Genomic DNA, 57242 nt, shown 5'->3' with positions numbered 1-57242 from the left:
GTCGATGCAATTCAAGCAAAATAAATTCGGATAATAACGCTTTAATGCCTTTATTTGTAACATAATTAATCAAATACCTCGTATGAAAAACATATCTAAACTAATTTTAACGTTTGTGTTCGGAACAATGGCTTTCGGTTTTCAAGCAAAAGCGGAAGATTTTCCAGCAGACATCAAACCATTAATGACAAAATATACTTGCTTCGCTTGCCACAAAGTGGACGCTCGTTTAGTAGGCCCGGCTTACAAAGATGTAGCTAAGAAGAAGTATTCAGTCGATAAAATTGTTGCTTTAATTGCGAAGCCTCAGCCATCTAACTGGCCTGGTTACCCTCCAATGGCTCCAATGAATGTACCTAAGGATGATGCCGTTAAATTAGCGAAGTACATTAACTCGTTGAAATAAGTTAGCTGATTGCATAAAAAAGCCTTCGAAGAAATTCGAAGGCTTTTTTGTTTTATAACTCTTTCAACATCCAAATATCGCAGCCACAATGACCGCTATTCCCTAAAGGTCCATCGAGCGATTTGAATCCAACTTTTTCGTAAATCGAAATAGCTTTTGTCAGTTCGGGCATCGATTCTAAATATACCTGGGTATACCCATGTGATTTTGCCCAGCTCATCGATTTTTCCATCAATTGCTTGCCTAGTCCTGTGCCTCTGGCTTCTTTGGCCACATACAATTTCACAAGCTCACAAGTTCCTTCCGGTAAATTATCGGTCGGGAATATGCCACAACCACCTACCACTTTATGGTCAATGGTGGCTACAAAATAATAGGATCCAGGAGTTCTGAAAAGCTCACACAAAGCATCCGTGGTCGGATCAAAATAGACCGTTCCCGGTTTGTTTGCCCCAAATTCCGTCAGTGCCGCCCGAATGACCTTCGCCAATTCTACGTTATCACCTGGTTCAATGGGCCGAATCTGCATGTGCTTATTTTGCTGCTTTTTTCGCAGCAGGCTTTTTTTCTGCTTTCTCCGCTGGAGCTTTCTCCGCTTTAGGAGCTTTTTCGGCTTTCTCTGCCTTCGCTGCAGCAGGGAATAATTCAGGCGTGTTTGCCACCAAAATTAAATACCAGCTTAAGATTTTTTTGATATCTGATGCAAATACGCGATCCGTATCGTAGTTAGGAACAACAGTTGCTAGGGTGCTAAATAACTCCGCATCACTTGCTTTCTTTGCCTCGATAGGTAAAACGCCATTGAATTTAGCGTGGATTTGTAAGAATAAGTCGGCTAACGGTAAAGTGCTGTCTTGGTGATCATCTAGGTACAAAGAGATGTCTTTTAATACCGAAATACGTGTTTGACCACCTACAACTGATTTTTGTTTTGCTGCGTCCAAAGTCTCCACAATCACTCCCGTGCGCGTAGGCTTTAACACTTTGTACAATCCACTTTTTCCCGAGATATGGGCAACTTCATTCAATAAATCCATGTTTTTTCGATTGTTATGGGGGCAAAATTAGTATTATTTCCCTATTCTGTAAGGGGATGTCTTAATTAATTCATCGATGGACTTTAAAATATCCTCGCGTCCAACGTGCTTCTCCGCCGACGTAATAAACAACGGAGGCAGTTCATCCCACATCTCTAACAAGAAATTCTTATAAAGCTCGACACTCTCATTCACTTGCTTTTGGGATAATTTATCCGACTTCGTAAAGACGATATAGAATGGAATTTCATCCTCTACCATTCGGCTCATAAACTCAATATCTACCGCTTGCGGCTTCAAACGAATATCCACTAGCACAAACAAACACGTTAGATTCTCCCGATGGATCAAATAATCGAAGATCATCTTCTCAAATTCCTTGCGCTTCTCCTTGCTGACTTTGGCAAAACCATAACCAGGTAAATCCACTAAATACCACTTCTCATCAATAATAAAGTGGTTAATCAATTGCGTCTTTCCCGGAGTCTGAGACGTTTTCGCCAAACCCTTATGAAAGGTCAACGAATTTATCAGCGACGATTTCCCCACATTCGATCGGCCAATAAAGGCAAATTCAGGGAATTTCGCCGGCGGGCAATTCTTAAAATCGGTGTTACTAGTAACAAATTTAGCGTTAATCTGAGCCATAGGGCGGGTGATGATGAGGGACAAAGGTAAGGAAAATAGTCGCTAGTCGCTAGTCGCTAGTCGCTAGTGACTAGCGACTAGTGACTTTTTTCCCTATCTTTGCAGCTCGAATTAGCATATGGAAAAAATACAAAACGATCTTCTTCTTCGTGCCGCGCAGGGTCTGCCTGTGGAGCGAATTCCCGTTTGGGTGATGCGTCAGGCAGGGAGAATTTTACCTGAATATAGAGAATTGAGAGCGAAGGCGGGGTCCTTTATTGGGCTGGCGACGCATCCAGAGATGGCGGCGGAGGTGACGATTCAGCCGGTAACGCGTTTTGGGGTGGATGCGGCGATTATCTTTTCAGATATTCTAGTGGTTCCGGAGGCGATGGGTTTGCCCTATGTGATGGAGGAGCAGAAGGGGCCAGTTTTTCCGGAGGTGATTCGGTCGAAAGCTGATTTAGCAAAAATTAGAGAGGCGAATCCGGAAGAGGATTTGAAATATGTATTAGATGCGATTAAGATCGTGAAGAAAGAGCTGGCTGGCAAGGTTCCGTTAATCGGATTTGCGGGTGCGCCGTTCACGATTTTCTGTTATATGGTCGAGGGCCGAGGGTCGAAGACTTTTTCGCAGGCCAAAAAGATGTTATATGCCGAGCCTGAGTTAGCGCATGCTTTATTACAAAAGATTACGGATTCGACGATTTCGTATTTGAAAGCACAGGTAGCGGCCGGAGCTAATTTAGTCCAAATCTTTGATTCCTGGGCTGGCATTCTATCGCCGGCGCAATATTCGGTGTTTTCGACGCCTTATTTGAAGCAGATTTGTGATTCCGTGACAGAAGTTCCGGTAACGCTTTTCGCGAAAGGGGCTTTCTTCGCTCGCGAAGAGATGGCTGCGCTAAATTGTGCGACAATCGGTTTGGACTGGAATATGGATATCGCGGAATCGAGAAAGCTGGTGGGTCCTAACAAGACTTTACAAGGTAATCTAGATCCTTGTGCGTTGTATGGCGACTTCAAGACGGTGGAAGCGGAGACGAAAAAGATGATCGATCAGTTTGGGACGCAGCGTTACATTGCAAACTTAGGACATGGGGTTTATCCCGATATTGATCCGGATAAGGTGCAGTGTTTCGTAGACACGGTTCAGAATTACAAATAAAAAAAGGCCTTGCGATTTGCGAGGCCTTTTTTACGAATAAACTAAAAACTTATTTTGCCGAATAGTTAGGCGCTTCTTTCGAGATGCTCACGTCGTGTGGGTGACTTTCTTTCACACCTGCTGAAGTGATTTTCACAAACTTCGCTTGTTGCATCGCTTCGATGGTTGAAGCTCCGCAGTAGCCCATGCCGGCTTTTAAGCCACCGACCATTTGGTATAAAATCTCAGTTACGGAACCTTTGAATGGTACGCGACCTACGATTCCCTCGGGTACTAATTTTTTGATATCGTCTTCTGCATCTTGGAAGTAGCGGTCTTTCGATCCATCTTCCATGGCCTCTAAGGAGCCCATTCCGCGGTATGATTTGAATTTACGTCCTTCTAAAATGATCATTTCACCTGGTGCTTCGTCGGTTCCAGCTAAAAGTGAACCCATCATCACGGTGCTTGCGCCGCCTGCGATGGCTTTTGCCACATCACCTGAATAACGAATACCGCCATCAGCGATGACAGGGACGTCGTATTTTTCCAAAGCTTTGGCCGCCTCATACACCGCCGTCAACTGTGGCATACCCACACCGGCAATAATACGCGTCGTACAAATACTTCCAGGACCTACACCCACTTTCACTGCATCCGCACCTGCTTCTGCTAGGGCAACCGCAGCTTCACCTGTGGCGATATTTCCTACGATAACATCTAAAGTAGGGAATGCTTTCTTCACCGATTTCAAGGCGTCGATTACTCCTTTCGAGTGACCGTGAGCCGTATCGATACTGATTACGTCAACGCCAACTTGCACTAAAGCCTGCACGCGGTCTAATAAATCAGGTGTTACACCTACCGCAGCACCTACGCGAAGACGTCCTAAGGAATCTTTCGATGCCAACGGGTGCGACTTACGCTTCAAAATATCTTTGTATGTAATCAAACCGATCAATTTCCCGTTCTTGTCGATGATGGGTAATTTTTCGATTTTAAATTCTTGTAAAATGCTTTCGGCCTCTTCCATGCTGATTCCTTCTTTGGCCGTAATCAAATTATCCTTCGTCATGATCTCCTTCACAGGACGAGCAGTTTGCTTTTGGAAACGTAAATCACGGTTCGTCAAAATCCCCACTAATTTCTCGTCATTGTCGATCACTGGAATGCCTCCGATCTTGAATTCCTTCATGATACGTTGTGCATCGCCTAAAGTGGAATTGTCTTTCAAGGTCACCGGGTCGATGATCATCCCTGATTCAGAACGCTTTACCTTGCGAACTTGAGCGGCTTGCTGGGCAATCGTCATGTTCTTGTGGATGATTCCTATGCCACCTTCTTGCGCTAAAGCAATGGCTAAATCAGCTTCCGTTACCGTGTCCATGGCTGCGGAAACGATCGGAATATTTAACGTAATGTTACGCGTAAGGCGGGATGAAGTACTTACTTCACGGGGTAAAACCTCGGAATAAGCGGGAAGCAAAAGCACGTCATCGTACGTTAAAGCTTCGAAAAGAAATTTGTTGGAATCAAGCATAGCAAATAATTTGAACCGGGTGTTGAATGAGTGCCCTTATTTGCAGGACAAAATTACACGAAATTTCTGAAATAATTAAATCCTTTTCTGAATTTTTCTCCCAGATTTGGATTTTTAGCTGTAAATTGCGGCTTGAATTTTAAGCCTTCGTAATGAACTATCAACCTCAGGATTTCCTTCCTATTTTTGTTCAGCTAGCAGCTGCTTTGGCATTTATCGTCGCTACTATGGTAGCTACTCACTCATTAGGCCCTAAAAGACATTCGAAAAAGAAAGACGATGCTTTTGAATGTGGTATCGAGTCGATCGGTGATGCGCGTACGCCTATTTCAGTTAAGTATTTTCTAGTAGCCATTCTTTTTGTGCTATTTGATATAGAAATCGTCTTCATGTATCCATGGGCAGTGAATTTCAAACAATTATCATGGACAGGTTTCTATGAAATGTTAGTCTTCATGGGCTTGCTTTTAGTGGGCTTTCTATACGTATTGAAAAAAGGAATTTTAAAGTGGGAGAAATAAACAATCAGGCTTTGCCTTTGTTTATCAATCATCAGATAAAAAGATATGAGTAATTCAACTATTAGTGTTGCTGAAGCACCTCCAGGAATCGAGGGAGCAGGTTTTTTTGCTACGTCATTAGATAATTTAGTGGGATTGGCGAGAGCTAACTCGCTATGGCCATTGCCTTTCGCTACTTCTTGCTGCGGTATCGAGTTTATGTCGACTATGGCATCTCATTATGATATTGGTCGTTTTGGAGCGGAACGTTTAAGTTTTTCAGCGCGTCAAGCGGACGTATTGATGGTAATGGGAACGATTTCCAAGAAGATGGCACCGGTAGTGAAGCAAGTGTATTTACAGATGGCTGAGCCTCGTTGGGTATTGTCAGTGGGTGCTTGTGCTTGTTCTGGGGGTATTTTTGATACCTATTCGGTACTTCAAGGTATTGACCGCATTATTCCAGTGGACGTATATGTGCCGGGTTGCCCGCCACGTCCGGAGCAAATTTTGGATGGCTTTATGCAGATCCAAGAATTAGCGAAGAAAGAGAGCACGCGTCGTAGAAATGAGCCGGAGTATAAGGCTCTATTAGCTTCATACGGAATCGAATAAGATATGAACGATCAAATAATCGAAGCGCTTCAAGCGCAGTTTGGTGAGGAGGGTGTATATGGTATAGGGGAGTCTCACGGCATTTTGCAGGTGACGACGGCGGTTGAGAATATCGTTCCTATGATCCACTTTTTATATGCACATCCCATTTTCAAGTTCCAGTTTTTGACTGATTTAGCCGGGATTCATTTTCCTGACGCAAAGGGTCAAGAGTTAGGAGTGATTTACCACTTGCACTCGTTGGAAAACAATGTGCGTCTTTGGATTAAGGCTTATGCGCCTATCGAAGCACCTAATTTCCCTACGATTACGGGCCTTTTTGCCACGGCAAACTGGATGGAGCGCGAGGCGTTTGATTTTTATGGTATCATCTTCGAAGGTCATCCTAATTTGACCCGTATCCTGAATATGGATGAGATGGATTACCACCCGATGCGTAAAGAATATCCGTTAGAGGATGCGACGCGTCACGATAAGATTGATGAATTGTTTGGACGATAATAAAAAGACATGTCTGAAATAGCTTTAGTAAATAATCCTAATGTAGGTCTAGATAAAACACAAAAAGGGGGACCTTATGTGAATGAATTGTCTACGTTAAACTTAGGTCCAACGCACCCGGCTACCCACGGTATTTTCCAAAACATCTTAACGATGGATGGCGAAACGATTGTGGATGCGGAGCAAACGGTAGGATATATTCACCGTGCTTTCGAAAAGATCGCAGAGCGTCGTCCTTTCTACCAAATCACGACTTTAACTGACCGTATGAACTACTGTTCAGCTCCTATTAATAATATGGGCTGGCACATGACGGTGGAGAAATTGTTAGGGATTGAGGTTCCAAAGCGTGCGCAATACATGCGTGTGATCATGATGGAGCTAGCGCGTTTAACGGACCATATCGTTTGTAACTCGATTCTAGCGGTAGATACCGGAGCCTTAACAGGTTTCTTGTATGTATACCAATGGAGAGAGTTCATTTATGAGATTTACGAGGAGATGTGCGGTGCACGTCTAACGACAAATATGGGTCGTTTCGGTGGTATGGAGCGTGATTTTACGCCTGTAGCGATCGAAAAAATCCAAAAATTATTAAAAGAACTTCCAGCGGCTTTGAAAGAATTTGAGGGCATGGTGATGCGTAACCGTATCTTCATGGATCGTACTCAAAACGTAGGAGGTATTTCAGCTGAGCGCGCATTAAACTACGGATTCACAGGTCCTAACTTACGTGCTGCCGGTGTAGATTACGATGTACGTGCCATGAACCCGTATTCTTCTTACGAAGATTTCGAATTCGACGTGCCGGTAGGAACGAAAGGTGATACCTACGATCGTTTCCTTGTGCGTGAAGAGGAGATGTGGCAAAGTTTACGCATCATCCAACAGGCGATGGATAACCTTCCAGAAGGATCTTACCACGCGGATGCACCACACTATTATTTACCGAAAAAACAAGACGTCTACCAGAACATGGAGGCCTTGATCTACCACTTCAAAATTGTGATGGGAGAGATCGATGCACCAGTAGGTGAGGTTTATCATTCAGTGGAAGGCGGAAACGGGGAATTAGGTTTCCACTTAATTTCAGATGGGGGTCGTACACCGTACCGTTTGAAATTCCGTCGTCCCGGATTTATATATTACCAGGCTTTCCCAGAGATGATCAAGGGAACCACCCTTTCGGATGCGATCGTAACGATGTCATCCATGAACGTAATTGCAGGAGAGTTAGATACTTAAGACATGAGCAAGATTGTTTTCCCAGCTGAAACGCTGGAATTAGTGAAAAAAATTATCGCCCGCTATCCGGAAGGAAAGCAGAAGTCGGCTTTGTTGCCTATTCTTCACTTAGCGCAAGCCGAGTGGAAATGGTGCTCGCCTGAGGTGATGGATTATGTAGCTTCTCTACTTTCCATTTCCCCTATCGAGGTATACGAGGTAGCTTCTTTCTACACAATGTTCCACTTGGAGCCGGTAGGAGAGCACGTGATTGAGTATTGTCGTACAGGTCCTTGTTGCTTAATGGGTGGCGTGGAAGTATACGATCACTTGAAGAAGCGTTTGAAAATTAACACCGGCGAAACGACGAAAGATGGCAAGTTTACCATTAAAGAAGTAGAATGTTTAGCTGCCTGCGGTTGGGGTCCTGTATTCCAAATCCGCGAGAAATATTATATGCACCTAACGAAAGAAAAGGTGGATGAAATCATTGATGAATTGAGCAAATAAGGCCTAGGATGAAGATATTAACGGAACATATAGACGTACCTAACATTGACTCGATTGACGTGTTCATGAAACATGGAGGGTATTCAGCGGTCACAAAAGCAATCAAAAAAATGACACCGGATGAAGTAACCGAAGAGGTGAAAAAATCAGGTCTTCGTGGTCGTGGAGGCGCAGGTTTCCCAGTGGGCATGAAGTGGTCTTTCTTAGCTAAACCAGAGGGTGTACCTCGTTATTTAGTGTGTAATGCGGACGAATCAGAGCCTGGTACGTTCAAAGACCACTATTTGATGTGGAAATCTCCACATACCTTAATCGAAGGAATGATTGTTTCTTCGTACGCCTTAGGCGCTAACACCTCGTACATTTACGTGCGTGGCGAGTTAATGTATGTGATCAACATCTTAGAAAAAGCGATTCAAGAAGCTTACGATAAAGGTTTATTAGGTAAGAATATTTTGGGTTCAGGTTACGATCTAGACCTATTTGTTCAACCTGGTGGTGGAGCGTATATCTGCGGTGAAGAAACGGCCTTGCTAGAGTCTTTGGAAGGTAAAAGAGGGAATCCTCGTAATAAACCCCCTTTCCCAGCGGTAAAAGGTTTATGGCAATGCCCTACGGTGGTAAACAACGTAGAGTCTATTGCAGCTACTTCTTGGATCGTGAATAACGGTGGTGATGCGTATGCAGCTATCGGCGTGGGACGTAGTACAGGAACGAAATTGATTTCGGCATCTGGTCACATCAAGAAACCAGGTGTTTACGAAATTCCATTAGGAATTACCGTAGAAGACTTCATCTATTCAGATGAGTGGTGCGGTGGTATTCGCGATGGACATAAATTAAAGGCGGTAGTAGCAGGTGGATCATCTGTGCCTATTTTGCCGGCAGAATTAATCTTAACGACAGCGGCAGGAGAAAAACGTTTAATGACGTATGAATCCTTGTCTGATGGTGGTTTTGTATCTGGAACGATGCTTGGCTCGGGAGGTTTTGTCGTGATGGATGAGACGGCTTGTATCGTACACAATACCTTGACTTTTGCGAAATTCTATCACCACGAGTCGTGTGGGCAATGTTCTCCATGCCGTGAAGGTACAGGTTGGATGGACAAAGTATTGCACCGCATCGAGCACGGTCAAGGCCGCAAAGAGGACATCGATTTATTAGTCGATGTGGCAAAGAAAATTGAAGGAAATACGATTTGTCCGTTAGGGGATGCGGCGTCTTGGCCAGTGGCTGCGGCAATCCGTCACTTCCGCGATGAGTTTGAATGGCATATTGAGCACCCAGAATTAGCGACAAAACCAGGCGCGGTATTTATGCGCAAGGGGGCTAGTTGGACTAAATAATTTGGCAGAAATTAACGAATATGAAAGTTACGATAGATAATATCACCCTTGAGGTAGAACCAGGAACCACCATCATGCAGGCAGCTCGCATGATCGGGCCTGAGGTTGCTCCGCCAGCTATGTGCTACTATGAGCCTTTGAAGGGTTCAGGTGGAAAATGCCGTGCTTGTTTAGTAAAGGTGACAGCGGGATCGGAGAAAGACCCTCGCCCCATGCCTAAATTAGTTCCAGCCTGCATTACAGCCGTTCAAGACGGGATGATCGTAGAAAATACGGTGAACGAAGACGTGTTAGAAACGCGCAAAGGCATCGTGGAATTCTTGTTATTAAACCACCCATTGGATTGCCCGGTGTGTGACCAAGCGGGTGAGTGTCACTTGCAAGACTTCTCGTTCGAGCACGGTGTTTCATCGACTCGTACCGTAGAGGAGCGCAACACGTTTGAACCGACAGATTTAGGTCCGAACATCCAGTTGAACATGAACCGTTGCATCTTGTGCTACCGTTGTGTGTACACAGCAGATCAAATCACAGATGGCCGTGTTCACGGGGTGATGCACCGCGGAGATCACGCGGAAATCAGCACCTATATTGAGAAAGCGATTGATAATGATTTCTCTGGTAACGTAATTGATGTGTGTCCAGTGGGCGCATTGACAGATAAAACGTATCGTTTCAAGAGCCGTGTTTGGTTCTCGAAGCCAGTAGATGCGCATTGTGAGTGTGAGAAATGTTCTGGAAAGGCAACGATCTGGTACAAAGGAGACGAAGTGATTCGCGTGACTGGTCGCAAGAATATGTGGGGAGAGGTGACGGATTTCATTTGCAACGGCTGTCGTTTTGATAAGAAAAAGACGTCTGATTGGGTGATTGAAGGACCGACGAATGTGTCTCGTCATTCGGTGATTTCAGCGAATAAATATGGTGCGAATTTGATTAAGCCTGCTTTCCCCGTGTTGCAAGCGGCACGCGATTACAAGCAAATCAATGACGATCGTGACCGTAGTTTTTTAGGCATTCAACCTGCTTTACCTAAATCTAAAAAGAAATAGATGAACTTACTTGATTCAGTTTTTATTGCCAAAGCGTCCTTCATCGGTGTCATCTTTTTGATCACCTTAGGGGTAGCGGCTTATTCCACGTATTTCGAGCGTAAGATCGCGGCCTTCATGCAAGACCGTATTGGTCCAGATCGCGCAGGTCCTTTTGGTATCTTGCAACCTTTAGCGGATGCGGTAAAGATGTTCATGAAGGAGGATTTCATTCCGGCTAACTCGAACAAATGGTTGTTCATCATGGGACCTTGTTTGTCCATGTTAACGGCTTTGATGACTTCGGCAGTGGTGCCTTTTGGTGATACCTTAACGCTAGGTGGAGTTACTTTTGACTTGCAAGGTATTGATGTGAACATCGGTATTTTATGGGTATTCGGTATCGTTTCTTTAGGCGTTTATGGCATCCTAATCGGTGGCTGGGCGTCGAATAACAAGTATTCTCTATTAGGTGCGATTCGTGCGGCTTCCCAAAACATCTCCTACGAGCTTGCCATGGGACTTTCTATCATCGCGATTTTGATGATGACGGGTTCTCTTTCTACAAAAGCAATTGTGGAGGCACAACAAAACGGTCACTGGAACATCTTGTACCAACCGATGGGCTTCATAATCTTCTTGATTTGTGCGTTTGCTGAGTGTAACCGTACGCCATTCGACTTACCTGAGTGTGAGACAGAATTAATCGGAGGATACCACACAGAGTACTCTTCTATGAAATTAGGCTTCTATTTGTTCGCGGAATACATCAATATGTTTATTTCGGGAGCGGTGATGGCGACGCTTTATTTTGGAGGTTATGATTATCCAGGTGTGGATTTTGTAACGGCTCAATTAGGTGCTACCGCTGCGACCTTAATCGGAATGGGGGCATTGATTGGTAAGGCTTTGGCCTTCGTATTCGTTTTCATGTGGGTACGCTGGACATTACCTCGTTTCCGTTACGATCAATTAATGGGCTTAGGCTGGTCAGGCTTAATTCCATTAGCGATGTTTAACGTAGTCGTGACTGGATTAGGGGTTTTATTAGACCAACAGATTCTGGTAGGAATAGGTGGAGTAGTCGTTTTCATCGCGGGAATCGTGGTGTACGATCAATTATTTGTGAAGAAAAAATTAGCATAGCGATATGAAATTAAGTAACAGAACGAAGGTAGTAGAGCAAGGCGAAATGACTTTAGCGGAGCGTATGTATCTTCCTGCAATTGTAGGGGGTATGGCGACGACGTTGAAACACTTTTTCTCCAAACCTGTTACCATCCGTTATCCTGAGCAACAACGTTATTTAGGTCCTATTTACCGCGGTCACCACATCTTGAAGAAAGATGAGCAAGGGGCTGAGCGTTGCACGGCTTGTGGTCTTTGTGCCGTAGCTTGTCCTGCGGAGGCTATTTCGATGGTCGCTGAAGAGCGCAAGAAGGGTGAAGAGAAATTGTACCGCGAGGAGAAGTATGCCAAAGTATACGAGATCAACATGTTACGTTGCATCTTCTGCGGTCTTTGCGAAGAGGCTTGCCCTAAAGAGGCGATCTTCTTACGCCACGATCAAATGGTTCCTGTATTCAATAGCCGCGATGAGGTGATTTACGGGAAAGATAAATTAGTTGAAAAAATGGACCAGCGCTACTTGCGTGAGGGCTGGAAATAAGATAATTATGGAAGTTTCTAATATTTGGTATTTTCTTTCAGGTTTAACCCTACTTAGCGCCCTCATGGTCGTTTTAGCGAAGAACCCTATCCACTCGGTTTTATACCTGGTGTTTACCTTTTTCTGCATCTCAGGACACTACGTTCTTTTGAATGCACAATTCTTGATGGCCGTAAACATCATCGTTTACGCCGGTGCCATCATGGTTCTATTTCTTTTCGTGATCATGATGTTCGATTTGCGTAAGAATCAACCTGAATCGAAATCAAATCTAACAAAGTTAGCTGGCTCAGTAGTCGCAGGTTCCCTTTTAGTGGTATTGATCGCTTTAGTTCGTCAAAACAACTTCCAAACCCCTCAGGTTGAAGGTTTTGTTTCCCAAACAGGTATGGTCGAAAACCTAGGAAAGGTCTTGTATTCAGAGTACTTATTGCCTTTCGAATTAGTTTCTATCTTGTTCTTCGTGGCGATGGTGGGAGCGGTGTTGTTAGGGAAGAGAGAGGCAGGGGAGCGTAATTTCTAGTTTAAAAGAATAAAGAATAAAGCACAAAGAATAAAGATTGTATCCGCTTCGCGGTAACGTATGAGAAATTTGTTTCATGAAATCATTAAAAAAGGGAACCCTAAAGGTTCCCTTTTTTAATACCAACTTTGTTCTTTTTGCTTTGTACTTTGTGCTTTGTTTTTGATTATCGCTTTTTGCGATAATCAAAAACCCCCACCTTCACCCCAATCGTTCCAGCAGCTCTCGACATTCCTGGAGTCTTCTCTTCTCCAAAAGCGAAACGGTAGTTAGCACCACCAAATACTTTAACGTATTTAAAAAGGTTTACTTCTAGGTTAATACCAGGTTGAACGCCGAGGGTATTTGGACCTCGTCTATCATGGCGATACCCTGGACCCGGTTGTGGCATGTAACTACTCGAATAGTTGATGATGGGAGATTCCTCTTGAATCCGACCTATCGCTAGCGGGAAACTTAAGTGGAATACCTTGTTTGCCATAGGAGTGGCTTCCATCGTGAAGGCTGTGAAGCGGCGGCGAGGTTCATCGCTATACCGATTTGGGTCATCGTTTCGCGGGTTAGAGTGGAAGGAGGCAATACCTAATGATAATTTATTGTTCAAATGCAGTTGAACTCCCATGCCACGTTCTGGGCCACCTTTACCGAAAAGAACTTGGGATTGAAAGGATAATCCGATTGACTGTAGTTTGGCAGGTTTGAAAAGTGTCTTCATCGAAGAAGAGGTGTCTTTCTTGATTTTGATAAGGGTTTCTTGGCCGAAGCTGGTGAATCCCACAAAAAGGAAGGCGATTAGGCGGATTGACATGTTCATATTTTGTGTTGTTTTTTTACGAAAGTACAATTTTATTCAATTGCTTAAATCTATTTAGATGCATGTCCTGATTTTGAAGATTAATGGTCGGATTCTATCGATGAAGGGCAGGTGTGGATTAGGTAGATTTAGCTAGATTTGTAAAAACATGGCAACTTATGTGGAGAGCGGAAAATTTTAGAAAAACGAAGCGCAGTTTTCAGGTATTGTTTAACCTACTCCTTTGGGGGATGTGGATGGGTCTTCCTTTATTAAGTCCAGTGCACCAAACCCATGAGAATTCGCATCCGCATCCACATCAGAATCCAGAGTTTTCGGAGCATATTTGGGTGGAGTTGATGACAGTGATGCCTCTTTTTTATGTCATCACGTTGGTTTTGATTCCGTATGTATTTAAGAAAAAGGGGGTTTGGTTGTTTTGTGCCTCGTTGATTATAACGAATGTGGGATTCTTTTTCCTACAATCACTTTACCATCATTTGTTTCTTGAATTTGAACACCAACATGGAAGAGGACCTGAAATGTTAGGTGTATTTCCCTTAATTATGGTCTCAGCGATTGCTTCAGCTTATGGTCTATTAGTGGAATATTCGGAGCAGGAGTCCCGAAAAGTAGAAAAGGCAAGAGAACAGATGAGTGCCGAATTAGCTTTTTTGCGCTCACAGATCAGTCCTCACTTTATTTTCAATATCCTGAATAGTATTGTGTATTTGATCAGAACGAAAGCTTCAGAGCAAGCTGAGGACGTGACGATGCGTTTATCTTCACTAATGCGGTACATGCTGTATGATTCTGACCAAACGATGGTCCCATTAACGAATGAAGTGGCCTATTTGGAAAATTATATAGACCTTCAAAAAATGCGCTTCGATGGAAATGTAGATTTCGTTTTTAACGTAAAAGGTGATGCTGCTGGTCAGTTAATAGAACCTATGTTATTGATTCCTTTTGTGGAGAACGCGGTGAAACATGGAGTAGGTTTAGTTAATAAGCCTTTCATTCACATTGATTTAGAATTTACAAATCAGGGTTTGCATTTTCAGGTAAAAAATAAAAAGGGAAAAGAGGAGCAAGTGTTTAAGGACCCAAGTTCTGGCATTGGATTGAAAAATGTGAAACGCCGTTTGGAATTATTGTACCCCGAAAAGCATCAGCTAACTATTAAAGAAGATGAACTAAATTTCTCCGTGGATCTAACCTTAACTTTGAAATAAGATGGTAAAAATGAATTGCATAGTCGTCGACGACGAAGTGATGGGTCGGAAATTGCTGGAAGATAATGTGAAGCAGATTCCATTTTTGAATTTAGTGGGTTCTTGTGGGAATGCGTTTGAGGCGATGGAAGTGCTACAAAAGGAAAAAGTAGACCTGCTCTTTCTCGATATTCAGATGCCGGGTTTGCTTGGGACATCGTTTATTTCTTCTTTGGCCGTAAAACCACTCGTAGTTTTCGTCACAGCCTATGCTAATTATGCGGTGGAAAGCTATAATCTCGATGCAGTGGATTATCTGATGAAACCTGTGAGTTTAGATCGTTTTGCATTAAGTGCGAATAAGGCTTACCATATTTTTATGGGTAAATCGGTGGTGGAAAATGAGCCTTTAGAAGATTTCTTCTTTGTGAATGTCGAGTATTCGCTTGTACGTATTTCGATCCCCTTGATTAGTCACATTGAAGGCTTGAAGGATTATGTGAAGATTTATGTGGAGGGGGAGCGGCATCCGATTTTGACGAAGCAGACGATGAAGAGTGTAGAGGCCAAAGTCATACCACACGGTTTCATGCGGGTTCACAAATCGTTCATTGTGAATTTAAAGAAGATTGAGTCGATTAAGCAGCAGCGTATAAAAATAGGAAACCATGAGATTGCCGTCAGCGATTCGCACATCGCCGAATTAATGGAGCGTCTGAATGCTAATAGGCTACATTAACTTGCAGTCCCACATGGAAATTTCTGCCAGGTGAAGGATTATAAAACCGGCCTCCCGTGGCATTTAAATCAGGTCCAGAGCTATAAAGTTCATTGCCTAGATTATCGATTGAGGCCCATAATGTCCATTTCTTGTGTGCATACGTCACCTTTGTATTCCAAAGTCGATACGATCCCATTTGCTCCGTATTCGCATCATTCAAGAATTGATAATCTACGAATTGAAAGTTTTGGATGAAGCTTAGGCCACAGGGATGCTTCCATAACACACTAGTTGATTGCAGAAAGGGACTAGTCCCCGTTAAGAAATTCCCATTTGCAAATCGAAAGTCCTGCCAAGTCGTAGCTTGCTCGAGTTGTAATTGCTTCGAAAGTAGCCAGGTTGTCGTCAGCTCAAGTCCCTGCTGAATCGTAGAACCTGCATTGACAAAGTAATCCGACCCATCCTCTCTACGTCTAACCACAATCGTTTCGTTTAGATTGAATTGATAAACACTCAGATCCCAGTTAAACTTGGCGTATTTCCCCCGGTAGGTAAGCTCCTGATTCCAGCCTTTCTCTGCCTTTAAACTTGTATTAATTTTATCATAAGCAGATGGTCGCACCTCTGCAATGCTGGGTGGGGAATAGCCATGTGCTACTTTAGCGACGATACTTTGGTGATTGCTTATTTTGCGTAGGATGGCAAGGCGAGGGGAGAAGATTGTTTCGTTGCCTACGTACTCTGTCCAGTAGCTTCCTAGACTTCCAGAAAAGGTAAAAATCCAGTTATTAAGACCTAAGTACTCATTTTGTAGAAAAAGACTCCCTTGTTGTACATGCATGTCTTGCCTATAATTTAATACCTCTTTTACCCCAAAGCGATTGCTGTGGGTAGAACTATTCATTTGGCCCGCCTGATATTCAAATCCAAAATCGGTATTTATTTGCCCTTTGTGGTGAAGAACTCCTCGAGTGGAATAAGTGGGCTCATGGCGAATTTCGTAATTTCGGATGGTTGGATTTTCGATGTCATTCACTTGAACCGATTGGCTTAGATCCCAGGCCCAAGCCGGTGAAATCACTCGGGAGGCTTTTGCACTCAGACCAAAACTTTTGATTTTAAAGGTTGCCCCTTGTTCTTGCGCACTTTTAAATAAACCAGAAGCAGGTCTGGCCTGTGTGGGATTCGCTACATATTGTGCTTTCGTGAGTCCTCCGGGAGTTTGATAGGCTAAATCCACATAATAGGTATTCAGATCTAGATTCAATTCGTTCGAAAACTGGTGATGGAATTCGTAGGAAAGCCATTGCTTCTTCATGGCAGAATGATCGCGATATCCCTCTTGCTGATTGAAAGAAGCATACAGTCGGTGATTATCGCTAGATAAGTCAATGCTCGTTTTTAAACCTCCAAGGGAATGGTAAACGGTCTCAGCGTTTAAATTATTACCTCGTGGCTTGCTTTCAAAAAGCAAGACACCACCCGTACCTACCCCATAAATTCCCGCTGAGGGACCTTTCGTGATGGTTAATCCAGAAAATAGTCCTGGCTCTAAAATAGAAATATAGGTATTGTTTCCGGCGTCTGTAAAGGGAATGGAATTCCAATAGACTTTGGTATTTCTAACGCCAAAAGGGGCCCTCAAAGAACTTCCTCGAATCGCAATTCGGTAACTCCCAGGTGATCGTTCTTCCATCCTGACACCTGCCATTGAATTAAGGGAAGCTACGAAAGAGGTGGAACTCAATCTTTGCAAATCAGTGGTTCTGACAAAGGCATCGGGGGTGCTTAGTGGACTACGCTTTTGTTCAAAAACATAGACTTTTACTTCGTCTAACACTTTTGTTGAATCAGTTTGTGCTAACGAGGGGAGCCAGAAGAGAAGTAATAGGAGTTTCTTCATTTTAGAAGAAATAGGTCAACAAGGTGGAGGGGATAATGGCTTGAGAAGCCTGTATCGACTTTGAATTTGGGTTTTCTGCTCCACCTAGATTTAATACCTCAACAATTAGTCTTAGTCCAAACTGACCATGATTCACATCTGCCCTCAGTTTGTAATTAGGTAGTTTATCTGATACCAGCGATTGGTAAGGTACTCCCACGTAGCGCCCGTATAAGGTAACCTCTTCGTACAAGGGTTCAAAAATTTTAGCTTGAAAGCTTAGACTTGTTTTGCCTGGGATAAAAATGCCAATACCAGCACTGATCCCATGAAGTGAATACTTTTCTTCCTCAATATATTCTGATCTGGCTGAACTGATCTTTCGTGCGATGGATTTGCTGTAGAAGCTTAAACTAGGGATAAGACTAATCTTGTTATGGCTAGACCAGCTGATGCCTGCCTCTGCCTGACCTCCTCGGTATTGCGCTACTAATTCCTCAGAAGGAGAAATAGGTTGATTTCTAGGATTTACTGGGGGTTCTATAAAGGTATATTGGCTTCGATTGATAGGGCTGCCGCTAACATTCCCCATCGTTTTTAATTCCACGAAAATTTTATGCTTTTTTCCTGGGTTTTGGAATGAAATTCCAGCTGCTAAATCTAAAGTGGCTTGACTTTCGTGCCAAGAGATAAGGGAGGAGCCGATGCTGGAATTAAATCGAATTTTTTGGCCAAAAACTCCGACAGAAATAAACAAGTAAAATAGTATACCTAAGAACCGCATAGGAACAAATATAGACTTTTTACCAATACTTCCCTTGTTTTTTCAGGGCAAAAATCAGGCCCCTTAGTACAATGATGAGGTGATTTACTATATTTGGGATGAGCCCAAAATGCGATTTCAGCACATCATATCGCTCGTTCCAAGACCTTTTCAAATTTTGGACAGAGGCCCCGCCCATCAAGTAGTTGCAAATAGGAGCCTTCGATTTCAGGATGGTCTGGCTTTTCTTCAGCACTTGAATCTCCCAGTCAATATCAGAACTGAGTTTATAACTCAAATTGAAGAGGGGAGAGATACTGCGTTTTGCGATAAAAGCCTGGTGACAAATTAACATTCCGAATCGGAAGTCCTTCCAAGTAATAGAGGCTGGCAATTTATGGGGTGTTGCTTCACTTCGCAAACCGATAGATTCACCGTCGTTATTGACAAAAACTGCCTCACCATAAAGTACATCCGGATTTTGATCTAGTTCTTGTAGGATATTTTTCAAGGTCGTAGACGATGCAAAAGTGTCGCCGGCGTTTAAGAAGAGCAAATAATCCCCTTTCGCTAATTGCATCCCCTTGTTCATCGCATCGTAGATGCCTTTGTCTTTTTCAGAGATGAATTGTTGGATGTGTTGTTTATTCGCCTCGATGATGTCCAAAGTTCCATCTTTCGAAGCCCCATCTATCACCACATAGTCGATTTCATCAGCACATCCCTGTTCGATAACGCTTTTCAGTGTTCGTTCTAGGTAGGCCTCTGCCAGGTAGGTGATGGTGATGATACTAAGCTTGGGCATAATAAGCGAGGTGTTGTTGTGCCACCGTTTTTTGGTCGTATAATTCTATGGCGCGTGTTCGGGCTTTCTCTCCTGCTTTTTCATTTTCTAAGCACCACAGAATGCCTTTCGCTAAATCTTCCGGATCAAAGGCCCTTGCCACATGGCCTGTTTGCTGATTCTCAATCATTTCGGGAATCCCGCCTACCTCGAAACCTACACAAGCAGTGCCACAAGCCATGGCTTCCATGATCGTATTCGGTAGATTTTCTTCCAAAGAAGGAGTCACAAACACGTCTGCCGCTGCATAGATGTCGCGCATTTTCGAAGGATCGGTCACCTGTCCAAAACTATGCGATTTCAATGGAAGCTCCTCCGTCATTTCTCCACCCACGATAAGTAATTCTGTCGTCTTAGGGTCTAAATAAGCTAAGGCCTCTTTCAATAAATGGAAACCTTTCGCCGGAGCATTTACGCGCATGGCGACGAATAAGATGTATTTTTTGTTCGGATCTAAGTTCAAATTGGTTGTACTTGGAGCGAAGAAATTCGTATCAATCGCATTAGGAATGGTCTTTATCTCGTGCTCTCCTAAGATGCTACTTTGTTTCGCTCGGTTACCTAACCAATTGCTACACGTGATGATATGAAGGTTTTTCTCGGCAAAGCCGTTTTTCTTCGCTTCCCACAGGCGATGTGAAAGGTCATTTGGATTCGGATTTTTCAAGAATTTGCAATCCCCACAACTCAGCTTGAAATTTTCGCAAGTCCCGCTGTGGTGGCATCCACCCGTAAAGGCCCACATATCGTGAAGTGTCCAAAAAACAGGTTTGTTCAATAGAGTCAAGGCCGCAATGTCTTTCACTGACAAAAAGCCAAAATTCACCCAATGCAAATGCACGATATCAGCCTGCTGTATCAGGGGATGATTCGAAATGTCACTCCCAAAAACACCCGGGTTGAATAGAAATCGGATCGATTTCTCTTTTTCAAATTGTAAGAAAAATAGGCGTTCCGCGATGAATTTTAACCAGGAAATAATACCATTTCCGGACTTAATTGAGTTAGAAGAACTCGCTTTTTCTCTCACCAAATAATCTACTCGATGTCCTTCGCTTTCTAAAGCTACTTTCAATCGGCCCGCAGCAATTCCCGCCCCGCCATTGCTGTCGTGGTAGGAGAGTAGGACGATATGTAGCTTTTTATTGGACATTAAGCGAAGATTTCAGCCAGTTTAGCCGCGATACGTTCCGCTGCTTTTCCATCCCAAAGCGGAGGAATACTCCCTTTCTTCACCTTGCCAGCCAAGATTTCTTTTAGCGCGGCATAGGTTTTCTTTGGGTCTAAATCGGAAAGTAATTGATTCGTTCCTAAAGTCACCGTGATCGGTCTTTCTGTCGAATCACGGAAGGTCAAGCACGGAATCCCTAAATAGGTGGTTTCCTCTTGAATACCGCCCGAATCTGTTAAAATCGCTGTGGCATTCGACATCAATTGAATGAATTCTAAATAGCCCAAAGGCTCGGTCATAATCAAGTTTTTGGCCTGATCAAGACAATCCGCCAGCCCAAATTTCTCCATATGGGCCCGTGTTCTCGGGTGAATAGGGAAGATAATCTTCGTGTCTTGACTACTCAATTCGATTAATTCCAGGATTGATTGCAATCCTTTTTCGGTGTCCACGTTCGCTGGGCGGTGCATGGTCATGACGATGTAGTCACTAGTCGCTAGTCGGGAGTCGTTAGTCGATAGTCCTGAGGCGGCAGTCGCTAGTCGGGAGTCACTAGTCGCTAGTCCGAGGTCGTCTAGTATGGTCGTGGTTTTTGCTTTCTCTTGGTAGCGAACTAAAGAGTCAATCATCACATTACCCGTAAAGAATACGCGTTCATCCGCCACACCCTCATTTTTCAAGTGTTGCATTCCGCTTTCCTCTGTCACAAATAGATAATCCGCCACGCTATCCGTCAAAAGACGGTTCAGTTCTTCTGGCATGGTACGGTCGAAGCTACGTAAGCCCGCCTCTACGTGAGCTACTTTGATACCCATTTTGATGGCGACTAAGGTACAGGCCAAAGTCGAAGTAACATCCCCCACCACAATAATCAAGTCCGGTTTCTCAGCCTCTACAATTTTCTCAAAAGCCACCATAATTTTTGCCGTCACTTCTGTATGGCTTCCGCCCCCAATCCCTAAAAAGAAATCCGGTTCAGGTAATTCCAATTGAGTGAAAAAGACATCGCTCATTTTCGCATCAAAATGCTGTCCCGTGTGAACAATCTTTGATGTCCAGCCAGTTAACTTTTGAATAGCACGATGTAGCGGTGCTACTTTCATGAAATTGGGACGCGCGCCCACGACTTGAATTACCTTCATTTTACTAATTTATGAGCCCTAATTTACGAAGAACAATGTTCAAAGTTCAATGAGCCAATTTCAATTTTAGTTTAGTTTTAATGGAGCTTTTCCTTCCTGAATGATCAGTCCATTCCCATTTCTTTTTCCGGAAGCATACTCTGTAGCTTGGATGAGAACATTTCCATTGCCGTAAGATTCGACCTGTACATTTTTTGCAACGAGTTTTCTGGCATCGGTTTTCCCGTTGCCCTCATTTTTTATTTTCAAGTCCTCTAATTTCCCTTTTAAAGTGGCGCTTCCGTTTCCTTCGTTAGATAAGAAAAAAGCACTTTGATTTTTTACATGTAGACGAACAGAGCTATTCCCTTGTTTGTAAACCTCCGTAAGTGAAGGGCAGGTTATTTTGATTCGAATTCGAGGGTCAAAGATGTATTTATTGTTTTCCCTCGTGTAATTGAACTTGATTTGAAGTTCATTATTATTTTCCGATACGAAGAGAATAGGCAGATACTTTTCTCTCATTTTAATTTCAATTTTGAATGAATCGCCCGTTGTTATTTCGGTTTCTCCATCAATATCTAGCAAAGAAATCTTCGTAAAATGAGTAAAGTCATACTGCTTTTTACTGATTTTTTCTGATCCCGTAAATGGATCCGCCTGTCCCAGGCTAACTGTCGTCATGCCTAGCAATAGGATAAGTAATAGTTGTATTTTATTCATGATTTCAGTTTATATTTTTGTGGCTTACCACTTGTACGCGCAATAATTTGTCTAGCTTCTAAATCCAGTTTTACCGTTTCCCCATACCATTGAACTCCGCCTGTGAATTTACCATTAACTCTAGAAAATAATTCCTCCATCAACTCCAAGTGCGATAATTCAGACTCAGTTAAAATGTCTAAAAGGTGACTTTTAATGAAAAGGTATTTGTCCAAAGCAATGTTTTTATTCACCTTTCCTTTTTGCGGATGTAATGTTTGAAAACGTTCTTCGCTCATATTAATCTATTATCTCTACTCTTTACTCTCCTCTCTCGACTAGCGACTAGCGACTAGCGACTAGCGACTGTCCACTGCCCACTTGAACGCTTCCATATAGTTAGATAGCACGGAATGAATATTAATCTCCTTCTCAATAATCTCCCTCGAACGCTGTCCCATTAAGGCAATGTTTTCAGGCTTTGTAAAAAGCTTCTCAATAACTGACTGTAAGCTAGATAAAGAGCCCGATTCGAAGTAATGTCCATTATATCCCTCGCGCACGAGGCGTTTTTCGGTTCCATCTGCCACAGAGCAAACGACTGGTTTCGAGAAACACATCGCCTCATTGATGGACAGTCCGCCCATGCCAGCTAAGACATAGATTCCTGATTCGCAGGTGATTTTGCCTAATTCTTTGGGGTCGTAAATACCTCCGTGAAACTGAATGAAATCGTGGCCCGCTGCCTGCGCCTTCAAAGCTTCCAGTTCTGGACCGTCGCCCACGATACTTAATTCCGTTTCTGGGAATTTCGTGCGCAAGGCAATGGCTGCCTCGATCAATAAATCCACCTGCTTCCATTTGACTAAACGCCCAATATGCAAAAGCCGGAAAGGGTTCGGTTGAGTATCTTTTAACTCGTTAGCTGTAGCTAATAAGGCATCCGTGTCAGGGGAGTTCGCTGTGATAAATACCTTTTCAGCGGGAACACCATAGCTTCCGTGTAGGGCTATTGCCTCGTCTAAATAATTGATGTGGGCATCCACCAAATTTGAGAATCGTTTTCTGGTTTCGCGAACAATCAAGAACTTCAAACGAGCCAGTAGAGATGGGTTCGATTGGTGGGCTTGGTTGTTTTCCGTCATACCGCCTCCCTGTAAATAATAGGAGATGGCATTTTCGTAATGGGGTACTTGAAAGGGAATTTCTTTGGAAATAAGCGCCACTTTATGTTGTCTCAAAAAGCGGTACCAGCCTGGATAGAAAACAAAAGAGGCTTGGTAGGGCCAGTTGACCATCAGGACGTCAGGTTTTTCTGCCAAAATCAATTCCTTCAACCCTCTGAAAAACTTCTTCCCGTAATAGGTCGTATACTCTTCTCTACGAAAAACCTTGAATTCAATGCCTTTGTCCGACGTATACACCCCAGCACCTAAGGTAGCCCCTTTTTCTGTGGGCACCACCACGCAAACCTCAACCCCATAATCGCATTGCAATTTGTTCAGGACTAGGTTATAATAGTGAGGCAGGCCACCGGCCAGGGACATTATTTTCATTTTTTAAACCAATTAATAACTAGCTCACTGATGTCAGGAGAAAGTTTGAATTTCGTGACCGCGAGGATAAATAATCCTCCGATGGCCGCAGTTCGAACACCCACATTTAAAAACCAGGCAACCAAAGGACTCCCTTCGATAACCGGGATTTGGGAAACTAAAATGTAAATGAACACACTGACTAGGAGGATGCCTAGTGATCGAAAATCGAAGGGTTGCAAGTCTAATTTCCACCAAATGAAACCGAATTTCAATACATTATATCCCGCTAAAGCGATTAAAGAGGCTAATGCCGCACCGTTATACGAATACATTGGAATGAGAATCAAATTTCCCACGACTAATCCGATGGCTAAAATAATGTAGAAAATGAGGTCGTAGCGGTAGTATTTCGAGTTGATTAATACTTCAGAATTTAAGCCCGTTCCCATGTCGATAATCTTGCTTAAACCGACCATAAAGACCACCCAGCGGCCTGCCTCGTAGATTTCGTGGCGCGGGATAATGGTATAGATGAAGTCCAAATTGCACCAGATCAACAGAAAAAGGACGCAACCGATGAGGAGGAGATTGAGGGAGGATTTTTGGTAAATATCCTGAATATTTTCGCGGTCATTTCGGTTCCAGGCCTGTGCTAAAATAGGTGCAGCAATCGCTGCAATCACGTTTCTAGGAATAGAAATCATAATAGCCATCCGTGAATTAATGTCAAAAATCGCCGTCGTTCCTAGGCCCCCCATATAGGCAGGTAACATCACCTTTTCGATGTGCTGAATCAAGGTAAAACTCGCCCCAGCTAAAATCACCCAACCCCCATATGACAGCATTTCCTTGAAAACCGGAGTGCGTAAAAACGAGAAATCTACTTTGGTATAAAAGCGCTTCAACTGTTTTATATAGGCTAATAAACCGGCCACTGCTACCACATAAGAAAGGGTAATAGCTAAAATGAGTTGATTGAAGGTCAAATAACCAAAGGCAAAAGCAATGACTAAAACCCCATTGGAAACCCGCAAATACAATTCTCGAATGATGGCAGGCACCACAATGCGCAAATGCACCCGGGCATAGGCCTCCAGCACGCTCATGTATAAATAACTAGCCGTCAACGGGATGATGTAGTAAAAATAGGCCGGTAATAAGGGGGAATTCGTGTTGTAAATCTCGAAAAAGACTGGTTTTAATGCGAGATAGCCTAGCACAAAAAGGCTCAATCCGAATAGCGGGGCTACTAATAAAAAGGTAAAAAAGCCCTTGTGGCCATTCGCTGGATCATCGAAATGAGGGAAAAATCGTACCGCAATGTGCGGGATTCCCAGCTGGGTAAACGAAGCGAAAATGAGCGGAATACTCACTAAGGCACCGGCAATTAATCCGACTTGCTCTTGTGAAAGAAACTTATTGTACAGGAAGATCACATTAAATGTCCCGATCGCTGTCCCTAAATAGGTAACGATAGAGCCCTTTAAACTTTGTCGGATGACGATCCCCATGCCTTGTTTTGAATGTAATTTACAAAAATACGATTTTGCGGGGCATTCTTTATACGAGGAGGCCTTTGATTTTAGCCGACAGCTTTACCACGTCATAATGCTCTTCCATGTGTTCTCTTGCGGCGGCACCCATCAGTCTCGTTTTTTCGAGATCATTCGCAAAGTCTTTGAGGGCAGAAGCCATTCCTTCTACATCATGTTCGTCCACTAAAAGTCCTGTTTTTCCTTCTACAACAGCGTCCGGAATGCCTGCATGTCTAGTAGAACAAATGGCCAAAGCACAAGCGGAGGCCTCTAGAATAGCTACCGGAGTTCCCTCTGAATCTCCACTCGGCGTTAAAACGGAATGCTGAATAAATACATTGGATTCCTGCAACAAAGGCAAATAATCAGACTGTCCCATGGCGCCTAAGAAATGGATGTTGCCGGAAAGTCCGTGAGCGGACACATATTCCTTTGCTTCTTCCCAAAGTGGTCCATCGCCCACCATCCGTAATTGTGCTTCTGGAAAATCCTGTAATAAAATCTCAAACGCTTGAATACTTTTTAAGGAACCTTTCTTTTCAGCAAAACGAGCCACCGAAATGACATTAAATCCTTCGCGTGGAGTTCCAGGCGTAAACCTGGACACATCCACCCCACACGGAATCACATGTAAATTAGGCAAAGGACCCGCAATGGCTTCCAAGTTTGCCCGCATGGATTCTGCCACACAGATGATGGCTTTTGCCCGCGGCAAATAGGTCGCGTAACGGGAACCATAGGTGTCGAGTGTTTTCTTTTCTGCCGCATCGAAGCCGAGAAAAACGACGGAATAGGGGATGCCCTCAGCCGCACATGCTTCATAGATATTGGCACCTAAAGGTCCATAATTCGCTAGGAAGGCGTCTATTTTCTGTTCGTGTAAAAAACGCTGGAGGTAATACGTGTAAATTTTCTGGTAAAGTCCCGGTAGCGCGCGTCGGAGAACGCCTCTCACTGTTAGTATCGAAAAAGGAATGGGGTAAATGTAACCACCTCCTTTTAGTCGGCTGGGTTGCCATCCTTCATATAAAACATCGACTGGTTCTAATTGGTTGATTTGCTCCTCGATGAAAGTCTCGGAATAAGAAAAGAAATTAGAGCGGGCAATGATTAAACGCATTCAGGGCTGATTTTTAATCTAAAACCGAAATTAGCTAAATTTTTCGGCTATTTTTACAGCAAATACGCGTCATGGAGAAAAATTTAGTCGTAGGTGGGAGTGGTTTTTTGGGGCTAAACTGGCTGGAATATTTGCAGCAGCAGGGCTCAGAAAACGAGGTCGTTGTTTTCGCGCACGAGAAGCCTGAGGGAATTGAGTTTCCCCCTTTTGTTACGTTTGTGGCGGGGGATTATGCGGATATGCAAGCTTTGGATGACTTATTCACAAAGCATTCCTTTGATCGCGTATTTCATTTCGCCTCCTCGATTATTCCCGCGATTTCTTCCGAAAATATCCGTCAGGATATCGAATCTAATTTATTGCCTACCATCGGTTTGATGGAGATGATGAAGAAGCACCAAGTTTCTAAATTGCTTTATTTGTCGACTGGAGGAGCGGTTTATGGAAACGTCAACCAGGAAAAAGTGACCGAAGACTATCCCTGCAAGCCTATTTCTTCCTACGGAATTATCAAGCTGGCCGTGGAGCATTACATCGAATTGTATGCGAAATTATACCAAATTGATTACTTGATTTTGCGCTTGTCGAATCCTTTTGGTTCGTTTCACCGCTCGCCTAAACAAGGGGTGATTAATATTGCGGTAAGAAAAGCCTTGAAAGGGGAGGTGATGACGGTTTGGGGAGATGGGTCGCAAGCGAAGGATTATATTTATGCCGGGGATATTGGCCATGCGATGGCAGGGTTGATCAAGGCCGGGGTGAAAAATGAGACCATCAATGTGGGCTCGGGTGAGTCACTGACCTTGCAAACGATTATCGAACGTATTCAAGCGAAACTACCCGCATTCCAAGTCGAGTACAAAGAGGCTAAGGTGACGGATGTGCAAAAGATCTGCTTAGATACCTCGAAATTAGCTTCCATAATGCCATGGCGGGTTACCTCCTTTGATGAAGCCCTAGAAGCTACCATCGCTTACGAAAAAGCTAGACTTTCTTAGCCACTAATACAAATGTGCAGGCATCTTCATTGCGGGATTTCGCCGTGATAATTTTATCGAAAAAGATAATCAAGGGTTGCAAGATCAAGGACAAGATAAAGCGCAAGGGCTTTGGCAGTTTAAATAATAAACCATCCTGAAATAATTGCAATCCCATCGCGGAACGGCCTAAAATCCCTTCGAAATACACCACCTCGAATCCGGCCTCAGTCACGATTTTTTTCAATCCCGTAGATGTCCAACGCCAAAAATCTGTCGGATCCGGATGGAACATCCAATAGCCGTGCGTAGATAAAATTAATTTGCCTTCTTTTTCTAAAATGCGGTGTGCCTCTTTTAGGTAGGCTTTGGGATCCTCCACATGTTCTAAAACCTGCGTCGAAAGCACGAAACCAACGCTTTCTTCTGGCATATCAATGATTCCGGCCGGATCGACTACCACGTCTGCTTTTATATTATAGGCTAAATCCAAACCGATGTATTGCTCCACAAAGGGCTTGAACAAAGGTTCGTAAGGCTTATTTCCACAACCGTAATCAGCCAATAATTGATGCGGGGAATTGCGCACATACAGGAAGATAACCCGTTCTAATTGCTTGCGTAGCTGGATTAAATAGTAGTAGCGCGCGGACATGCGGCCCGTGATTTTAGGGTATAGACGTTCGATTCCAGCTTCTCTACTTTCCATGATTCAGGCGTTTGTACTCGATTAACGAGTTTTTATACTCAATAAAATCCGCAGATTGTTTCAGGTATTTTTTAAATAAGTGATACTTTTTTTCTCGATAGGAAATACGTGCGAGTCCCAGATAGGCGAGTCCTCTGATGTCTTTCGTAAGGCGTTCTTCGAAGGGGAAATGGGTCGATTTTGTATACAAATACTCTGCTTTTCGTAAGTCTTTTCTTTCTACTTCCTCCCGCATACCGCGAAGGGTATAGGCCGCACCCGTATAATAGGGCGATTTTAAGGACTCCATTTTGTCGATAAAGGGTTCAGCCTCTTCAAATTTGCCAGCTAGGGTAAGTAATTCAGCCCGCTGGAGTAGATACCAGTGGTTGTTTGGGAAGTTTTCGCTGAGGATTTGGTTGTAGGCCAAAGCCCGCAAAGGGTTGCCTTCGTACTTGTTTTGAACATATCCCATGTAAAATAGGGATTCATTCTTTACGAAAGTGGTTTTACGCGTTCCTGCCTCTAATTGGTTCAATCCCAGGCGTTTATTGCCATCCTGAAATAGAAACATGAAGGGTTTTAATACCGGGTGCAGTTCGGGATAGGCAACGCTGTAATAGTTGTACATTCCTGTTGAATAAAGAAACTCTGGCTGTTTTTCGGTGTTTTGCAAACCGATTTTCAAGAAGCTATAAGCCTTCTTGGCATAGGAAACGACTTTCATGAAATTCTGTTCGTCCGCCTCATAAGCTGCTAAAAAACCGAGCGAAGCCGTGCAAAAGAAGGAGGCTTCTAGGTTAGTCTCATCTTCATCATATTGTTGTTGAGCTAACTCGTAGGCCTTTTCTAAGTGGGTTAAATAGAGGCGACTTTGGGCTGGATGATCTTTTAGCGGAAAATACTGTTGCTCCCATTGCATCGCTAATAACAAATAAGGAGCTGGGTGGCGTGGGTATTTCGCTTTCAAGGAATTGAAAATAGCCGTAGACTCTTTGAAATCGTATTGGTATAAATTCGTGAGGCCTTGGGTGATCTGTGCTTTGGACACCGGATCCTGCAAAAGCTGTGCTTTCAAAGTCGATGCAAAAAGGAGTAGGAGGAAAATGGCCCGAATCATGAGAAATGTTTACCGCGCAAATTTAGTTAAGCTATGTGGTTTTTGGGTCGATTTTTTTACTTTTGTTTATAATCCCTAAGACATGATTTCATTCGAACAATTTACCCTCGCAAACGGCCTTCAAGTAATCGTGCATGAAGATTCGGCAACGACGATGGCGGTGGTAGACGTGATCTACAATGTAGGCTCACGGGATGAGGACGAGAATCTGACGGGATTTGCGCATTTATTCGAGCACCTAATGTTCGGAGGCTCAGAAAATATTCCCTCGTTCGATACCCCTTTACAAAAGGTAGGTGGCGAAAATAATGCCTTTACGACCCCTGACTTAACGAATTACTATATTTCGGTTCCAGCTCAAAACATCGAAACCGCTTTTTGGCTTGAATCGGATCGCATGAAGCAATTAGCTTTTCATACGCAAAGTTTAGAGACGCAGCGCAAAGTGGTGATCGAGGAATTTAAACAACGCTATTTGAATCAACCCTATGGCGATGTTTGGTTGAAATTTAGACCTTTGATTTATACGAAACATCCCTACCGCTGGCCCACCATTGGAGCAGGAATTCAGCATATTGAGGAGGCCAAAATGGAAGATGTAAAAGCCTTCTTCCAGAAACATTACGTACCTAGCAATGCCGTATTGGTAGTGGCGGGTCGTGTAAAACTCGCAGAAGTAAAAGCGCTCGCTGAGAAATGGTTTGAACCTATCGCCTCAGGTGTTAAACCTGTTCGTCATTTACCGCAAGAGCCTGAGCAACAAGAGGACCGTACAATGGAAATCGTGGCAGATGTACCTGCGAATCGGATTTACAAGGCATATCGTGTTGTAGGGCGCTATGAACCAGGATATCATGCGATTGATTTAATGGCCGATTTACTCGGAAGAGGGGAATCCTCTTATCTCTATGAGCATTTAGTGCAAAAGCAACGTCTATTCGATACGATAGGTACTTACCAAACTAGTTCAATTGATCCGGGTCTCTTAATCGTCCAAGGGCAGGTAAGCGATGAGGTGGAAATTGAAAAAGCGGAGGCCGCTTTAGAGAAGGCCATCCACGATTTCGCCAAGTCGCAGATCTCTGAAAAGGATTTGCAGATGGTGAAAAATCAGTCGGAGGCGAGCTTGGTTTTTGGGGAGGTTGAGGTGTTAAATCGCGCGATGAATTTAGCCATGGCGGCGAACGCTGGTGATGCTAATTTAGTGAATACAGAAGCTGAGAAAATAGAAAAAGTTCAGCAAGAGGAAGTGGAAAAATGGGCTCAGCGCTTGTTTATCGAAGGGAAAACGAATACCTTATACTATAAAAAAATAGCCAAATGAAAATTCGTGTAGGACAAGGATATGATGTGCATCGCTGGGTAGAGGGTAGACCTTGTATCCTAGGTGGTGTGGAGATTCCGTCAGATAAAGGGCCTCTAGGTCATTCAGATGCGGATGTGGTGTGCCACGTTTTGTGCGATGCACTCTTAGGTGCCGCGAATATGCGCAATATCGGCTACCATTTTTCAGATAAGGATCCCATGTGGAAGGGCGTTGCCTCGACACTCTTATTGAAAAAAGTGATGGAAATGATTCGCGAAGCCGGTTGGGAATTAGCTAATGCGGATGTGACGGTGATTCTAGATCAACCGAAATTAAATCCGATCATTCCTGCCATTAAAGATAATTTAGCGCTCGTGATGGGCGTGGAGGTAGACCAAATTTCGGTCAAAGCCACCACTTCAGAAGGTTTAGGATTTGTAGGAAGAGCTGAAGGGATTTCTGCTATGGCAGTTGCCCTGATTCAAAAGGATTAAGATGCAGATAGATTTAGAAAAGGAACGTTTAGAGATTTTGAAACGCTACCGCAAATTACTGCGTACAGCGAAGCCTTTTTTAAAGGATGATGATGCGAAGCAAATCAAGAAGGCTTTCTTGATTTCTGCGGAGGCACATAAAGAGATGCGCCGTAAATCGGGCGAACCTTATATCTACCATCCACTAGCAGTAGCCCAAATTTGTGTAGAGGAAATCGGATTAGGCACCACTTCGATTATATCTGCTTTATTGCACGATGTGGTGGAAGATACGGATACGACTTTGGCTGAAATTGAAAAACAATTCAATCCTAAAATCGCCTCCATTATCGATGGCCTGACGAAGATCGCGGGAACATTCGAATACGGAACTTCGCAACAAGCGGAGAATTTCCGGAAGATGCTTTTGACGCTCTCTGATGACATTCGGGTAATCCTGATAAAACTCGCGGATCGCTTGCATAACATGCGTACGCTGACGAGTATGGCCAAAGAAAAGCAGTTGAAAATCGCCTCAGAAACGATCTATTTATATGCTCCTTTAGCCCATCGCCTCGGTTTGAATGCAATTAAGTCGGAATTAGAGGATTTAGGTCTAAAACACACAGAGCCAGAGGCTTACAAAGAGATTGCGGATAAATTAAGTGAAAACAAGCGTATTCGGGAAAGCTTTGTAGATAATTTTATCAAGCCGATTAAAAAGACTTTGGATGAGCGCGGTCTGAACTACAGCATTAAAGGCCGTCCCAAATCCATCTTTTCCATTTACAATAAAATTAAAAAAGGGAATACCCCTTTTGAGAAAATATACGATCTTTTTGCGGTCCGTGTCGTGTTAGATGTGCCGGTCGAAAGAGAGAAATCAGATTGCTGGGAGGTATATTCTGTTGTGACGGATCATTACCGCCCTAACCCGAGTCGTTTGAAAGACTGGGTATCTACCCCTAAATCAAACGGTTACGAATCCTTACACACCACGGTGATGAGCAAGCCTTTTGCGCACGACAAAGAAGGTCGTTGGGTGGAGGTGCAAATTCGTTCAAAACGCATGGACGAGATTGCGGAGAAAGGGGTGGCGGCACACTTTAAGTACAAAGGTACGGATACGCGGACGAGTGAGGCTTTCGAATCTTGGTTATCCCAGGTGCGCGAGGCGATCGAAGCGAATGATAAGAGTCAGTCTGCCGTGGAATTAGTGGAGGACATCAAGAACTCGCTATACCACGAAGAGGTTTTTGTGTTTAGTCCAAAAGGTAAGTTGATTGTCTTGCAATCTGGCGCTACGGCTTTGGACTTCGCATTCGAGATTCACTCGGAGGTAGGCGCCCGTTGTATTGGGGCGAAAGTAGGAGGGAAATTAGTTCCCCTTTCACACAAATTGCAGAATGGGGATCAGATCGAAATCCTAACTTCGTCGAAGCAAAAGCCATCAGAGGATTGGTTGCGTATCGTTTTTACCACGAAGGCGAAAGCCCAAATCAAGAATTACATCAAGGAGGAGAACAAGTCCCACTTGATAAAAGGCCGCGATTTGATCGAGCAAAGACTGAAGCATTTAGGCTATCCGATCTTGTCTTTAGAGATTACGAATCAACTACGCGCCTATTTTAATGCCAAAGACGCGAACGATTTATTCTACCGTTTTGGCAAGGCCTACATCAATATCGATCAACTGAAGCACTGGAAGTTAGATCGGGAATTGCACGAGCGAAAACAGGCAGAAAAAGCGATTCAAGCCCCAATTACGGATGGCAAATCCTTCAAAAAGGAAATGCAGCAATACCACAAGGAGCGTAAGGAATCGGATACGCTGTTGATCGGAGAGGATATGGATAAGGTGGATTATACGCTGGCGAAGTGTTGTAATCCGATTTCGGGAGATGAAGTGTTTGGATTTGTGACCATCAATGAGGGGATCAAAATTCACCGCGCCGCCTGCCCGAACTCGCCGGAATTACTTTCCCGTCACGGGGATCGCGTAATCAAAGCCCAGTGGACCTCCCAAATCGCCATGTCTTTCGTGGTGGATTTAATTATTCGAGGTATCGACCGCGTAGGTTTAGTCAATGACGTAACGCGCTTAATTTCAGAGAAGTTGCAAGTGAACATAACGGCCTTGACGATCGGGGTGAAAGATGGATTATTTGAAGGTCAAATTTCACTTATGGTACAAGACACAGCGCACCTAGATAACCTAAGTGCTGAAATGGAACAAGTTCCAGGTGTAATCGAAGTAGAGCGGAAAGTTTCTTAGTTTATGTCGGTTATTTTTGCTTATTTTACGTCGTTTTTTTTCCATAAATGTCCCAAGAATTAGATAAACTAGATTCAGTAAAAAAGATCTTCACTGCCTACCTGGAAAACAAGGGTTTGCGGAAGACTCCGGAGCGCTTTGCGATCCTGGAAGAGATCTATTTACGGGACGATCACTTCGATGTGGAGGAGTTGTATATCTCCATGAAAAACAAGAAATACCAAGTCTCTAGAGCTACGGTTTACAACACTCTCGATGTGTTAGTGGAATGCGATTTAGTGGTGAAACATCAGTTTGGGCGCAATCAAGCACAATTCGAGAAGTCCTATGGACGTAGGCAACACGATCATTTAATCTGTACCGATTGCCACAAAGTGACCGAATTTTGTGATCCTCGAGTGCAGACTATCCAAAGTTTAGTAGGTGAAATGTTGCAATTCAATGTGATGCACCATTCCCTTATTTTTTACGGCTCTTGCACGAATAAGAATTGTGAGCACAGAGCGAATTATCAAGCAAGAAATCAAGAATAAAACAATATTATGGCAGTTGATGTATTATTAGGCTTACAATGGGGTGATGAGGGGAAAGGAAAGATCGTAGACGTTCTAGCACCGAAGTATCAAGTAGTAGCTCGTTTTCAAGGAGGACCTAACGCTGGTCACACCTTAGAATTCGACGGTTTTAAGCACGTTTTGCATCAAATTCCATCCGGAATTTTCCGCCAAGAAGTTCAAAATATCATCGGTAACGGTGTCGTTTTAGACCCCATCATCTTCAAAAAAGAGATCGATGGCCTAGCGCACTTTAACCTAGATCTTCGCAAGAATTTAGAAATCTCTAAAAAGGCCTCTATCATCTTGCCTACGCACCGTCTATTGGACGCGGCGTATGAAAAAGCGAAAGGGGACGCGAAAATCGGTTCGACTTTAAAAGGAATCGGACCTACTTATACGGATAAAATCTCGCGTCAGGGATTACGTGTAGGGGATATGATTTCACCTGATTTTTCTGCCAAATACAAGGCATTAGTCGATCGCCATAAAGCGATTTTGGACGTATATAAATTCGAATATGATTTAGCGGCGGCTGAGAAGGAATTCTTCGAGGCGGTTGCTTTTATGAAAGAATTCCACTTAGTGGATTCAGAATACTCCGTGAACCACGCCATCAACGCGGGTAAAACTATTTTAGCGGAAGGAGCTCAAGGATCACTTCTTGATGTGGACTTTGGTTCTTATCCTTTCGTAACTTCTTCAAACACGATCACCGCAGGTGCTTGTACCGGTTTAGGTGTCGCACCTAAGAACATTGGTGAGGTTTTCGGAATCTTCAAAGCATACGCAACACGCGTAGGTTCTGGTCCATTCCCAACGGAATTAGAAGATGAAGTAGGTGAAAGAATGCGGGTGGAAGGCCGTGAGTTCGGTTCTACGACAGGTCGTCCGCGCCGTTGTGGTTGGATTGATTTACCAGCTTTGAAATATGCCATGATGATCAATGGGGTGACTCAGTTGATTATGATGAAGGCAGACGTTTTGAATATATTTGACGAGATTCAAGTATGTACCGCTTACGAAATGCCAGATGGTTCAATTACTGACCAAATTCCTTTCGAAATCACGGATATCAAAGTGAAGCCGGTATACGAAACCTTGAAAGGTTGGGCTTGCAGCCTTGAAGGCATGCGTGACTTTAACGAGTTGCCAGTAGAGCTTGCAGACTACATTAAATTCTTAGAAAAGCACTTGAACTTACCTATTAACTTCATCTCGACAGGTCCAGACCGCGAAGCATGTGTGTTAAGAGGTTCTCTAGCATAAACAAATGGAAGGGGTTTCTTTAGCTGATTTGTACAAGTTCGACGAGATCTATTGGGTCCCGCAGGATAAGACTGAATCGCAGCTAGCGGAAACCCCGGCCCTTGTTCAGGAAGAGGAATCGATCGCGGCGGTGAAGCCTAAGATTGCTACTCCTTGGGTCGTTGTAGGCCAAATCGCCGAAGCCGAACTCTCCCGCCTGAAACTCATTTTTTCTGCTCCTCCCTTAGTATTAGGACCCACCGAATGGTCCATTTACACCCCATCAGAGGAAGAATCAAGTCTTTCTGAATTCTTGAAAGAAACCAGCGCTCAGCGTTATATCTTCATTGGTCAACAACCTGCCACTTGGCAAGGTGAACTGCCTACGACTGAGATCGAAAAGATTGAATCTAAACTTGTCTATTTCTTCCCTCGCTATATTTCGTCTTTAACGGATGCGGAGAAGACGCTGAAGATGGCGTTTTGGAATGCTTTAAAAGAAATGAAAGCATAGAGCACAAAGTATAAAGCACAAAGTAGGAATCGCCGAAGGCGATGAAATTGTGAAATGTTTAAAGCACAAAGCATAAGGAATAAAGGTTGAATCAAAAAAGCGGCAATTGCCGCTTTTTTGATGATTATAGAAATATTTCTGAATGTATCCCCGATAGGGGATTCCAACTTTATTCTTTGTGCTTTATGCTTTGTAATCTAGACTCATCCTCGCTAGCGGACTCACATCCTGCCCACAAAATTCCCCCGCTTCTGCCTTAAAATGTCCAGCCATGGCGATCATGCCCGCGTTATCGGTGCAATAACTGAAGGCAGGAATAAATACTTCCCAACCCATTTCTGTGCCCATTTCTGTTAAGCGAGTGCGCAAGCCGGAGTTAGCGGAAACGCCACCGGCGATGGCGATTTGCGTACAATTCATCTCCTTCATAGCCTTCTTCGTTTTGCGAAGGAGCATGTCGATGAGAGATTTTTGAACGGAGGCGCAGATGTCTGCTTTGTTTTCTTCGATGAAGTTTGGGTTATTTTTGACTTCTTTTTGGAGGAAGTAGAGGATGGCGGTTTTGATGCCGGAAAAGCTGAAGTTTAGGCCGGGCATTTCACCTAATGAGAAGGGGAAGCGGTCGGGGTTCCCTTCTTTGGCCAACTTATCAATCAATGGGCCACCTGGGTAAGGAAGTCCGATCAGCTTCGCCGTCTTGTCGAAAGCCTCGCCTACCGCATCGTCCTGCGTTTCGCCGATGACCTCCATATCGAGGGCAGATTTCACCCAAACTAATTGGGTGTGACCACCACTAACGGTCAGGCAAAGGAAGGGGAAAGAGGGTTTAGGATCCTCAATAAAATGCGCCAAAACGTGCGCCTGCATATGATTTACCTCGATTAACGGAATATTCAGACTAAGCGCCAAAGACTTCGCAAACGAGGTGCCGATTAATAAAGCTCCTAAAAGCCCTGGGCCCCTTGTGAAGGCAATGGCATTCAGTTCATTTTTGTTTATATTTGCTTTTTGCAGGGCCTCTGTCACGACAGGGATGATCGATTTTTGATGAGCTCTGCTGGCTAATTCGGGAACAACGCCTCCCCATTCCGTGTGGATGAGTTGAGTTGAGATGATATTGGACTTCAAAACGCCGTCCACCATCACGGCAGCCGAAGTTTCATCGCAAGAAGATTCAATAGCCAGTAGCTTCATAAAAATAGAATTCTGCGCAAAAATACGGCAATATGGTCAAATATCTCAAAATCTTCGTCAAAACAATCCTCTACGGGTTGCTGGGGATTTTTTTGTTGATTTTTGCGGCCATTCTTCTGCTCAGAGCTCCCATCAATCAGACCTTATTAGCAAATTATTTAGCACCTAAAGTGGAAAAGGCGATCGGATACCCGGTCAAGATGAAGGGGATACAAATCAAATTTTTCGATGAATTAAGTGTCTACGATTTGGAGGTAAAAGACCCCTGGGGCGCGAAAATGATCCAAATCGAACAGTTGGATGTTAATTTTAGCATCTCCCATTTATTCCTACAACCTGGTAAACCAAGCCTAGATTATACACGTTTAACACGTCCGAATGTCCATCTGATTTTTGAAAAAAAGACAGGTAAAATGAACATTGAAGAGTTTATTATTCGACTAGAAAACTGGATTACAGGAGGTGTCAAAACGGTGAAAAAAGGCCCTTCTTCCATTTTTACCATTCCGGAAGCGGAGGTAATTGATGGCTCTTTCTCTCTCGATGATAACACGAGAAAGAGTGAAGCAACCCGCCGTCATTTCGATATTTCCCACTTTACACTAGGGAAGGTCTATTCGAAAGTCAAGAATTTCTACATTAAGAATGATACGCTTGGACTACAGGCCATAGGGCTCAGAACGAAGGATCCTTTGACTGGGTTCGATGTGAAAAGTCTGAATACTGTTTTCATGATTTCGGATCACCAGATGCGTTTTGATCAATTGGATTTGCGCTTTAATGATTCCCGCGTCACACGGAAATTCGTGGTGAATTACCGTGATATTAGTTCGATGACGCGTTGGATTACGGATGTAGATATGCAGGCGGACTTTAATGGGGCCTTAGTGAAAGGGGAGGATTTAGGCCGGTTTGTGGAGGCGATGTATGAATACAAAGGCATGTATCGCTTGAAGGGAGCACTTAGTGGTACGGTGGCGAAATTGAATTTGAAGAAATTTGAATTAGGCTTTGGAGCAAAGAGTGTTTTGAGAGGAGATTTTGGCTTTAAGGGTCTACCTGATGTGGATAAGACAGACATGGATTTCACGATGAGATCGTCTCTTTTTTATCCCCAAGATTTAGGTACTTACATTACGAAGTCGGCGGCAGAAAATATGGTTATTCTAGGCCCTGTGGCTTTTGATGGCTTGTTCAAAGGGAATAATACGGTATTTAGAACGGCTGGAAAATTAAAGACGGGTTTGGGTTATGTGGAGGCAGATGTCAAGATGAATCTGAAAGATTCGATGGCTTTTTCTCGCTATGACGGGAAGATCAAATTGCAAAAATTTAAGCTAGGTAAGCTCTTGGGAATGGAGTCTGTCCTGGGGACTTTGGACGCAGAGGGTCAATTGAAAGGCAATGGCTTCGCAAAGAAATCGGCTAATATTGACTTTGACGGGAAGGTCACAGAGATCTATTTTAATCAGTATTTATACCATAAGATTGCTTTGAAAGGGAATTTTCAGAAGCAATTATTCAAGGGTGAGGTGGTCGCTAAAGATACCAATTTAGTGGGCACGATGAGCGGATTAATTGATCTTCGGGGAGCGAAACCGGTTTACAAAATGCAGGGTGAAATCACCCACTCAAACTTGCACACTATTCGTTTGCTGGATCCACAGGTCAGTTTGTCTACCGATTTTGAATTGGACTTCAAGGGTGATCGTTTTGATGATTTAGAAGGTCGGACGGTTTTCTATAATTCGACGTTACGTACGCCGAATAAGCCGGACTTGCATGTCGAGTTAGTCACCCTCACCTCGGAGAATGGTCCGGGTCAGAAACGTCATTACAAGTTGACGTCCGATTTAGTTTCTGCAGAAATAAGTGGGGAGTTTACCCCAAGTATTTTACAAGCACAGTTGCGTCAAGTTGCGGAGGAATATGCCCTGTATTTTCAAAAAGGGTCAGACGAACGTTGGGGTTATTATGCGACTCGGAAACACGAAATCGACACCAAGTACAAGGCGGATTTTACGGTGATTTGCCACCGAGCAGATCCTATTTTAGCTCGCTTTTTTCCTTCCGTTCAGATCGGGGAGAACACGGTGTTTTCGGGTAATATTTCGAAAGGACGTACGCTTTCACTCAGTTTAGAGGCCTATCCGGATACCTTGGTGTTAGGCGGTTACCACTTTTATCAATCCGTATTTTCTTTCCAAAGTTCTAAGTTCTTAGGTGCTCCCGAGGTATCCTCTAGTCTCGTTTTTACGTCTCGTAAGCAGCAATTAAACTTCTTGACGCCTACGGAGAATTTCAAATTGGATGCCCTTTGGGATCAGGATCGGATCAATTTTGGTCTAGATTTTAAACAACAAGGAGAAGAGAATTTAGCCCACTTAGCAGGAGCTTGGAACTTCGAAGACGAGGGTTTATCACTGAAATTTAAGGATACGTATTTCCGGATTTTAGGCCAAGACTGGGCGATGGATCCAGCCAATAAAATTACCATTCAGGGGCAGGAATGGAAGGCGGATCGGGTCGTGGTTTCGAATCAAAATCAGTCGATTTCCTTGCAAGGAAGTCTGTCAACAGACACTACGGAGACCATTAAATTACGGGCAAATCACTTCCAATTGTCTACTCTAAAACCGTTGTTTTCCACGAAGACACAAGGGGAGTTGAATGGGGAAATAGCCATCCAAGATTGGTATAATCACACCCGTTTAGACTCGTGGTTGTTAGTGGATTCCTTGCGATTGAATACCTTTTTTATCGGAAACTTACAGGGCGTAGGAACCTATCTCGCAGATGAAAAAGCGATGGATTTGAATTTGAATTTGAACCGTTTGGGAGAATCAGTGATGTCTCTAACAGGGGCTTACAAGCCTTTCGAGGAGGACCAAAAACTGAATATAAAAGCGGAATTGAATCAGACGGATTTGCAGATTTTGGAACCCTTTACCTCCGGTATTTTCTCTAATTTGAAAGGCTCGGCTTCTGGAAATTTACACATCGGAGGCTTGCCTACGAAGCCTGAAATTACGGGAGATATGGTGTTTTCCAAGGCTGGTGCGGTATTTGATTATTTGAAAACAAGCATGTCTGTTTCGGATACGGTAAACTTTACGCCGAGGCATATTACCGCGAAAAATTGGACGGTGGTAGACCCGGAAGGTAATAAAGCCTTAGTGAATACAAGTTTGTACTTTCCGGAGGGCAAGCCCTTTGAACTGGACATTCAAGCTAATTTAGATCATTATAAATTGTTGAACACGACACGTGAACCTAATTCGATTTACTATGGATTAGGCTATGCCACGGGGCCTATGCGTGTTTCGGGTACGGTCGATAATTTATTGGTTTCGGCAGACCTGAAATCAGAAAAAGGGACGCGTTTATTTATCCCGTTGGACCGAGAAGAGGATGTAACCCAAGGAGAGGATTATTCGTTCGTTTCTGAATTGAATACCTTGAATATAGACCAAAATTTATCCAATGTCTCCTCTAAATTACAAGAGGATGGAATCACGCTAGACCTGCGTTTAGCCTTAACTCCTGAGGCCTATGGTGAGGTGCAGTTTGATGCGAAAAAAGGGGATGTGATGCGGATGTATGGTTCGGGAGCGATTAAGATGAATTTGGACAAAAAAGGAGCATTTAAAATGGTGGGTGATTATGCCATCGATCAAGGGGATTATACCTTCACGCTTCAAAATTTGATTAACAAGAAGTTTGCGATTCAACGCGGATCCAAGATCACTTGGACTGGAGACCCACTGGAAGCTAACGTCAATATCAAGGCGATTTACACCCAATATGCGTCTCTATTTCCTATCCTTTTAGACACGACGAATAAAGGAAATATGCCGGAATTTAAGAGGAGATATCCGGTGGATGTGACGATTAGTTTACAAGATCGCTTAATGTCGCCTACGGTTAATTTTGATATTGGAATTCGGGATTACCCGAAAGATATGACCTTGAATGGGGCAGTTACAGCCTTCGCAAATCGCATCAAAACGGATGATCAAGAGTTAACACGGCAGGTGAGTAACCTCTTGCTTTTTGGACAGCTGGTTTCTCCCTTCGGTGGAAGTGGTATAGCCTTAGGGAATTTAATGGGTAATTTCACCGAAATGCTTTCGAATCAGTTAAGTAATTTGGCCTCTAAAATCAATAAGGATTTAGATATTTCCGTGTCACTGGGCGGGGGAATCTTGAATCAGGATATCCTATCGAACCTACAGTTGCGGGCATCCTACAATTTTAATGATCGACTGCGCATTACACGAAGTGGTGGATTTACGGATGCCAGAAATCAAACGAGTCCGCAGATCTTATTGGGGGATTGGGCTTTGGAATGGTTTGTGCGTCCGGACGGAAGTCTACGCCTAAAGACCTATAATCGCAACGTACAAACGACGATCTTAGGCTCCTTCAACTCCTATCAAATTAACCAAACCCTTGGGGCTAGTTTGTTGTACAATAAAGGATTTAATACCTTCTTTTGGCAGAAGAAGAAATAAAAAAAGGCCACCCTTTCGGATGGCCTCTTCTATAATTAGTGTAGGTAATTATTTTACCTCAAATGCACCCGTTCCGATTTGGAAACCTTCTGCATATAATTCTACTGAATATTTACCTGGCTTGTACGCAACACCACCACGAGGGTAAGTTACCGCAACTGTTTGGCTATCATTTGTGTATTCGAATGTTTGCTTAGCTGTATAAGTCAATTCTTTTCCGTTGATGCTGATACGACCAGAACCGATCGCTTCATCTGATAAAGTAGCGCCTTCGCCATCGATCACTCGTACGTAAACTGTCTTGTTTTCTAATTTCGTGATTGGGTTCGTCGCTAAGCTAAATACTACTTTTAACTTCTCGATTTTCTTTCCGTTCAAACGAGAACGTTCTGTTTCTTTCCCTTTTGCGTTAACAGCTAACACTTTCAAGTTTTGCGCTTTTAAAGCGGCAGCGATGCTCACTTTACGTGCTAATTCTTTGTTGCGTTGGCTTACAGAAGAAAGCGTATCGTTCAACGTTTGGTTCTGCGATTTTAAACCAGAGTTCTCTGTGTTCAAGGTGGCGTTTTGCGTTGTTAACGTTTGGTTGCTTTCTGTTAAGATGCCGTTTTGCTTCTTTAATTCAACGATTTCACCATCTTTAGTTGTCAATACCGCGTTGTATTCCTTGATCTTAGCTTCGTAAGAGGCGATAGTCGCGTGGTTTGAATTCTTTAAAGAGGCTTTGTCTTGCTCTAATTGAACTTTTAATGCTTCTAAATCAGCTACTTGACCGCCTAAAGATTTAATCTCTGCGATTTTAGCATCTAATTGAGTTGAAATAGAGTCCAAAGAAGAACGTGTATTAGCTAGTTCAGTTGCTTTTTCCTCGATTTGAGTAGCTTGATCTTTCGTCGTTTGGTACGAACGGAAGTACAATACACCTAATACTGCCGTTAGCACAGCTAAGACAATAATGGCGGTTTTGGAATTGTTGTTAGGCGAATTTTCCATGGATTATAAATTGATTTTTAAGGGTTTATATTTTTTAATGCCGCAAAACTACAAAATAAAGTTCACATTTCGGTTTCAAGGCAGTTTTTGATTAATTTGCATCTCATTTATTAATCCTATGCCTACATACGACTTCATTGTCATCGGTTCTGGAATTGCGGGTTTATCCTACACGGTTAAAGTTGCAGACTATTTTAAGGAAAGAGATATTCCGGTAAAAATAGCCTTGATCACAAAGACCGTGGCGGAGGAAACGAACACAAAGTATGCGCAAGGTGGGATTGCCACGGTGTGGGATTCTGCGGATTCTTTTGAGAAACACATCGATGATACGATGGTTGCTGGCGACTTTGTGAGTGATCGGAAAGTAGTTGAAATCGTCGTAAAAGAAGCGCCAGAGCGCTTAAAAGAGTTGATCGACTATGGTACGGATTTCGATCGCCAAGCAGATGGTTCTTTTGATTTAGTGAAGGAAGGTGGCCATTCGGATAAGCGCATTTTGCACCACAAGGATTCTACGGGAAATGAAATCGAAAGAGCACTTTTGGCTAAAGTAAAGTCCTATAAAAGCGTGGATTTCTTCACGCATTATTTTGCCGTTGACCTTATTACCCAGCACCATTTAGGCGAGAAAGTAACGAAAGATACGCCTGGTAAGAAGTGTTTTGGCGTCTATGTCTTGAATCTCAAGACGAATAAAATTGAAACTTTTTTAGGTAAAACCACGCTTTTGGCCACCGGTGGAATCGGTCAAGTCTATCAATCGACAACCAATCCAACGATTGCAACAGGCGACGGGATTGCCATGGCCTATCGCGCCAAAGCCTTCGTTCAAGGCATGGAGTTCATTCAGTTTCACCCGACGGCACTCTATAATCCGGGTAAGAAACCTTCCTTCTTGATTTCGGAAGCTGTCCGTGGACATGGCGGCATTCTAAAGAACCAAGATGGATCTACTTTTATGGAAAAGTATGATTCTCGGCTTTCTTTAGCGCCACGGGATATTGTTGCTCGTGCAATCGATTCCGAAATGAAAAAGAACGGAACCGATCACGTATTTTTAGATACACGCCATATTCCGAAAGAAGAAATTCTACAGCATTTCCCGATGATTTACGACCACTGCTTACGGGTTTTGGGAATAGATATGTCCAAAGAAATGATTCCAGTCGTACCTGCACAGCACTATTTATGCGGTGGTATTATTGTGAATGAATATAGCCAAACCAATATCGAAAACCTCTATGCCGCCGGCGAATGTTCGTTTACGGGATTACACGGGGCGAATCGTTTGGCCTCTAATTCTTTATTGGAAGCCATCGTTTTTGCCCACCGTGCATTTGAGAAATCGATCGAAGAATATGGTACGCAAGTTTTACCTGAGGGCATTCCTTCCTGGAATGATGACGGAACGCGTCACCCAGAGGAGATGGTATTAGTGACCGAAATGACCCGAGAATTAGAGTCGATTATGTCGAATTACGTGGGAATTGTTCGCACGGATCGCCGTTTGAAAAGAGCCTATGATCGTTTGGAATTAATCTACTTAGAGCACGAAGAATTGTATCGTCAATCGAAGATTACGGTTCCATTATGTGAATTAAGAAACATGATTAACGTGGCTTATTTGATTATCAAACATGCACGCGCTCAACGGGAAAATAAAGGATTGCACTATAACCTAGATCTGATTCTTTAGGTAAGAAACGATCACCTCAAGTCCTTTTTCGAAGTGGTGATTATTCGGAATCACGATATCACAAGAGCGTTTATGAGGTCTGATATATTCCTCATACGTCGGCTTTACATGGTATTTCCAGCGGTACATCACATCTTGTAAATCGTATCCGCGTTCTTCATTATCTCGCTTTATTCTGCGCTTTAACTTAATTTTATCTTGCGCATCGATGAAGATTTTTAGGTCCAAAAGCTGTGCCACCTCCGGAAAGTGAAACACAAAAATCCCTTCCACAACCAAAATCTTGCGTGGATGGAAATGCAGTAAGTCTGGTACTTTTTCGGAATTATTAAAGGTGTATTCTACTCGGCTGACAACTTCCCCGTTGCGCAATTTTTCAATATCGGCTGCAAAAGCTTGGTCGTCAATGGCTCCCGGTAAGTCGAAATTTTCGATCCCATTGTGATCCTTCGTCTGCTGGTCGATGGATCGATAATAATTGTCTTGAGACAAAAGACAGATGTCATCAGACTTGAACTGTTCCATTAATCGGCTTAAGAAGAGGGTTTTCCCCGAGGCGCTACCTCCGGTGATACCGATAATAAAGGGACGTTCGATTGTTGACATGTGTGTTTAATTCGGATGCAAATTTGCGAAAAGGATTTTATTTAAGCTAAAAAACGCCTTTCATTTTCGGAATTTCAGATACACGGCAACCTCGTCTTTCGTTTTTGTAGCAACATATTGAAAGCCGCCCTGGGAGAATTCGGCAATGATTTCTTTTTCAAAAAATAAGTCCTTCCCGCAGCCATCGTGTTGTAAACGGTGGTATTTTGAAATTTCTTCTTCGATGATCACGATGCCGCCTTCGTTCAAGGCCTTGTGTATTTTCGCTAACATGGCTGGGCGATCCTCGAATTCATGCCAGGCGTTAAAGATCCAAATTTGGTCTTTTTCTACGATTTTTTCTGGGTTTAATTCGACCTCTGTTTTCCAAGTCAAGCCTGTTTTTTCGGTGAAATAGGCAATACTTTCATCGATGTCCTCCTTTTCTACTAGGGGGTCTACAAAAGCCATTTTCTTCGCGGGATAGTGCAGGCAAAGGCTCACTTCCCACCAGCCATATCCACATCCGATCGAAGCGATATGATCTTCCTTTTGCCAAAGCGCAAATTCGTAGAATTCTTTCATAGACCCGCAATTTAAGGTATATTTGGCCAATAAAATAAAACAAGATGGCTATTTTTATTGCACCTTCGGCTAGCGTGATGGGCCGAGTTTTCATCTCCAAAGATGTATCAGTTTGGTACGGCGCTGTCATTCGAGCAGATGTCGAAGAAATTCATTTAGGTGAAGGCTGCAATATCCAGGACAACGCTGTTTTGCATGCAGATGAAGGTGACAAAACCATCATCGGTGCACACGTTACGGTGGGTCATGGCGCCATTGTTCATGGAGCAGAAATAGGGGAGGGAAGTCTCGTAGGAATGCAAGCGACGGTTTTGAATAGGGCCAAAGTAGGCAAATTCTGTCTCATCGGAGCCCACGCTCTCGTGACGGAGGGAATGGAAATTCCCGATTATTCCCTCGTTTTAGGAACCCCTGCTAAAGTCGTAAAAACCTTAAATGAAGATCAAATCAATCGACTGAAATTTGGCCCTCCACATTATGTTAAAATGGGTGCAGAACACAAAGCCGGCAAATTTCCCTTATTAACCGCAGCAGACTTCGAATAATGGAACTTGTAATCATTAGACACGCCCATGCTGGCCCCTATACTGACGATGACAAAGGTCGACACTTGTCGGAACGAGGAATCGAAGAGGCTTTATTATTAGGAGAATGGATGCATTTGAAGCAATTTCCAGCTGGATTTTGGCTTATCTCAGATGCGATTCGTACCCGCGAAACTGCGGAGTTATTGGGTAAACCCTTTTCAGAGTTTGAGTTATCTGATTTTTGGTATGTGTCTAGCGGACCTGATTATTTGACTGAAATCGCTAAAAGAACAGAACCCGTTTTGTATTTGGTAGCACACAATCCCTCCGTTTCTTATTTAGCCTCTTATTTATCCGGCGAAATGATTCAAATGGAAACAGCTGGATGTGTATATTTGCAGTTCCCAGGATTAAGTTCTTGGTCAGAAATCACCCAAGGTTCAGCCATCCTACTTCATCAACTATGAACAAAAATCAAAAGATCTTTCGCTGGGTACTAATTCTGTTCACGCTGCTGATGATTGCGTTAGCGGTGCAGATGGCAAGCAACACCACCGCTCCGTGGAATAAGAAATCGAGTTTAAAATCTCAAAATCGTGCTGCGCAATGATTTTTTAGATTTCAAACTCGATTTCTATCTGGAGAGCTAGAGGACTTGGTCATCGCTTCGCGATTTAGTCGCGACTGTGTCGCTTAGTCGTCCTTCGGACTTAGTCGCCTCCGGCGATTCCAACTCTATGCTTTATTCTTTGTGCTTTATGCTTTAAATCTCTACTCTCTACTCTATAATCTCTACTCTAAAGCACCGAAGCAATGTGCTTCAAGTGGTGAGTACAATGCCACGCATAAATCCCTAATACCTTGTCCATTGTATAAGTAATCCCTCTTTCTGGATGCAGGTAGGTCTTTTTCCAATCTTCTTCTTTCAAAGTTTCCATCAAGTAAACCCAACGTAAGTGGATGTAGCGTAAACCCTCAATGGCCCAAGCAATGGGCGCTTGATTCCCGTCTGGCATAGATGCCCAATCATCTTCGCTGTATGGTTTGATGGTCGGATTGTCCTCCGTAAGCGCCATTTTGAAACGGATGTAGCTGTTCATGTGGCTGTCCATCAAATGGTGAATCACTTTGCGAGCTGACCAGCCGCCTTCGCGGTAAGGCTTTTCTAATAAGGTTTCGTCTACGTCCTTTAATAGAGCGGCTAAATCATCGGGTGTGGAAGCGATAATTTTGATCCATTCTGCTCTGATTTCAGGGGTAATCACCTCTGGGTTTTTGTATTTCCCGATCGGGTATTGCAAAGGGTTAAGTTCCGTATTAGACATTGGTGTAGAATTTAGTGATTTCGATGGCTGCTTGACGTGTGTGTGCGATCAAGGGGTGGACGCCCATTTTGATGGCTTCTAACATTTCTTTGGCGGAATCTTTTCCTACATGGGCTACGTGCAAGTTGATTAAAGTTTCGCCTTCTTCGATTTCCAAAGGAGTACAAACGCGAACGTTCTCCGTTCCTAATGCCGCAAGTTCTGCCGCTTGGCTTTTTACAGCCTGGAAGCTTGCTTCCAATTCGGCTTCATTCGCACCGCTGATCTCTAATACTTGTACATCTCGTTCCGCTTTCGCTTGTAAACAAGCGGCAATGGCTGCGTCTAAGGCCTTTAGTTGCTGATTTAGGAAATAGTAATTTTTGCCGGTTCTTAATCGCTCCCGGATGGATTGGCGGATGAAATAGGTTAATGAATCTGTTACATTCAGCCCGATTTCGGCCATTTGCTTGAAGATCAATGAGCTAGGGGACATGCCTGGGATCGTATTCGGATCGTGTAAAACGACCACGCCGTTTGTATCTAGGAATCCATCGATACGGGTACAAACCCCAAAACCTAAGTCTTCAAAAGCCTGCTTCACCTGTGCTTGTATAACTTGGAGGTGAGCTAAGCTGGCGTGCATGGGAATGCGCTTGCGCGTTAATTTCGATTTGTATTTGGCATTAAAATCAAACACCTCTACCGAATCATCGATGACAATCTCCGTCGGAGGAAGGGCAACCGCCTCGCCTGATGGAGTTTGAATCACGCCGCAGCTGAATTCGTTTCCGTTCACAAAGGATTCGAGTAAAATCGCATCCTCCGAATGAATCGATTGAATGCTAGCTTTCGTCACCGTGTGCGTGAAATAGTCACGAAGGGCGATCAATAATGCCGAAGGATGGTAATACACTTGTTTTTGGAATACAACGGGGAAGCCGATTCCTTCGTCTAGGTTGACCATTTTTTGCAACAAAGCAACTTGGTCATCCTCGGTTAATTTTAACCAATCCTCGCGGTAGATTTCATCGATAAAAAGACATTTCTTGATGGCTTTATCAAAAATCTCAAGTGAATCTTCTTTCACAAAAGCTAGGCCGATGGAGGACCCTTGGTGTGGAGCTTTGGCCACAAAAGGAATACCAATTTCCTTCTTGACTTGCTCAAAAAGGGTTTCTCTGCCGTACTTTGTATAATCGTCTCGTTGTAGAACGAAGAATTTCTTCTCTAAACCAACGGATTTCTTAAGCCACTCGTTTTGTTTGGCCTTATCGATACCGATGGCAGATCCTAAAACGCTAGGGCCTGAATAGGGAATGTTGTACCACTCTAAAAGACCTTGGATACTGCCATCCTCTGCGCCAGGGCCGTGCATGGCAATGAATGCAAAGTCAAAATGGGATGCAAAATCAGCCGGTTGAATGATTGTTCCTACTTCTTTTAGTAAGGCTGTCGCATCTGCTTCAGGCAAAGATTCAATATATACGTTGAATGGCGCGGTTTGAAGGCGTTTTGGCGGATAAAAAGAACGAATTGATTCCTCGAAAATAAGCTCTTCCTTGATCAAAATAAAGTTGCCTAAGCTATCCACGAAAACGGGGATGGGCTGAAACAAGGCCTTGTTCAGGTGAGCCATAGCGGTTTTACCCCCTAAAAAACTGATTTCCCGTTCACGCGCGGGACCGCCAAAAAATATTCCTATCCGCATCATATGCCTATTAGGGTTTTACTTCTTCTACTGCTGTTATTTCTGGGACATCCCTGCGGATGGCCTCTTCTACCCCTGCTCTAAAGGTCATTGCTGACATATTGCAGGACTGGCAATTGCCCGTTAAGCTTAGTCTCAACACATTATCTGCGGTGATTTCTGTAATTTCGACATTGCCACCATCCGCCACTAAATAGGGGCGAATGCTGTCTAGCGCGGTTTGTATGCGGGAATATAAAGGATGATTTTCCATTAGGAGGCTTGTTTCGCGTTAGAAATGGCTACCTGTTGTGCTAAATTAGCGGCGATAGAGGCAAATGCATCAGCGCTAGGACCTTCTGTCGAGGCGATCGGTTTTCCTTCGTCACCTGCCTCACGAATCGCCTGAATTAAAGGCACCTCACCGAGGAAAGGAACGGCATATTTTTCTGCTAACTGCTTTCCGCCATCTTTACCGAACAAATAGTATTTGTTTTCAGGTAATTCAGCCGGTGTGAAATAGGCCATGTTCTCTACTAGGCCTAACAAAGGAACATTGATTCCGGCTTGCTTAAAGAACGCTAAACCTTTGGTCGCATCAGATAAAGCGACTTTTTGAGGAGTCGTTACGATCACCGCACCTGTTAATTTAATCAACTGCACCAGTGTTAAATGGATGTCTGAGGTTCCTGGAGGGAGGTCAATCAATAAATAATCTAATTCATCCCAGTTTGTATCACCAAAAAACTGACGCAAAGCCTGCGTCATCATCGGGCCTCTCCAGGGCACAGGACTTTCAGTAGGAGCTAAAAAGCCCATCGAAATCATCTTGATGCCATATTGCATAATGGGTTGAATGCGATTCTTGCCATCTACTTCCGTCACGAGTGGTTGCAAATCTTCTGCCCCAAACATCACTGGAATAGAGGGGCCAGAAATATCAGCATCCAGGATTCCGACCTTAGCTCCGGCATTTTTCAAGGCCATCGCTAAGTTTGCCGTTACAGTTGATTTACCTACACCACCTTTACCAGATGCTACAGCAATCACGTTTTTAACTCCAGGAATTAAAGGGTCTTTAGACGTTAAGGTGGTTACCTCAGCCGTCATATTGATAACGATTTTGAGGTCTGGATGCACTAAATTATGAATCGCATCCTCGCAATCTTTTCTAATCTTCTCTTTTAGTGGACAAGCTGGTGTCGTTAACACAACGGTGAAGCGAACTTCACCCACGCCTAATTCCACGTCTTTAATCATGTTCAAGGTCACTAAATCCTTCTTTAGATCAGGCTCTTGAACGGTGCTTAGTGCACCTAAAATAATCTCTTTGCTTACGCTTAATTCTCCCATGAATCTCTTTTCCTTTTCAAACCTCAAATATAGGTGTTTTTTATTTCATGCGCGACGTATTCGGCGATTTTGCACGTATCTATTTCTTGGTATTTTTCTTCATTTAGTTCTGCCAAAAGCACCTCTAACACCCTTCGGTGATCCATCAATTTTGCCGGATGAGGTCGATGACCTAGCGTTCGGTAAATAGAATTCCATTTTTTCGAAATGGAAAGCAGTTCTGTATCAAAATAGGACGCTTTAAATCGCTCCCAAATATAGGCTTGCGCCTGCTCGTTTGGGTGGATTAGATCAGCCTCATAAAAACGGTAATCCCGTAATTCATCCAGCATAATCTCGAAAGCTGGGAAATAGTGGACGTTTTCAAAGCGTTTGGAAACGATATCTGCCGCTAGACGTAGCGTGGATTTAGAAACTTGATTCTCCAACATGCCGTCTTTCGTGTGTCGAACAGGGGAGACGGTTAGTACCACGTGGGTGGTAGAGGGGAGAGTAGAGAGTAGAGAGCTGAAGTTTTCTACGATTTCATCAACGCTAGATAATCTCTTTTCGAAACGATTTGCCGGCATCTTGTGGCAGTTAGCTACCGATTTATTTAGATGTTTGTCAAAATAACTAAATGCAGTTCCCCAGGTAAGAAGCAGAAAGTCCGTATCAGCGATAAAGTTCGACACTTCGGCACCTACAGATCGCACATCATCCAGCAACTCGTCTGCCGTGGTCGCTGTAAATACGGAATGATAATCTGGGTGTAAAAAATACCCGTTTTGTTCGTAAACCTCTTCTGAAACGCTACCCGAAAGAGCACGCGTTATAGCAAAAGGGTGAAATAAAGTTCCAAAAGGCTGCGTCTTCACCTCTAATGGCAATAAGCTCAATCGCGCCCCCATGGAGGCTGAAAAACAAGAACCCATCGTCAGCACCTTGCTCCGATGATTCATCAGAACAGGTGCTGCAGCAATGGGGAATGTCGTCGTTAATTGCATTATTTTAAAGAAGAAGCCCAAGCATTCATTTTGGTCTCCAATACATCTAAAGGCATGTTTCCATCCTTCAAAACTTCGTCATGGAAATCAGATAATTTGAATTTAGGACCCATTTCTTTCGTTAAACGCTCACGAATCTCGCGAATTTTCAAGGCTCCTATTTTATAACTCAATGCCTGTGCTGGGATGGCCATATAGCGCTCGATTTCGGCGATAGTACCCTCTTCGCTTAAGGGTTCGTTATCCATCATGTACTTAATAGCTTCTTCACGCGTCATGTTTTTCGAGTGCATCCCCGCATCCACGACTAAACGAATCGCTCGGTGAATTTCATCCCCTAAAGCTCCCATGTATTGGTATGGATCGGTATATAGGCCTAATTCTTTGCCTAAGCTTTCCGTGTAAAGTGCCCAGCCCTCTGCGTAAGCGGAGTTTCCTCCGAAGCGGCGGAACTTAGGTAAGGAGCTATTCTCTTGTTGCAAGCTGATTTGGTAATGGTGGCCAGGAATCGCTTCGTGTAAGAACAAGCTTTCCATGCCAGAGGTTAAATTGAATTTTTTGGCATCCAAAATAGGTACATAAAAGATTCCTGGACGTGTTCCGTCTTCCGAACCTTGGAAGTATTCCGCTGAAGCCGAGGCAGCACGGAATGCCTCTGTCTGGCGAATTTCGAACGGCGTTTTAGGCACTCGACCAAACATCGTCTTCAAAGAGGGCTCCATCTTTTTGTGAATCGCATGGAAAGCAGCTAGCACCTCCGCTGGCGTTTTAAAAGGATAGAATTTAGGATCTGTCTTCATGTGTGTGAAGAATTCCGCTAAGGTCCCTTTGAAACCCACCGCATTTTTCGTCTTCTCCATTTCCGTACGAATACGCTTCACTTCGCTCAAACCCGTTTGGTAAATTTCATCAGCCGGCTTGTCCGTCGTCGTTAACACGCGGATCAAATATTGGTAATAAGCGGCACCGTTTTTCAAAGCACTGATGCCTGTGCTAGTACGTGCTTTTGGCAAGTATTCGTTCTGTAGGAAGTCAGCTACGCGAGCATAAGCAGGAATAACTTCGTTTTGAATAGCTGCCGTATACTCGGTTGTAAATCGCTTCTTGTCAGCCTCAGAGAAGGAAGCGGGAAACTGCTTTAAAGGACCATAGAAAGTAGATTCTTTCACGTCTTTCACCGCAAATGAGGTGAATTGAGGGATCATTTTAAGGACCAAAGCACGTGGCAACACATAGTCCTGAGCCATGCCTTTGCGGAAATAAACGATCGACGAGTCTAAATAGGCCACGCCTTTCTTCATTCGCTTCGCCCAATTTTCGTAGTCTTTCACCGTCTTAAAAGGTTGAATAACCTGTCCTGATCCTAATTGCGCGAAGGTTAAATGAAAGCCATAAAACTGGTTCAATGGCGTTAAATTATCGGGATAAGTCAAGCCCTCTAATCCTAATTTGATATCACGCGTTAGTAAATCATAGGTGATTTGGTCGTTCGCGTTTAGATCGGCTCTATTTAGTGCGCCTAAAGACACTTGGTATTTTTCTAAAACCGATTTGACTAAAGCGCGGTGGCTGTCCGTAAAATCGATGTTTAATTGATCATTATAGCGATTGTCGCCGTTTGCAGTGGCGGAACCAGGATTCAGTTTTAATTGCTCTTCATAGTATTCGTCTACAATTTTTGCAAGTTCTGAAGAAGGTTGATCATTCTTTTTGCAAGCAAAAAAGGTCAACGCTAGGCTTAAATAGAGGAGTTTTTTCATTGTTTATTTGCTGATTTTAGGGGCAATTTACGTAAATTGGTCATTGCATTTATACCTAAGTAGAAATTTATACATCAAACAATTGATTATGTCAGGATTGGGAGCTGAGCGCGCACGATTACAATTACGGAACGATAATAAAGGTTGGAAAAAATGGGGGCCCTATTTGACGGAACGTCAGTGGGGAACTGTGAGAGAGGATTATTCCGCACATGGTAACGCTTGGGGTACGATTACTCACGATATGGCTCGTTCGAAGGCTTATCGCTGGGGCGAAGAGGGGATCGCGGGTATTTCAGATAATAAACAACACGTTTGTTTTGCTTTTGCTTTTTGGAATCACCGGGATCATATCTTGAAAGAACGGTTTTTTGGTTTAACAGGTGCAGAATCGAATCACGGCGAGGATGTAAAGGAATTGTATTATTACCAAGATTCGACGCCGACGCATTCGTATCAAAAGATGCTTTATAAGTATCCTCAGCAAACATTTCCCTATCAAAAACTAATCGATGAGTCGAAAAAACGGAATCGCCAGGAGCCGGAATATGAGCTATTAGATACCGGCATTTTTGACAATAATGAATACTTCGACATTTCGATTGAATACGCGAAAGCGGATGAACAAGATATTTTAATTAAAGTGACCGTGGAGAATCGCTCGAAAGTGGCAGCTCCTATCACGGTTTTGCCTACGATTTGGTATAGAAATACTTGGTGCTGGGGTTACGAAAAGTATAATTATAAGCCGCTTTTGACGGGTGTAGGCAATTCCTTCATTGAGGTGGACCACCGCGTGGTGGGTCGCTTTAAGTTATATGCGGAAGATGCGGATGAGTTCCTTTTCTGCGACAATGAGACCAATTTTCAGCGCTTACACAACTCTGATAACTTGTCGCATTTCACGAAGGACGGCATTAATGAGTACATCGTTAATAAAAACAAGCACGCGGTTAATCCGAACCACATTGGGACGAAGGCTTCTGTAAAATATACGGACAAAATCCCAGCGGGAGAGAAGAAGGTATACCGTCTGCGTTTGAGTAATGTGACTCAGCGTGAACCATTTGCTGATTTTGACCAAATTTTCGAAGACCGCATCATCGACGCTGATCAATTCTATGCGGAATTGCAGAAGGGAATTGAAGACGATAATTTGCGCTCCCTACAACGTCAGGCTTATGCCGGGATGCTGTGGACGAAGCAATGGTACTATTATAATGTATTCGAATGGATTAAGGGTGATCCATCTATGCCGAAGCCGGATGCGAGCCGTAAAAATGGCCGAAATAGCACGTGGAGGCATATGTATGCAGCGAATATCTTGTCGATGCCGGATAAGTGGGAATACCCGTGGTTTGCGGCTTGGGACTTAGCGTTTCATACCCTTCCTTTGGCTCGTTTAGATCCTGATTTTGCCAAAAGACAGCTTGCAGTTATCCTCCGCGAATATTACATGCACCCGAACGGCCAAATTCCGGCCTATGAATGGTCTTTCTCCGACGTAAATCCACCAGTGCACGCTTGGGCAACTTGGAAAGTCTACGAGATTGATAAAGAAATGAATGGCGGAAAAGGGGACGTGGTCTTCTTGGAACGTATTTTCCATAAGTTATTATTGAACTTCACCTGGTGGGTAAACCTAAAGGACGAGGGTGGAAACAATATTTTTGGTGGTGGATTCTTAGGGATGGATAATATCGGGGTATTCGATCGCTCCGCGGAATTACCCACCGGAGGTCACTTAGAGCAAGCCGATGGAACAGGTTGGATGGCTATGTATAGCTTAAATATGCTGCGTATTGCTTGCGAAATCGCCATTGAAAATCCCGTTTACCAGGACATGGCTTCGAAGTTTTTCGAGCACTTCTTGCACATCGCCGGTGCGATGCAATCCATCGGTGGAGATAAATTGAATCTGTGGGACGAGGACGATCAATTCTATTATGACATGTTGCATAAAGAAGATGGTTCGGCTGAATTGCTAAAGGTGCGCTCGATGGTAGGTTTGATTCCATTATTTGCGGTAGAGACCTTGACCTCTGAGATGCTCGAAAAATTACCCGCTTTCAAGCGCCGAGTAGAATGGGTATTAGCTAACCGACCAGACTTAGCCAATTTGATTTCACGTTGGTACGAGCCTGGAAAAGGGGAGACCCGTTTGCTTTCGATCTTGCGTGGCCATCGAATGAAGATGATTATGAAGCGGATGTTTGATGAGACGGAATTCTTATCTGACTTCGGTATTCGTTCCTTGTCAAAATACCACAAAGAAAATCCATATAAATTTGCTTACGAAGGCGGTACGCTGCAGGTAGATTATACGCCGGCAGAGTCTACGGGCGATATGTTTGGGGGGAATTCCAACTGGCGTGGACCTATTTGGTTCCCGATGAACTACTTGATTTTGGACTCCTTATCGAAGTTCTCTGATTATTATGGATCAGATTATGAGGTGGAATTTCCGACGAATTCAGGCGAAATGATGAACATTAAAGAGGCAGCACGCGGTGTTTCTGAGCGTTTATTAGCGATGTTCGTACCCGGAAAAGATGGAAAGATTCCAATGTATGGGGACTACAAAAAGTTCCAAGACCCCCATTTTAAAGATTCACACCTCTTCTTTGAATACTTCGATGGAGACACCGGAAAAGGTTTAGGCGCAAACCACCAAACAGGCTGGACAGGCTTAATCTCCGAAATAATCAGACAATTACATGGCAAAAACTAGTCCAGAAGAGAATTTTGCGGCCTTAGGCCTAACACTTCCACCCGCTCCTAAACCTTTAGGTGTTTACAAACCGGGTTTGCAGGTTGATCATTTCTATTACGTATCTGGTCACGGAACGGTTCAGGCGGATGGGTCGTTGATTATCGGCCGCATCGGGAAAGATCTCGATATTGAGGAGGGGAAATTAGCGGCGCGCCAGGTGGGTTTAGCGATTTTATCGACTTTAAAAGCTCAATTAGGTTCCTTGAATCGCATTAAACGCGTTATCAAGGTCTTAGGCATGGTGAATGCCACGGAAGATTTCTTGCGTCATCCCTATGTCATCAACGGATGCAGTGAATTGTTCGCCCAGGTTTGGGGAGAAGAAAATGGCATCGGTGTTCGTTCTGCAGTAGGAATGGGGTCTTTGCCAGATAATATTCCAGTTGAAATCGAGGCTGTTTTCGAGCTAAACGATTAAGCAGAGACTTCTAACATCGCTTTCAAGGCTTTGTAGGCAGGAACGCGTGTTTCCTCTGCTAAATTGATCTCCGGCAATTCGTAATACAAAGCGTTATACAATTTCTCTAGTGTATTCATCTTCATATACGGGCACTCGCTACAAGCGCAGGTATTTTGCTCATTCGCAGGAGCAGGAATCAGATGCTTGTGCGGAACTGATTGCTTCATCTTGTGCAAGATGCCAGCCTCCGTCGCCACAATGAAAGTAGAATTAGGCGAGGTTTCCACGAATTTTAAAAGAGCCGTCGTAGACCCCACATAATCCGCTTCTTTCAAAATAACTTCCTTGCATTCAGGATGGGCAATCAAAAGAGCATCCGGATATTCTTGCTTCAATATCGCTAATTTCTCTAATGAAATATCGATATGCACCATACAAGCGCCTTCCCAAAGAATCAGCTCACGTCCCGTCTTGTGCGCCACATAGCGCCCTAAATTTGCATCCGGAGCAAAGATAATTTCGCGATCTGCTGGGATTGATTCTACGATTTGTACCGCATTCGAAGAGGTACAAATGATGTCTGTCATCGCCTTGATATCGGCTGAACAGTTGATGTAGGAAACCACTACTGCATTGGGGTGCTTCGCTTTTAATGCAGCGAATTCTGCAACAGGAACCGAATCGGCCAAAGAGCAACCCGCATTGAAATCGGGAACCACTACTTTCTTCGTCGGATTCAAGATTTTTGCCGTTTCGCCCATGAAGTGAACACCACAAAAGACGATTAAATCTGCCTCTGTTTTTTCTGCCGCTTGAGATAAACCCAAACTATCTCCCACATAATCAGCTAGTTCTTGGATCTCTCCATCCACGTAGTAATGGGCTAAAATTACCGCGTTTTTCTCCTTCTTTAAGCGTTGGATTTCGGTAATTAATTCCACGCCTTTCGGTGTAGAACGGGCAATGTAGCCCACAGAGGTTGCTTCGTCTATTAAATTCATTTCGCTTTTAGGCTTAAATCTAAACTCTTCACTTGGTGGGTTAATGCTCCCACGGATATGTAATTAACCCCGGTTTCGCCATAGGCACGGAGTGTTTTTTCGGTTATTCCACCAGACGCTTCGGTGGCAAATCGTCCGTCAATTTTTCGAATCGCATCGCGTAGTCGATCGGGCGTAAAGTTGTCTAGCATAATGCGTTTCACGCCACCAATGGCTAAAACCTGTTCTAGTTCTGTCTCGTTTCTGACCTCGATCATTACATCCAAAGGTTTCGCTAAGGTCTTATTATACGCAAAGGATTGCTCCAAAGCCTGCTTAATTCCTCCTGCAAAATCCACGTGATTATCCTTAATAAGGATCATATCGAATAGGCCATAGCGATGATTTACTGCTCCACCGATTTTGCATGCCCATTTTTCCGCTAAACGGAAATTAGGCGTAGTTTTTCTCGTATCTAATAGTTTCGCTCGAGTGCCTTCTAATAAGTTGACCAAAGAACGTGTATAGGTTGCAATCCCCGACATACGTTGCATGCAATTCAACACTAAACGTTCTGCTTTCAAAATCGATTGCGAAGATCCACTCACCTCTAAAACGACTTGGCCTGGTTCGATCCAAGTCCCATCTGGAATGAAAACCT

At 43.6% G+C, this 57242-nt stretch carries 57 protein-coding genes (2 of these 57 running past the window's edge); 28 read left to right on the top strand and 29 right to left on the bottom strand.

Annotation, left to right across the window (positions count from 1 at the left end; translation table 11 throughout):
* Together murQ and V7S74_RS09430 are read left to right on the top strand one after the other, a co-directional pair.
* On the top strand, positions 1-24 hold the final stretch of the coding sequence (gene murQ, locus V7S74_RS09435; protein WP_406778510.1) for an N-acetylmuramic acid 6-phosphate etherase. The gene continues 801 nt to the left of window position 1, outside the view; 24 of the gene's 825 nt are visible here — the last part of the coding sequence; its start codon lies beyond the left edge, outside the window; it ends in the stop codon at positions 22-24.
* A gap of 58 nt (positions 25-82) precedes the next feature.
* The gene (locus tag V7S74_RS09430; RefSeq protein WP_406778509.1) at positions 83-406 is read left to right on the top strand and encodes a c-type cytochrome; all 324 of its coding nucleotides are present in this window, start codon (positions 83-85) and stop codon (positions 404-406) included.
* A 52-nt stretch (positions 407-458) separates the two neighbouring features.
* Here V7S74_RS09430 and V7S74_RS09425 read toward each other — a convergent pair whose 3' ends face one another.
* Genes V7S74_RS09425 through yihA form a run of 3 tightly spaced genes read right to left on the bottom strand, consistent with a single transcriptional unit; the run spans position 459 to position 2091 of the window.
* The gene (locus V7S74_RS09425; protein ID WP_406778508.1) at positions 459-935 is read right to left on the bottom strand and encodes a GNAT family N-acetyltransferase; all 477 of its coding nucleotides are present in this window, start codon (positions 933-935) and stop codon (positions 459-461) included.
* A 4-nt stretch (positions 936-939) separates the two neighbouring features.
* Positions 940-1443, bottom strand: a complete 504-nt coding sequence (locus tag V7S74_RS09420) for a DUF5606 family protein (RefSeq protein ID WP_406778507.1) — start codon at positions 1441-1443, stop codon at positions 940-942.
* A 33-nt stretch (positions 1444-1476) separates the two neighbouring features.
* Positions 1477-2091 carry a ribosome biogenesis GTP-binding protein YihA/YsxC gene (gene yihA / locus V7S74_RS09415; RefSeq protein ID WP_406778506.1) on the bottom strand — a complete coding sequence of 205 codons (615 nt, stop codon included), beginning with the start codon at positions 2089-2091 and terminating at the stop codon, positions 1477-1479.
* 118 nt (positions 2092-2209) lie between these two features.
* Between yihA and hemE the strand changes: the two genes are divergently transcribed.
* Positions 2210-3238, top strand: a complete 1029-nt coding sequence (hemE, locus tag V7S74_RS09410) for a uroporphyrinogen decarboxylase (RefSeq protein WP_406778505.1) — start codon at positions 2210-2212, stop codon at positions 3236-3238.
* A 49-nt stretch (positions 3239-3287) separates the two neighbouring features.
* On the opposite strand, the gene guaB is transcribed toward hemE, so the two are convergent.
* Positions 3288-4757 carry an IMP dehydrogenase gene (gene guaB, locus V7S74_RS09405; protein WP_406778504.1) on the bottom strand — a complete coding sequence of 490 codons (1470 nt, stop codon included), beginning with the start codon at positions 4755-4757 and terminating at the stop codon, positions 3288-3290.
* Between the two features lie 152 nt (positions 4758-4909).
* Here guaB and V7S74_RS09400 point away from each other — a divergent pair, with 152 nt between their 5' ends.
* Genes V7S74_RS09400 through V7S74_RS09355 form a run of 10 tightly spaced genes read left to right on the top strand, consistent with a single transcriptional unit; the run spans position 4910 to position 12679 of the window.
* The gene (locus V7S74_RS09400; protein ID WP_406778503.1) at positions 4910-5278 is read left to right on the top strand and encodes an NADH-quinone oxidoreductase subunit A; all 369 of its coding nucleotides are present in this window, start codon (positions 4910-4912) and stop codon (positions 5276-5278) included.
* A 45-nt stretch (positions 5279-5323) separates the two neighbouring features.
* Positions 5324-5872, top strand: a complete 549-nt coding sequence (locus tag V7S74_RS09395) for an NADH-quinone oxidoreductase subunit B (protein WP_406778502.1) — start codon at positions 5324-5326, stop codon at positions 5870-5872.
* Between the two features lie 3 nt (positions 5873-5875).
* Positions 5876-6373, top strand: a complete 498-nt coding sequence (locus V7S74_RS09390) for an NADH-quinone oxidoreductase subunit C (protein WP_406778501.1) — start codon at positions 5876-5878, stop codon at positions 6371-6373.
* Positions 6374-6382: 9 nt separating this feature from the next.
* Positions 6383-7618 carry an NADH-quinone oxidoreductase subunit D gene (locus V7S74_RS09385; protein WP_406778500.1) on the top strand — a complete coding sequence of 412 codons (1236 nt, stop codon included), beginning with the start codon at positions 6383-6385 and terminating at the stop codon, positions 7616-7618.
* A 3-nt stretch (positions 7619-7621) separates the two neighbouring features.
* Entirely contained in the window at positions 7622-8107 is a 486-nt protein-coding gene (locus tag V7S74_RS09380) for an NADH-quinone oxidoreductase subunit NuoE family protein (protein WP_406778499.1), read from the top strand.
* An 8-nt stretch (positions 8108-8115) separates the two neighbouring features.
* Positions 8116-9456 carry an NADH-quinone oxidoreductase subunit NuoF gene (nuoF, locus tag V7S74_RS09375; protein ID WP_406778498.1) on the top strand — a complete coding sequence of 447 codons (1341 nt, stop codon included), beginning with the start codon at positions 8116-8118 and terminating at the stop codon, positions 9454-9456.
* A gap of 20 nt (positions 9457-9476) precedes the next feature.
* On the top strand, positions 9477-10508 hold the full coding sequence (locus V7S74_RS09370) for an NADH-quinone oxidoreductase subunit G (protein WP_406778497.1): 1032 nt from the start codon (positions 9477-9479) through the stop codon (positions 10506-10508).
* Complete coding sequence (gene nuoH / locus V7S74_RS09365) at positions 10509-11633, top strand: NADH-quinone oxidoreductase subunit NuoH (RefSeq protein ID WP_406778496.1); 1125 nt, start codon at positions 10509-10511, stop codon at positions 11631-11633. It begins immediately after the preceding gene.
* Positions 11634-11637: 4 nt separating this feature from the next.
* Positions 11638-12156, top strand: coding sequence for a NuoI/complex I 23 kDa subunit family protein (locus V7S74_RS09360; RefSeq protein WP_406778495.1), 519 nt, complete (start codon positions 11638-11640; stop codon positions 12154-12156).
* Positions 12157-12163: 7 nt separating this feature from the next.
* On the top strand, positions 12164-12679 hold the full coding sequence (locus V7S74_RS09355) for an NADH-quinone oxidoreductase subunit J family protein (RefSeq protein ID WP_406778494.1): 516 nt from the start codon (positions 12164-12166) through the stop codon (positions 12677-12679).
* Positions 12680-12845: 166 nt separating this feature from the next.
* Here the strand turns inward: V7S74_RS09355 and V7S74_RS09350 are convergent, their stop codons facing one another.
* A complete protein-coding gene (locus tag V7S74_RS09350) occupies positions 12846-13487 on the bottom strand; it encodes a hypothetical protein (protein ID WP_406778493.1) in 642 nt (213 codons plus the stop codon).
* A gap of 164 nt (positions 13488-13651) precedes the next feature.
* Here V7S74_RS09350 and V7S74_RS09345 point away from each other — a divergent pair, with 164 nt between their 5' ends.
* Together V7S74_RS09345 and V7S74_RS09340 are read left to right on the top strand one after the other, a co-directional pair.
* Positions 13652-14707, top strand: coding sequence for a sensor histidine kinase (locus V7S74_RS09345; protein WP_406778492.1), 1056 nt, complete (start codon positions 13652-13654; stop codon positions 14705-14707).
* A gap of 10 nt (positions 14708-14717) precedes the next feature.
* Positions 14718-15425 (top strand): LytR/AlgR family response regulator transcription factor, encoded by a 708-nt coding sequence (locus tag V7S74_RS09340; protein ID WP_406778491.1) that lies wholly within the window; start codon positions 14718-14720, stop codon positions 15423-15425.
* Here V7S74_RS09340 and V7S74_RS09335 read toward each other — a convergent pair.
* From V7S74_RS09335 to V7S74_RS09290, 10 genes are all read right to left on the bottom strand, one after another.
* Positions 15409-17310, bottom strand: coding sequence for a TonB-dependent receptor plug domain-containing protein (locus tag V7S74_RS09335; RefSeq protein WP_406778490.1), 1902 nt, complete (start codon positions 17308-17310; stop codon positions 15409-15411). The two genes, V7S74_RS09340 and V7S74_RS09335, sit on opposite strands and share 17 nt — an antisense overlap.
* A 1-nt stretch (position 17311) precedes the next feature.
* On the bottom strand, positions 17312-18073 hold the full coding sequence (locus V7S74_RS09330) for a hypothetical protein (protein WP_406778489.1): 762 nt from the start codon (positions 18071-18073) through the stop codon (positions 17312-17314).
* Positions 18074-18092: 19 nt separating this feature from the next.
* Entirely contained in the window at positions 18093-18857 is a 765-nt protein-coding gene (locus tag V7S74_RS09325) for a glycosyltransferase family 2 protein (protein ID WP_406778488.1), read from the bottom strand.
* A complete protein-coding gene (locus V7S74_RS09320; RefSeq protein WP_406778487.1) occupies positions 18844-20049 on the bottom strand; it encodes a glycosyltransferase in 1206 nt (401 codons plus the stop codon). Before V7S74_RS09320 ends, V7S74_RS09325 begins: the two co-directional genes overlap by 14 nt.
* A complete protein-coding gene (wecB, locus tag V7S74_RS09315) occupies positions 20049-21209 on the bottom strand; it encodes a non-hydrolyzing UDP-N-acetylglucosamine 2-epimerase (RefSeq protein ID WP_406778486.1) in 1161 nt (386 codons plus the stop codon). The genes V7S74_RS09320 and wecB overlap by 1 nt, the downstream gene beginning before the upstream one ends.
* A 66-nt stretch (positions 21210-21275) precedes the next feature.
* Entirely contained in the window at positions 21276-21911 is a 636-nt protein-coding gene (locus tag V7S74_RS09310; RefSeq protein WP_406778485.1) for a GIN domain-containing protein, read from the bottom strand.
* On the bottom strand, positions 21908-22189 hold the full coding sequence (locus V7S74_RS09305) for a DUF6958 family protein (RefSeq protein ID WP_406778484.1): 282 nt from the start codon (positions 22187-22189) through the stop codon (positions 21908-21910). The genes V7S74_RS09310 and V7S74_RS09305 overlap by 4 nt, the downstream gene beginning before the upstream one ends.
* A 60-nt stretch (positions 22190-22249) precedes the next feature.
* Positions 22250-23446 (bottom strand): glycosyltransferase family 4 protein, encoded by a 1197-nt coding sequence (locus V7S74_RS09300; RefSeq protein ID WP_406778483.1) that lies wholly within the window; start codon positions 23444-23446, stop codon positions 22250-22252.
* The gene (locus V7S74_RS09295; protein WP_406778482.1) at positions 23443-24939 is read right to left on the bottom strand and encodes a lipopolysaccharide biosynthesis protein; all 1497 of its coding nucleotides are present in this window, start codon (positions 24937-24939) and stop codon (positions 23443-23445) included. The genes V7S74_RS09300 and V7S74_RS09295 overlap by 4 nt, the downstream gene beginning before the upstream one ends.
* Before the next feature lie 49 nt (positions 24940-24988).
* Positions 24989-26083 carry a glycosyltransferase gene (locus V7S74_RS09290; RefSeq protein WP_406778481.1) on the bottom strand — a complete coding sequence of 365 codons (1095 nt, stop codon included), beginning with the start codon at positions 26081-26083 and terminating at the stop codon, positions 24989-24991.
* Positions 26084-26154: 71 nt separating this feature from the next.
* Here V7S74_RS09290 and V7S74_RS09285 point away from each other — a divergent pair, with 71 nt between their 5' ends.
* Complete coding sequence (locus V7S74_RS09285) at positions 26155-27081, top strand: NAD-dependent epimerase/dehydratase family protein (protein ID WP_406778480.1); 927 nt, start codon at positions 26155-26157, stop codon at positions 27079-27081.
* Here the strand turns inward: V7S74_RS09285 and V7S74_RS09280 are convergent.
* Complete coding sequence (locus V7S74_RS09280) at positions 27068-27769, bottom strand: class I SAM-dependent methyltransferase (protein ID WP_406778479.1); 702 nt, start codon at positions 27767-27769, stop codon at positions 27068-27070. The genes V7S74_RS09285 and V7S74_RS09280 overlap by 14 nt on opposite strands.
* Positions 27759-28868, bottom strand: coding sequence for a hypothetical protein (locus V7S74_RS09275; RefSeq protein WP_406778478.1), 1110 nt, complete (start codon positions 28866-28868; stop codon positions 27759-27761). Before V7S74_RS09275 ends, V7S74_RS09280 begins: the two co-directional genes overlap by 11 nt.
* Positions 28869-28950: 82 nt before the next feature.
* Here V7S74_RS09275 and V7S74_RS09270 point away from each other — a divergent pair, with 82 nt between their 5' ends.
* Genes V7S74_RS09270 through V7S74_RS09245 form a run of 6 tightly spaced genes read left to right on the top strand, consistent with a single transcriptional unit; the run spans position 28951 to position 35238 of the window.
* Positions 28951-30192 carry a M16 family metallopeptidase gene (locus V7S74_RS09270; protein WP_406778477.1) on the top strand — a complete coding sequence of 414 codons (1242 nt, stop codon included), beginning with the start codon at positions 28951-28953 and terminating at the stop codon, positions 30190-30192.
* Positions 30189-30668 (top strand): 2-C-methyl-D-erythritol 2,4-cyclodiphosphate synthase, encoded by a 480-nt coding sequence (gene ispF / locus V7S74_RS09265; RefSeq protein ID WP_406778476.1) that lies wholly within the window; start codon positions 30189-30191, stop codon positions 30666-30668. The genes V7S74_RS09270 and ispF overlap by 4 nt, the downstream gene beginning before the upstream one ends.
* A gap of 1 nt (position 30669) precedes the next feature.
* Positions 30670-32922 (top strand): RelA/SpoT family protein, encoded by a 2253-nt coding sequence (locus V7S74_RS09260; RefSeq protein ID WP_406778475.1) that lies wholly within the window; start codon positions 30670-30672, stop codon positions 32920-32922.
* 47 nt (positions 32923-32969) lie between these two features.
* Positions 32970-33455: a Fur family transcriptional regulator gene (locus tag V7S74_RS09255; protein WP_130895069.1), complete on the top strand. Its 486-nt coding sequence runs from the start codon at positions 32970-32972 to the stop codon at positions 33453-33455.
* Between the two features lie 9 nt (positions 33456-33464).
* Complete coding sequence (locus tag V7S74_RS09250; protein WP_406778474.1) at positions 33465-34745, top strand: adenylosuccinate synthase; 1281 nt, start codon at positions 33465-33467, stop codon at positions 34743-34745.
* A 4-nt stretch (positions 34746-34749) separates the two neighbouring features.
* Positions 34750-35238: a hypothetical protein gene (locus V7S74_RS09245; protein ID WP_406778473.1), complete on the top strand. Its 489-nt coding sequence runs from the start codon at positions 34750-34752 to the stop codon at positions 35236-35238.
* A gap of 183 nt (positions 35239-35421) precedes the next feature.
* Here the strand turns inward: V7S74_RS09245 and tsaD are convergent, their stop codons facing one another.
* On the bottom strand, positions 35422-36432 hold the full coding sequence (gene tsaD, locus V7S74_RS09240) for a tRNA (adenosine(37)-N6)-threonylcarbamoyltransferase complex transferase subunit TsaD (protein WP_406778472.1): 1011 nt from the start codon (positions 36430-36432) through the stop codon (positions 35422-35424).
* Positions 36433-36464: 32 nt separating this feature from the next.
* Between tsaD and V7S74_RS09235 the strand changes: the two genes are divergently transcribed.
* Positions 36465-40946: a translocation/assembly module TamB domain-containing protein gene (locus V7S74_RS09235; protein WP_406778471.1), complete on the top strand. Its 4482-nt coding sequence runs from the start codon at positions 36465-36467 to the stop codon at positions 40944-40946.
* Between the two features lie 48 nt (positions 40947-40994).
* On the opposite strand, the gene V7S74_RS09230 is transcribed toward V7S74_RS09235, so the two are convergent.
* Positions 40995-41939, bottom strand: a complete 945-nt coding sequence (locus tag V7S74_RS09230; RefSeq protein ID WP_406778470.1) for a hypothetical protein — start codon at positions 41937-41939, stop codon at positions 40995-40997.
* A 118-nt stretch (positions 41940-42057) separates the two neighbouring features.
* Here V7S74_RS09230 and nadB point away from each other — a divergent pair, with 118 nt between their 5' ends.
* Complete coding sequence (nadB, locus tag V7S74_RS09225) at positions 42058-43638, top strand: L-aspartate oxidase (RefSeq protein ID WP_406778469.1); 1581 nt, start codon at positions 42058-42060, stop codon at positions 43636-43638.
* Here the strand turns inward: nadB and udk are convergent.
* Both udk and V7S74_RS09215 read right to left on the bottom strand, forming a co-directional pair.
* Complete coding sequence (udk, locus tag V7S74_RS09220; protein WP_406778468.1) at positions 43621-44244, bottom strand: uridine kinase; 624 nt, start codon at positions 44242-44244, stop codon at positions 43621-43623. The two genes, nadB and udk, sit on opposite strands and share 18 nt — an antisense overlap.
* 60 nt (positions 44245-44304) lie before the next feature.
* Positions 44305-44808, bottom strand: coding sequence for a hypothetical protein (locus tag V7S74_RS09215; RefSeq protein WP_406778467.1), 504 nt, complete (start codon positions 44806-44808; stop codon positions 44305-44307).
* A 44-nt stretch (positions 44809-44852) separates the two neighbouring features.
* On the opposite strand from V7S74_RS09215, the gene V7S74_RS09210 reads away from it, so the two are divergent.
* Positions 44853-45353 (top strand): gamma carbonic anhydrase family protein, encoded by a 501-nt coding sequence (locus V7S74_RS09210; RefSeq protein WP_406778466.1) that lies wholly within the window; start codon positions 44853-44855, stop codon positions 45351-45353.
* The gene (locus V7S74_RS09205) at positions 45353-45802 is read left to right on the top strand and encodes a SixA phosphatase family protein (protein ID WP_406778465.1); all 450 of its coding nucleotides are present in this window, start codon (positions 45353-45355) and stop codon (positions 45800-45802) included. Before V7S74_RS09210 ends, V7S74_RS09205 begins: the two co-directional genes overlap by 1 nt.
* Positions 45803-46132: 330 nt before the next feature.
* Here V7S74_RS09205 and V7S74_RS09200 read toward each other — a convergent pair whose 3' ends face one another.
* The 6 genes from V7S74_RS09200 to V7S74_RS09175 are packed head-to-tail and all read right to left on the bottom strand — an operon-like array spanning position 46133 to position 52428.
* Positions 46133-46660 carry a YfiT family bacillithiol transferase gene (locus V7S74_RS09200; protein WP_406778464.1) on the bottom strand — a complete coding sequence of 176 codons (528 nt, stop codon included), beginning with the start codon at positions 46658-46660 and terminating at the stop codon, positions 46133-46135.
* Entirely contained in the window at positions 46653-48353 is a 1701-nt protein-coding gene (locus tag V7S74_RS09195) for a D-alanine--D-alanine ligase family protein (RefSeq protein ID WP_406778463.1), read from the bottom strand. Before V7S74_RS09195 ends, V7S74_RS09200 begins: the two co-directional genes overlap by 8 nt.
* Positions 48354-48360: 7 nt before the next feature.
* The gene (locus tag V7S74_RS09190; protein WP_406778462.1) at positions 48361-48603 is read right to left on the bottom strand and encodes a NifU family protein; all 243 of its coding nucleotides are present in this window, start codon (positions 48601-48603) and stop codon (positions 48361-48363) included.
* Positions 48603-49682, bottom strand: a complete 1080-nt coding sequence (locus V7S74_RS09185; RefSeq protein WP_406778461.1) for an Mrp/NBP35 family ATP-binding protein — start codon at positions 49680-49682, stop codon at positions 48603-48605. Before V7S74_RS09185 ends, V7S74_RS09190 begins: the two co-directional genes overlap by 1 nt.
* 23 nt (positions 49683-49705) lie before the next feature.
* Positions 49706-50668 (bottom strand): GSCFA domain-containing protein, encoded by a 963-nt coding sequence (locus V7S74_RS09180; protein ID WP_406778460.1) that lies wholly within the window; start codon positions 50666-50668, stop codon positions 49706-49708.
* Entirely contained in the window at positions 50668-52428 is a 1761-nt protein-coding gene (locus tag V7S74_RS09175; protein WP_406778459.1) for a DUF885 domain-containing protein, read from the bottom strand. Before V7S74_RS09175 ends, V7S74_RS09180 begins: the two co-directional genes overlap by 1 nt.
* An 88-nt stretch (positions 52429-52516) precedes the next feature.
* On the opposite strand from V7S74_RS09175, the gene V7S74_RS09170 reads away from it, so the two are divergent.
* On the top strand, positions 52517-55159 hold the full coding sequence (locus V7S74_RS09170; RefSeq protein WP_406778458.1) for an MGH1-like glycoside hydrolase domain-containing protein: 2643 nt from the start codon (positions 52517-52519) through the stop codon (positions 55157-55159).
* Positions 55146-55619 carry a RidA family protein gene (locus V7S74_RS09165; RefSeq protein ID WP_406778457.1) on the top strand — a complete coding sequence of 158 codons (474 nt, stop codon included), beginning with the start codon at positions 55146-55148 and terminating at the stop codon, positions 55617-55619. Before V7S74_RS09170 ends, V7S74_RS09165 begins: the two co-directional genes overlap by 14 nt.
* Here V7S74_RS09165 and nadA read toward each other — a convergent pair.
* Together nadA and nadC are read right to left on the bottom strand one after the other, a co-directional pair.
* Positions 55616-56602, bottom strand: coding sequence for a quinolinate synthase NadA (nadA, locus tag V7S74_RS09160; protein WP_406778456.1), 987 nt, complete (start codon positions 56600-56602; stop codon positions 55616-55618). The genes V7S74_RS09165 and nadA overlap by 4 nt on opposite strands.
* Positions 56599-57242, bottom strand: the 3' portion of a protein-coding gene (gene nadC / locus V7S74_RS09155; RefSeq protein ID WP_406778455.1) for a carboxylating nicotinate-nucleotide diphosphorylase. The gene runs 211 nt beyond the window's last position; the window shows 644 of its 855 coding nt (coding positions 212-855); its start codon lies off the right edge, out of view — the gene reads right to left on this strand; its stop codon occupies positions 56599-56601. The genes nadA and nadC overlap by 4 nt, the downstream gene beginning before the upstream one ends.

The organism is Aquirufa novilacunae (assembly GCF_045310505.1).
GTDB classification, from domain to species: domain Bacteria; phylum Bacteroidota; class Bacteroidia; order Cytophagales; family Spirosomataceae; genus Aquirufa; species Aquirufa novilacunae.
The sequence above is the reverse complement of the archived record's forward strand: the minus strand, read 5'-3'. Positions and strand labels throughout refer to the sequence as shown.

Bases quoted from the DNA above. Each gene is read 5' to 3' on its own strand.
- V7S74_RS09345 (WP_406778492.1), top strand. From the start codon at position 13,652: ATGTGGAGAGCGGAAAATTTTAGAAAAACGAAGCGCAGTTTTCAGGTA.
- V7S74_RS09280 (WP_406778479.1), bottom strand. From the start codon at position 27,769: ATGGAAAGTAGAGAAGCTGGAATCGAACGTCTATACCCTAAAATCACG.
- V7S74_RS09380 (WP_406778499.1), top strand. From the start codon at position 7,622: ATGAGCAAGATTGTTTTCCCAGCTGAAACGCTGGAATTAGTGAAAAAA.
- yihA (WP_406778506.1), bottom strand. From the start codon at position 2,091: ATGGCTCAGATTAACGCTAAATTTGTTACTAGTAACACCGATTTTAAG.
- V7S74_RS09385 (WP_406778500.1), top strand. From the start codon at position 6,383: ATGTCTGAAATAGCTTTAGTAAATAATCCTAATGTAGGTCTAGATAAA.
- V7S74_RS09190 (WP_406778462.1), bottom strand. From the start codon at position 48,603: ATGGAAAATCATCCTTTATATTCCCGCATACAAACCGCGCTAGACAGC.
- V7S74_RS09200 (WP_406778464.1), bottom strand. From the start codon at position 46,660: ATGTCTAATACGGAACTTAACCCTTTGCAATACCCGATCGGGAAATAC.
- V7S74_RS09290 (WP_406778481.1), bottom strand. From the start codon at position 26,083: ATGCGTTTAATCATTGCCCGCTCTAATTTCTTTTCTTATTCCGAGACT.
- V7S74_RS09390 (WP_406778501.1), top strand. From the start codon at position 5,876: ATGAACGATCAAATAATCGAAGCGCTTCAAGCGCAGTTTGGTGAGGAG.
- guaB (WP_406778504.1), bottom strand. From the start codon at position 4,757: ATGCTTGATTCCAACAAATTTCTTTTCGAAGCTTTAACGTACGATGAC.
- V7S74_RS09310 (WP_406778485.1), bottom strand. From the start codon at position 21,911: ATGAATAAAATACAACTATTACTTATCCTATTGCTAGGCATGACGACA.
- V7S74_RS09350 (WP_406778493.1), bottom strand. From the start codon at position 13,487: ATGTCAATCCGCCTAATCGCCTTCCTTTTTGTGGGATTCACCAGCTTC.
- V7S74_RS09260 (WP_406778475.1), top strand. From the start codon at position 30,670: ATGCAGATAGATTTAGAAAAGGAACGTTTAGAGATTTTGAAACGCTAC.
- V7S74_RS09300 (WP_406778483.1), bottom strand. From the start codon at position 23,446: ATGAAAATAATGTCCCTGGCCGGTGGCCTGCCTCACTATTATAACCTA.
- nuoF (WP_406778498.1), top strand. From the start codon at position 8,116: ATGAAGATATTAACGGAACATATAGACGTACCTAACATTGACTCGATT.
- V7S74_RS09325 (WP_406778488.1), bottom strand. From the start codon at position 18,857: ATGCCCAAGCTTAGTATCATCACCATCACCTACCTGGCAGAGGCCTAC.
- V7S74_RS09205 (WP_406778465.1), top strand. From the start codon at position 45,353: ATGGAACTTGTAATCATTAGACACGCCCATGCTGGCCCCTATACTGAC.
- V7S74_RS09330 (WP_406778489.1), bottom strand. From the start codon at position 18,073: ATGCGGTTCTTAGGTATACTATTTTACTTGTTTATTTCTGTCGGAGTT.
- V7S74_RS09270 (WP_406778477.1), top strand. From the start codon at position 28,951: ATGATTTCATTCGAACAATTTACCCTCGCAAACGGCCTTCAAGTAATC.
- V7S74_RS09175 (WP_406778459.1), bottom strand. From the start codon at position 52,428: ATGAAAAAACTCCTCTATTTAAGCCTAGCGTTGACCTTTTTTGCTTGC.
- V7S74_RS09250 (WP_406778474.1), top strand. From the start codon at position 33,465: ATGGCAGTTGATGTATTATTAGGCTTACAATGGGGTGATGAGGGGAAA.
- ispF (WP_406778476.1), top strand. From the start codon at position 30,189: ATGAAAATTCGTGTAGGACAAGGATATGATGTGCATCGCTGGGTAGAG.
- V7S74_RS09370 (WP_406778497.1), top strand. From the start codon at position 9,477: ATGAAAGTTACGATAGATAATATCACCCTTGAGGTAGAACCAGGAACC.
- V7S74_RS09360 (WP_406778495.1), top strand. From the start codon at position 11,638: ATGAAATTAAGTAACAGAACGAAGGTAGTAGAGCAAGGCGAAATGACT.
- nadB (WP_406778469.1), top strand. From the start codon at position 42,058: ATGCCTACATACGACTTCATTGTCATCGGTTCTGGAATTGCGGGTTTA.
- udk (WP_406778468.1), bottom strand. From the start codon at position 44,244: ATGTCAACAATCGAACGTCCCTTTATTATCGGTATCACCGGAGGTAGC.
- V7S74_RS09285 (WP_406778480.1), top strand. From the start codon at position 26,155: ATGGAGAAAAATTTAGTCGTAGGTGGGAGTGGTTTTTTGGGGCTAAAC.
- V7S74_RS09275 (WP_406778478.1), bottom strand. From the start codon at position 28,868: ATGATTCGGGCCATTTTCCTCCTACTCCTTTTTGCATCGACTTTGAAA.
- V7S74_RS09185 (WP_406778461.1), bottom strand. From the start codon at position 49,682: ATGGGAGAATTAAGCGTAAGCAAAGAGATTATTTTAGGTGCACTAAGC.
- V7S74_RS09335 (WP_406778490.1), bottom strand. From the start codon at position 17,310: ATGAAGAAACTCCTATTACTTCTCTTCTGGCTCCCCTCGTTAGCACAA.
- V7S74_RS09210 (WP_406778466.1), top strand. From the start codon at position 44,853: ATGGCTATTTTTATTGCACCTTCGGCTAGCGTGATGGGCCGAGTTTTC.
- V7S74_RS09425 (WP_406778508.1), bottom strand. From the start codon at position 935: ATGCAGATTCGGCCCATTGAACCAGGTGATAACGTAGAATTGGCGAAG.
- V7S74_RS09170 (WP_406778458.1), top strand. From the start codon at position 52,517: ATGTCAGGATTGGGAGCTGAGCGCGCACGATTACAATTACGGAACGAT.
- V7S74_RS09215 (WP_406778467.1), bottom strand. From the start codon at position 44,808: ATGAAAGAATTCTACGAATTTGCGCTTTGGCAAAAGGAAGATCATATC.
- V7S74_RS09305 (WP_406778484.1), bottom strand. From the start codon at position 22,189: ATGAGCGAAGAACGTTTTCAAACATTACATCCGCAAAAAGGAAAGGTG.
- V7S74_RS09340 (WP_406778491.1), top strand. From the start codon at position 14,718: ATGAATTGCATAGTCGTCGACGACGAAGTGATGGGTCGGAAATTGCTG.
- nuoH (WP_406778496.1), top strand. From the start codon at position 10,509: ATGAACTTACTTGATTCAGTTTTTATTGCCAAAGCGTCCTTCATCGGT.
- nadA (WP_406778456.1), bottom strand. From the start codon at position 56,602: ATGAATTTAATAGACGAAGCAACCTCTGTGGGCTACATTGCCCGTTCT.
- V7S74_RS09295 (WP_406778482.1), bottom strand. From the start codon at position 24,939: ATGGGGATCGTCATCCGACAAAGTTTAAAGGGCTCTATCGTTACCTAT.
- V7S74_RS09355 (WP_406778494.1), top strand. From the start codon at position 12,164: ATGGAAGTTTCTAATATTTGGTATTTTCTTTCAGGTTTAACCCTACTT.
- V7S74_RS09400 (WP_406778503.1), top strand. From the start codon at position 4,910: ATGAACTATCAACCTCAGGATTTCCTTCCTATTTTTGTTCAGCTAGCA.
- V7S74_RS09395 (WP_406778502.1), top strand. From the start codon at position 5,324: ATGAGTAATTCAACTATTAGTGTTGCTGAAGCACCTCCAGGAATCGAG.
- V7S74_RS09230 (WP_406778470.1), bottom strand. From the start codon at position 41,939: ATGGAAAATTCGCCTAACAACAATTCCAAAACCGCCATTATTGTCTTA.
- V7S74_RS09165 (WP_406778457.1), top strand. From the start codon at position 55,146: ATGGCAAAAACTAGTCCAGAAGAGAATTTTGCGGCCTTAGGCCTAACA.
- V7S74_RS09430 (WP_406778509.1), top strand. From the start codon at position 83: ATGAAAAACATATCTAAACTAATTTTAACGTTTGTGTTCGGAACAATG.
- hemE (WP_406778505.1), top strand. From the start codon at position 2,210: ATGGAAAAAATACAAAACGATCTTCTTCTTCGTGCCGCGCAGGGTCTG.
- V7S74_RS09180 (WP_406778460.1), bottom strand. From the start codon at position 50,668: ATGCAATTAACGACGACATTCCCCATTGCTGCAGCACCTGTTCTGATG.
- tsaD (WP_406778472.1), bottom strand. From the start codon at position 36,432: ATGAAGCTACTGGCTATTGAATCTTCTTGCGATGAAACTTCGGCTGCC.
- V7S74_RS09235 (WP_406778471.1), top strand. From the start codon at position 36,465: ATGGTCAAATATCTCAAAATCTTCGTCAAAACAATCCTCTACGGGTTG.
- V7S74_RS09320 (WP_406778487.1), bottom strand. From the start codon at position 20,049: ATGTCCAATAAAAAGCTACATATCGTCCTACTCTCCTACCACGACAGC.
- V7S74_RS09255 (WP_130895069.1), top strand. From the start codon at position 32,970: ATGTCCCAAGAATTAGATAAACTAGATTCAGTAAAAAAGATCTTCACT.
- V7S74_RS09245 (WP_406778473.1), top strand. From the start codon at position 34,750: ATGGAAGGGGTTTCTTTAGCTGATTTGTACAAGTTCGACGAGATCTAT.
- V7S74_RS09195 (WP_406778463.1), bottom strand. From the start codon at position 48,353: ATGATGCGGATAGGAATATTTTTTGGCGGTCCCGCGCGTGAACGGGAA.
- V7S74_RS09420 (WP_406778507.1), bottom strand. From the start codon at position 1,443: ATGGATTTATTGAATGAAGTTGCCCATATCTCGGGAAAAAGTGGATTG.
- wecB (WP_406778486.1), bottom strand. From the start codon at position 21,209: ATGAAGGTAATTCAAGTCGTGGGCGCGCGTCCCAATTTCATGAAAGTA.